Source organism: Citrobacter telavivensis (genome assembly GCF_041807075.1).
GTDB classification, from domain to species: Bacteria; Pseudomonadota; Gammaproteobacteria; order Enterobacterales; family Enterobacteriaceae; genus Citrobacter_A; species Citrobacter_A telavivensis.
This window is the reverse complement of sequence record NZ_JBGUBF010000001.1, coordinates 576,716-634,386: the sequence shown is the minus strand read 5'-3', so window position 1 is coordinate 634,386 and position 57,671 is coordinate 576,716. Positions and strand designations below refer to the sequence as shown.

The following is a 57,671-nucleotide window of genomic DNA, read 5'->3' as shown; positions in this document are numbered from 1 at the left end:
GCCGTTGTCGCCATCACCTGGGCAAATAAACGCCCCTGCCCCCCCATTGCTTCATGCAATTGTGGCAGTAAGACGTCCAGCGGTTTTTTACCCGCCGCAACAATACTGGGGTTTGTGGTCACGCCCGCCAGCGGGAAAATTCGCGCCAGTGCTTTCACCGCGTCAACGTCGGACGTATCCAGATAGAGTTCCATAATCATTCCTCAACGACTAGTTTGCATAAAAGAAAGATACCACGGCAAAACCTCTCTGTTAGTTGACGCACGTCAACATAACTTTCATTCGAAAGTTATTTAATCTTTATACGAAATACGAGAGGCCGTTTATGATTTTCAATATTCAGCGCTATTCTACTCACGATGGCCCCGGTATCCGCACCGTGGTGTTCCTTAAAGGATGCTCTCTGGGCTGTCGCTGGTGTCAGAATCCGGAAAGCCGGGCACGCACGCAGGATCTGCTGTTTGACGCACGTCTGTGCCTCGAAGGCTGCGAGCTTTGCGCCCAGGCGGCACCGGGCGTTATCGAACGCGCGCTGAATGGCCTCCTTATCCATCGCGAAAAACTGACTGACGCGCATCTTGCCAGCCTGACCGACTGCTGCCCTACTCAGGCTCTGACCGTCTGCGGCGACGTTAAAAGCGTCGATGAGATTATGACCACCGTTCTGCGCGATAAACCTTTTTATGACCGCAGCGGCGGCGGTATTACGCTTTCCGGCGGCGAACCGTTTATGCAGCCGGAGCTGGCGGCATCACTTTTAAAAGCAAGCCATGAGGCGGGCATTCATACCGCGGTCGAAACCTGTTTGCATGTGCCGTGGAAATACATTGAACCGTCACTGCCCTGGATCGATCTGTTCCTTGCGGATTTGAAGCACGTCGCCGACGCGCCGTTTAAGCAATGGACGGATGGCAGCGCGTCACGCGTGCTGGAAAACCTGAGAAAGCTCGCCGCCGCCGGAAAAACAATCATCATCCGCGTTCCGCTGGTTCAGGGGTTTAACGCCGATGAAGAAAGCATTAAAGCGATTACCGATTTTGCCGCCGATGAACTGCACGTTGGCGAGATTCACTTTTTGCCCTACCACACGTTGGGCATCAACAAATACCACTTACTCAGCCAACCCTACAACGCGCCGGACAAGCCGCTGGATGCACCCGATCTGCTCGCCTTTGCGCAGCAGTACGCCTGCACGAAAGGTTTGACCGCGACATTACGAGGATAATCTCATGACCCAACTGAAACTGGATACGCTCAGCGACCGCATCAAAGCGCACAAAACCGCGCTGGTGCACATCGTCAAACCGCCGGTCTGTACCGAACGTGCGCTGCATTACACCGAAATGTACCAGCAGCATCTGGACAAACCGATTCCGGTACGTCGCGCGCTGGCGCTGGCGCATCATCTGGCTGAACGGACCATCTGGATCAAACACGACGAGCTGATCGTCGGCAACCAGGCGAGCGAAGTGCGCGCCGCGCCGATCTTCCCGGAATACACCGTCTCGTGGATTGAAAAAGAGATCGATGATCTCGCCGATCGTCCGGGTGCGGGTTTTGCGGTCAGTGAAGAGAACAAACGCGTGTTGCATAGCGTTTGTCCGTGGTGGCGCGGCCAAACCGTTCAGGATCGCTGCTATGGCATGTTTACCGATGAGCAAAAAGGGTTGCTGGAAACCGGTATTATCAAAGCCGAAGGCAACATGACCTCCGGTGACGCGCACCTGGCGGTCAACTTCCCGCTGCTACTGGAAAAAGGCATTGACGGCCTGCGGGCAAAAGTCGCGGAGCGCCGTTCACGCATTAACCTGACCGTTCTCGACGATCTGCATGGCGAGCAATTCCTGAAAGCCATTGATATTGTGCTGATTGCCGTCAGCGACCACATCGCCCGCTTCGCCGAGCTGGCGCGTAAAATGGCGAGCGAAGAGACACGCGTCAGCCGCCGTAACGAGCTGCTGGCGATGGCGGAAAACTGCGATCTTATCGCTCACCAGCCGCCGCAGACTTTCTGGCAAGCGCTGCAGCTGTGCTACTTCATCCAGTTAATTCTGCAAATTGAGTCTAACGGTCACTCGGTATCGTTCGGGCGCATGGACCAGTATCTTTATCCATACTACCGCCGCGATGTGGAACTGAACCAGTCGCTGGACCGCGAACACGCCATTGAGCTGCTGCACAACTGCTGGCTGAAACTGCTGGAAGTGAACAAAATCCGCTCCGGTTCGCACTCTAAAGCCTCCGCAGGCAGCCCGCTGTATCAGAACGTCACCATTGGCGGACAAAACCTGGTCAACGGTCAGCCGATGGATGCGGTCAATCCGCTCTCCTACGCGATCCTCGAATCCTGTGGGCGTCTGCGCTCCACCCAGCCTAACCTCAGCGTGCGTTATCACGCCGGGATGAGCAATGATTTCCTCGACGCCTGCGTACAGGTGATCCGCTGCGGCTTTGGTATGCCTGCATTTAACAACGATGAAATCGTGATCCCGGAATTCATTAAGCTCGGTATTGAGCCGCAGGACGCCTACGATTACGCGGCGATTGGCTGCATCGAAACCGCCGTGGGCGGCAAGTGGGGCTACCGCTGCACCGGCATGAGCTTTATCAACTTTGCCCGCGTGATGCTGGCTGCGCTGGAAGGTGGTCGGGACGCCACCAGCGGGAAAGTTTTCCTGCCACAGGAAAAAGCGCTCTCCGCCGGTAACTTCAACAATTTCGACGAGGTGATGGCGGCGTGGGATACCCAGATCCGCTACTACACGCGCAAATCGATTGAGATCGAGTATGTGGTCGATACCATGCTGGAAGAGAACGTGCACGATATCCTCTGCTCGGCGCTGGTGGATGACTGCATTGAGCGGGCAAAGAGCATTAAGCAAGGCGGGGCGAAGTATGACTGGGTATCCGGCCTGCAGGTCGGTATCGCGAACCTCGGCAACAGCCTGGCCGCGGTGAAAAAACTGGTCTTTGAACAGGGAGCAATTGGTCAGCAGCAGTTGGCAGCTGCACTGGCAGATGATTTTGACGGCCTGACCCACGAGCAGTTGCGCCAGCGTTTAATCAACGGCGCGCCGAAGTATGGCAACGATGATGACTCCGTCGATACCCTGTTGGCCCGTGCTTATCAGACCTATATCGATGAACTGAAGCAATATCATAACCCGCGTTATGGACGCGACCCGGTCGGCGGCAATTACTACGCGGGCACCTCGTCTATCTCGGCAAACGTGCCGTTCGGCGCAGCGACCATGGCGACGCCTGATGGTCGTAAAGCCCATACCCCGCTGGCTGAAGGGGCAAGCCCGGCATCCGGTACCGACCATCTTGGTCCCACGGCGGTGATTGGCTCCGTCGGCAAGCTGCCTACCGGTTCGATTCTGGGCGGCGTGCTGTTGAACCAGAAGCTGAACCCGGCGACGCTTGAGAACGAGTCCGACAAGCAGAAACTGATGATCCTGTTGCGAACCTTCTTTGAAGAGCACAAAGGCTGGCACATTCAATACAACATCGTCTCGCGCGAAACCCTGCTGGACGCGAAAAAGCACCCAGACCAGTATCGTGATCTGGTAGTCCGCGTAGCCGGTTATTCCGCCTTCTTCACCGCGCTTTCACCGGACGCGCAGGACGATATCATCGCCCGTACCGAACATATGCTTTAACACTCACGCCCGGTGGCGCTAGCGCTTACCGGGCCTACAAGCCTCTCTCCGTAGGCCGGATAAGGCGCAGCCGCCATCCGGCGCTTTTGCTTTCATTCGAAATTAAATTTGTGCTTTAGGTCACATTGTTATTAAAATGTTTCTGGTCGCAGTTTTGAGCCAGGAGCTTTATATGACCGTTAAAGTTATCGTCACCGATATGGACGGAACTTTTCTCAATGACGCCAAAAAGTACGATCACGCACGTTTTATGGCGCAATACCACGAGCTAAAGAAACGCAACATTGAGTTTGTCGTCGCCAGCGGCAATCAGTACTTTCAGCTCATCTCTTTCTTCCCCGAACTCAAAGACGAGATCTCTTTCGTTGCCGAAAACGGCGCGCTGGTGTTTGAGCATGGCCAACAGCTTTTTCACGGCGAACTTACCCGTCATGAATCACGGAGCGTGATCGGCGAACTGCTCAAGGATAAACAGCTCAACTTTGTCGCCTGCGGTCTGCAAAGCGCTTACGTCAGTGAACACGCCCCGGCGTCCTTTGTTGCGCTCATGGCAAAGCACTATCACCGCCTGAAGCCGGTGAAGGACTATCACGACATCGACGACGTGCTGTTTAAGTTCTCTCTGAATCTGCCGGATCAGCAGATCCCATTGGTTATCGACAAGCTGCATACGGCGCTGGACGGCATTATGAAACCTGTGACCAGCGGTTTCGGCTTTATCGATCTGATCATTCCGGGGCTCCACAAAGCCAATGGCATCAGCCGGTTGTTGAAACGCTGGAACCTTTCACCGAAGGAGGTGGTCGCCATTGGCGACAGCGGCAACGATGCAGAAATGTTGAAAATGGCGCACTACTCTTTCGCCATGGCGAATGCCACCGACAGTATCAAAGCGCTCTCCCGCTATCAGACGGATGACAATAACCATCAGGGTGCGCTGAACGTGATCCAGGCTGTGCTGGATAACACGGCCCCCTTCAACGTGTAATGCCTGAATGCGGCGACTGGAGAATATTTTAATCCGGATGCCGCATTCAGATTATTATTATCAATATTAGGATTTTTGATAATAATAATGGAAAGTTTTTTTGTTATTCCTTTATATAGATATCTTCAGGCTGGTAAAATTCTTAATTCTTTTGGATTAGCGTCGCAACAGGTTTCTTTTATAACACTCAACCTCTGGCAACTACTTTACAGCAACAGATAGCTTCATATTTTTTACGGATAACCAATATCACCGTAAGCTAAAAAAAATTCATTATTAACTTATTGATAAACATACAAAACAACCACAACGCAATTAAAGTGATGTCTATTTTATTTTCATGCACACACAAATCATTTAGACTATTAATTGACAAACAGGAACCATTGTTTGCCCCACTCATTAAATGTTAAATTTTTTATTATAATTTAATCATTATGGACAAGTTAACATGGATTACACTCTGAAATTACACCAGGTAAGGAATTTCACGTTTCTTTCGGGAAATTTTAATAAGACTTTTCTCGCTAGCGCGATTTTATTGGCAGCCCACTCTGCTTACGCAGATGACTGTAATAACCTGGCGCCTCAGGCTGGAGTGAGTTGCGTACAAAACGGTAACCAACTGAATATTGATATTCATGCAGATATCGACAACCCTACCCCTTACCCTGCCTACTCATTCAACGCTCAGAACGGGATGCAGTCTGATAAGGTCGTCATCTCTCTGGACGCGGGTAAGACGCTCACGGCCGATCAGAATGGGATACAGGCCCAAGGCAATCCCCTTGCTCTTGATGAAATAGAAGTCAGCACATCGGGAAACATCTATACCGGTAAGGTAACCGACAGCGATGCGGCGGATCCGCTTGGGCCGATTACGGGCCCTTCTGGTGGCATAATTTTTGATAAAACCAATATCCGGGAGACACAGCACGCTGGGGTTTATCTGGCTGGCGCATCCGGCGGGCTGTTAGCTATTGGTTCAGTTCTTCAGCAGTCCGGAAGCCAGATCGTTAACAACAGCGCGAGTAAAGATACCGCAGCTATCTATTCGCAGGCGCTGGAATCGCGGATTACCAGCTCAGGCGTGATTCGTTCCCAGGTCGGTGATGCCATTCGCATAGAAAGCACCCCGCCCGAATATACCTGGTCCAGCGGCGGTTACATCATTGTCGATCCGCAGGGCGTGTTTGATGTTCACCTGAAGGCCGACAGCGTTGTCGAGGGGGGAAGCGAAGGCGCGGGTATCAAAACCACAGGGGGAACGCAGTCCACTGTGCAAATCGATCAAGGTGCCACGCTTGGCGCGCTATCCGATGTGGCGATCGACGTGGCAGGTTTTGACGGTTTTTATTTGCGCGATCCCACCCTTTTCAATTCACCGGTAGACAGTACCCATTATAGCGGAGCAGAAACCCGCATCGTTAACGCAGGGACCATGACGGGCGTCGTACGCCTCTCCAGCGGTCAGGATACGGTGATTAACGACGCTACGGGTGTCTGGAACGTGCGGCAGTGGTCTGATTCGGATCGCGACGGTATCCGGGATACCGTCGCGCCTGTAGCGACCAGTGATTTTGGCGGAGGCACAACGGAACTTGTCAACCGTGGCGTAATTTCCCTCACCGCGCGCCCGGACGGGACAGCCAATCATGCGCTATTTGATAACCTGGCGACGTTCCGAAATCAGGGTAGCCTGCAGTTAACCAATAATGTCGCTGGCGATCGCTTTACCCTTAACGGGGATTATGTCGGAGACGGCGGCGTTATTGCGCTTGATACGGTTCTGGGTGACGATAACTCACTGACCGACCAGCTCATTATTAACGGCTCAACGTCAGGCCAAAGCGTGCTGTCCATCAATAATCTCGGTGGCACCGGGGCGCAAACCCGTGATGGCATAAAAGTCATTGAGGTCAATGGCGATTCATCAGGGGTGTTCACGCAGAGCGGGCGTATTGTCGGGGGAGCATATGAATACTATTTACACAAAAATAGTCTCAGCGTTCAGGATGGCAACTGGTACTTGCGCTCCGAACTGCCTTCGGTCACGCCGGATCCCCAGGATCCTGAACCCGTGCAACGTCCGGAAATCGGCAGCTATATGGTTAACCACATGGCCGCCAATACCCTCTTCCAGACACGTCTTCACGATCGCCTCGGTGAAGCGCAGTATACCGATGCGTTAACCGGGGAACAGACAACCAGCCTGTGGCTTCGTCAGGTCGGTGGGCATAACCGCTCTCAGGACAGTTCAGGTCAATTGAAAAACCAGGGAAATCGCTATGTCGCGCAAATTGGCGGTGACATTGCGCAGTGGAGTTCCGATCAACGGGATCGCTGGCATCTGGGTATCATGGCGGGCTACGCCCGGCAAAGTAACAATACCGAATCCAGATACTCACACTATCAATCCAAAGGCTCGGTCAAAGGCTATAGCGCGGGTTTATACGGAACCTGGTATGCCAACGATGAGAAAAAAACCGGTAGCTATGTCGACAGTTGGGTGCTCTACAACTGGTTTGATAACGAAGTGAAAGGCGATCAGCTGGCGACCGAGAAGTATAAATCTCGCGGCATTACCGCCTCTGTAGAAGCGGGTTATACTTTTGAATTAGGCAGCAGAGAAACCGATGCGGTGGGATATTACATCCAGCCTAAAGCCCAGCTTATCTGGATGGGCGTCAGATCCAGCGATCATACTGAACGCCAAAGCAGCGGCGGGTCGCGCGTCTCATTCGAGGGCGATGGTAATCTTCAAAGTCGATTGGGTGTCCGTGCCTATCTGCAAGGACACAGCACGGTAGACAAGGGCAAAAATCGCGAGTTCCAACCCTTCATCGAAGCAAACTGGATCCATAACACCCGTGATTTTGGGGCCAGTATCAATGGCCAGGGCAATGAAATTGCCGGCACCCGCAATATTGGTGAAGCCAAAATCGGGGTTGAGGGACAACTCTCCCGACAACTGGATATGTGGGGCAACGTGACGCAGCAAATAGGGAACAGTGGTTACAGTGATACTCAGGCAATGATAGGGATCAAATACCGTTTCTAGCCAGTAGCAGGGCCCTGGCAGACGGATAATATTGTCCGTCTGCCTCCCTGACGATTTATACCAAACGCATTTGATAACAGGAATGGTCATGCAACCACGCGTTTTAATTGTCACCACCGAAGCCCCTGATGTGCTGTTCAGTGGCCTGGGCTTTTTCAATCAGCATTTCTGGCAGGAATTAACGCGCCGTCGCTACCCTTTCAGGGTGTTATACCTGAACAATCAGAAAACCCGGGCGTCAACACTGGCTGATTATGAGATTGCCGTTGAACCTTCATTGCCTTTTGACTCCTCCCTGGAATCACTGAGCCTGAATGTGGCATGGAGTACCGCGCAAAAAATTCAGCCCATACTCAATGAGTTCAAGCCCGATATTATCTCAGTGCACGAAAACTCACCTCTGTTACCGTTTTACTTTGAGTTACACAGAGTGCAATTCACGCTCCATTCCAGCTATATCGGCATGCAGCACTATCTGACCCGAACTCAGAAAGGTATGCAGCATTACTGGGAACAGCGAATCGCGGTACGTCAGAGTGGCGCGGTAGTGCTTCACAGCGACTGGGCGCACCGTTCAATTATTCAGCATGTCTCCGCCGATATTGTTCCCCCCGATATCTTCCCTATCGGTGTCGATTTCGCCGATTACCCGGAAACAAAAATCCGCCATCCGCAAGGTAAAGTGGTCATCAGCTTCTTTGGGCGATTCACCGATATTGTGAAAAACTTCCAGATTTTTCGTGAGTCGATCAATACGCTGCCAGAAGCCTATCGCAACCGGGTTGAGGCCCGGGTTTATGGGCCAGAGAAGATCCCTGACTACATGGAAAAAGAAGGCTTTAAAGGTCTGACATTTGTTCAGGGCGAGGAAAAAAAACGGGCTTTTGCGGAAACTGACATTGTGGTCTTCCCCAGCATTCAGGAGAGTTTCGGTATTGTCGGCCTGGAAGCCTTGCTCTCAAACTGCGCACTGATCGCGACGCCAGGACTGGGTATGGATGCATACATGCCTTCTGATTACGCCTGCGAACCAACCGTTGCCGCGCTACAGCAGCGCATCATCCACTATCTCTCACAGGCTGAACAACTCTGGCGCGATCAGGATAACCAGGTGTTTCGCCAGAGCGTAAATCGTCCGGAATTAACGCTCAGTAACATGACGGAATCCTATATTGAAGTCTGGAAAAAGTTGCACCAAAAGTTAGTCAGCTCAGCGACTGCCGCGAAGTAAGCTGTTCCCCTGCCCTTTATGGCGCCGTCGGGCGCCACAATCCAATCATCAGACCTCTGGTATGCGTTGCCCTGGACAAATGGCGCGACGATCTCACCAGCAAACATTTAAACTTGCATTAACTTTTTTATAACTTATATTATCACCTGTAAGTTAAACAAGTTTCGAATGAAAGTTATGCGAGGTGGTTATGGCTTTTACCTTCACAAGCGACACATTACCGGTCGATCACAAAGCGGCTATCCGTCAGATGAAGCAGGAACTGCGGGCGCAGCTTGGCGACGTTGAGCAAATCTTCGGCCAGATTAGCGATGCCATTGCCACCCGCGTGGCGGAAATCAACGCGCTCAAAGCACAGGGCGCGCCGGTCTGGCCTGAGCTGTCCTATGCCGATATCAACGCTGGCACGATCGCAGCGCAGCAGCGTGAACAGATCAAACGTCGGGGCTGTGCGGTTATCAAAGGTCACTTCCCGCGCGAGCGGGCGCTGGCCTGGGATCGGTCGATGCTGGACTATCTGGACCGCAACCGCTTTGACGAGGTGTATAAAGGGCCTGGCGATAACTTTTTTGGCACCCTCAGCGCCTCCCGTCCGGAGATCTATCCGATCTACTGGTCGCAGGCGCAAATGCAGGCGCGGCAGAGTGAGGAGATGGCGAACGTGCAATCGTTCCTCAACCGTCTGTGGACCTTTGAAAGCGAGGGCAAGCAGTGGTTTAACCCGGATGTGAGCGTGATCTATCCGGACAGGATCCGCCGCCGTCCGCCGGGCACGACGTCAAAAGGGCTGGGTGCGCACACCGATTCCGGCGCGCTGGAGCGCTGGTTGCTGCCGGCGTATCAGCGCGTTTTCGCCAGTGTCTTTAACGGCAATCTGGCGAAATACGATCCGTGGCATGCCGCTCATCGCACCGAGGTGGAAGAGTATACCGTGGATAACACCACCAAATGTTCGGTGTTCCGCACCTTCCAGGGCTGGACCGCGCTGTCGGATATGCTGCCCGGTCAGGGCTTGCTGCATGTCGTGCCCATTCCGGAAGCCATGGCGTATGTGCTGTTACGTCCGCTGATGGATGATGTCCCGGAAGACGAACTGTGTGGCGTGTCGCCGGGCCGGGTGCTGCCAATATCCGAACAGTGGCATCCTCTGTTGATTGAGGCGCTCACCAGCATTCCGCCACTGGAAGCCGGCGATTCCGTCTGGTGGCATTGCGATGTGATTCACTCCGTGGCGCCGGTCGACAATCAACAGGGATGGGGAAATGTGATGTACATTCCCGCCGCTCCCCTGTGCGAGAAGAATCTGGCCTATGCGCACAAAGTAAAAGCGGCGCTGGAAAAAGGGGCTTCGCCAGGCGATTTCCCGCGTGAGGATTACGAAACAGACTGGGAAGGACGCTTTACGCTGGCGGATTTGAATATCCACGGCAAGCGCGCGCTGGGGATGGCGTAACGCCAAATCGTGACAGGTGTGTTGACCACACCTGTCACATGAAAGGCGACGGGGAAATTAGCCGTCAATGCCTTTACTGCGCAGATAATCTTCGTAGTTACCGCTGAAGTTCACCACGCGATCGGGGGTTATTTCCAGCACGCGGGTTGCCAGTGAACTCACGAATTCACGGTCGTGAGAAACGAAGATCAGGGTTCCCTGATACATCTCCAGGGCCATGTTCAGCGATTCGATGGATTCCATATCAAGGTGGTTGGTCGGTTCGTCCATCACCAGAATGTTTGGCTTCTGCATCATCAGCTTACCAAACAGCATACGACCCTTTTCACCACCCGAAAGTACCTTCGCCGGCTTTTTGATGTCGTCCTGGCTGAACAGCAGACGACCGAGGATGCTGCGCACCGCCTGTTCGTCATCGCCTTCTTGCTTCCACTGGCTCATCCAGTCGAAGACCGTCAGATCGTTTTCAAACTCATATTCGTGATCCTGCGCGTAGTAGCCAATGCGCGCGTTTTCAGACCATTTCACCGTACCGCTATCGGCGTCCAGATCGCCGACCAGCGTTTTCAGCAGCGTCGATTTACCCACGCCGTTGGTTCCCAGTACCGCCAGCTTTTCACCGACTTCCAGCAGCAGGTTGACCCCTTTGAACAACGGGCCGTTATCAAAGCCTTTGCTGAGCGCTTCCACTTCCAGCGCGTTACGGAACAGTTTCTTGTCCTGCTCGAAGCGGATGAACGGGTTCTGACGGCTGGACGCCTTCACTTCGTCGAGTTTGATTTTATCAATCTGACGGGCGCGAGACGTCGCCTGACGAGATTTAGAGGCGTTAGCGCTAAAACGGCTGACAAAGGATTGCAGGTCGGCAATCTGCGCTTTTTTCTTGGCGTTATCCGCCAGCAGACGTTCGCGCGCCTGCGTCGCGGCGGTCATGTATTCGTCGTAGTTGCCCGGATAAATACGCAGTTCGCCGTAGTCAAGATCCGCCATGTGCGTACACACCATGTTCAGGAAGTGACGGTCGTGCGAAATGATGATCATGGTGCTGTCACGTTCGTTCAGCACCTGCTCCAGCCAACGGATGGTATCGATGTCCAGGTTGTTGGTCGGTTCGTCAAGCAGCAGAATATCCGGATTGGAAAACAGCGCCTGCGCCAGCAGCACACGAAGCTTCCAGCCAGGAGCGACTTCGCTCATCGGGCCGTAGTGTTGCTCTACCGGAATCCCCACGCCGAGCAGCAGTTCACCGGCGCGCGCTTCAGCAGAGTAACCGTCCATCTCGCCGTATTTCACTTCCAGATCGGCCACTTTGTAGCCATCTTCTTCGCTCATCTCCGGTAACGCATAGATGCGATCGCGCTCTTGCTTCACTTCCCACAGCTCACCGTGGCCCATGATGACCGTGTCGAGCACCGTGAACTCTTCAAAAGCGAACTGATCCTGGCGCAGCTTACCGATACGCTCGTTGGGATCGAGAGAAACGTTACCCAGCGTCGGTTCGAGGTCGCCGCCGAGAATTTTCATGAAGGTGGATTTACCGCTACCGTTAGCGCCAATCAGGCCGTAACGGTTGCCGCCGCCAAATTTGACGGAAATGTTTTCGAACAGCGGCTTACTGCCGAACTGCATGGTGACGTTGCTGGAAACTAACACGGACGTATCCTAAAGAATATGTGACAAACCTCATATTATGCCACAAGTCTTAAATAAGATCGCGCCCTGTAGCAAACGACTACACTGGGGGAACAGGAAAAAAATGTGATTTCGTACACATCTGAATTCCCTGTTAACAGGAATGCACATATAATGCGCTCCCAACACTACAGAATTCTCAACCCAACAGCCTGCCAGGCAATGAATCTCGCATAACATGAATATGAAATTAACAACGTTTTTCGCGGCAGCACTCGCGGTAGTCGGCTTTTGCAGTACCGCATCCGCTGTCACCTATCCTCTGCCAACGGATGGTAGTCGCGTCATTGGTCAGAATCAGGTCATCACCATCCCGGAAGGTAACTCGCAGCCGCTGGAGTATTTTGCTGCTGAATACCAGATGGGGCTTTCCAACATGCTGGAAGCCAACCCGGGCGTGGATACCTTCCTGCCGAAAGGCGGCACCGTGCTGAACATTCCGCAGCAGTTGATTCTGCCGGACACCGTGCATGAAGGCATCGTGATCAACAGCGCGGAAATGCGTTTGTACTACTACCCGAAAGGCACCAATACCGTGATCGTCCTGCCAATCGGTATCGGCCAGTTAGGTAAAGACACGCCAATCAACTGGACCACCAAAGTAGAACGTAAGAAAGCCGGCCCGACCTGGACGCCAACGGCGAAAATGCACGCTGAATATCGTGCCGCAGGCGAACCGCTGCCCGCTGTCGTGCCTGCCGGTCCGGATAACCCGATGGGTCTGTACGCCCTGTACATTGGCCGTCTGTACGCCATTCACGGTACCAACGCAAACTTCGGTATCGGCCTGCGCGTGAGCCACGGCTGTGTGCGTCTGCGTAACGAAGACATCAAATTCCTGTTCCAGAATGTGCCTGTCGGAACGCGCGTACAGTTTATCGATGAGCCGGTAAAAGCAACGACGGAGCCAGATGGCAGTCGTTACATCGAGGTTCACAACCCGCTGTCGACCACCGAAGCGCAGTTTGAAGGCGGCGAAATCGTACCGATCACGCTGTCGAAGAGCATTCAGAACATCACTAACCAGCCCGATGTTGACCAGAACGTGGTGGAACAGGCGGTTCAGAACCGTTCAGGGATGCCCGTTCGTCTGAACTGATTGTTTTGGATTCATCAAGTTAATGAAAAAGGGTTCATCCACTGAGCCCTTTTTTAATGGTAGCGCCAGGCGATAAGAAAGGTTTGAACCGCCGAGTGCGCAAGTTGCTCCAGCACACGGCTATCCATCGGTTGTTGATCAATCAATGTGGCTGGTAATGGGTATCCCATTACCGCACCGAGAAAGGCGGTCGCCTGCAGTGTCGGGTTATCAAACTGTATTCTCCCCTGCTCCTGATATTGCTTCAGTATCTCTGCCAGCGCCTGTAATACGCGCCCTGTTGGACGCTGCTTAAGCGTGGCGTAAAGCTCTGGTTTCTGTACCAGAACCTGAATTAACAAACGCTGGAAATGGATATGCTCAGGGGCATAGAAGTGTTCTTGTACTACTTTCGCGAAGCCGAGTAGTAATGCTGGCAGACAGTCCGCGTTATCCGTCATCATCTGCTGGAGCGGCGGCTGCATCCTGTCATTGAGAAAGGAAAACGCTTCAACCAGCAGCGCGTCTTTCCCCCCTGGGAAATGGCTATACAGTGTAGGTCTGGAGATCCCGGCAGTGGCGACGATGGTGTCTAACGACACATCAAGTCCCTGTTCAAGAAAAAGATCGCAAGCAGCCTGTAAAATGCGAGGGCGCGCTTTCATCGGACGCCCACGTTGATTTGCCATTAAAACTGTCCTTAATGATTTATCGATGAAATCTTACTTCTTCAGATACCGTAACCCTTGTCGAATAAGGATGAAAAACAGCGGCACAAAAAGCAGCGTTAATACCGTACCTGAAAGCATTCCCCCAATGACGGCGGTACCGATCTCTATTCGGCTGGCTGCGCCCGCCCCGGTAGAGAGTACCAGAGGGATAACGCCTGCCACAAATGCCAGTGAGGTCATGATAATGGGACGCAAACGTAACCTTGCGCCCTCATACGCCGCTCGTGTGATATCAAGACCGTCGGCGATACGCGACTGGGCAAACTCGACAATCAAAATCGCGTTTTTTGCCGACAATCCCATGGTGGTCAATACGCCAACCTGGAAATAAATATCGTTATTGAATCCGACGAGCATTGAGGCAGTCACCGCCCCCAGAATTCCCAGTGGGATTATCAACATGACAGCCAGTGGAATTGACCAGCTTTCATACAAAGCGGCAAGACAGAGAAAAATAAAGATGAGTGACGCCATGTACATCCAGAGAGTCTGCGCGGACGACGCTTTTTCTTGATACGACAAACCACTCCACTGCAAACCCAGACCGGGCATTTCCTCTACCTTCTCTGCCATCACGTCCATCGCATGACCGGAGCTGGTGCCTGCTGCGGCATTCCCCTGAAATTGAACCGCGGGCAAACCGTTAAAACGTTGCAGCATCTGTGGACCCGTTGTCCATCTGAATGACGCGAAACTCGCGATAGAGGCCATATTGCCACTCGCACCTTTCACAAACCAGGCGGCAAGATTCTCAGGGTTTGCCCGCCACTCGGCATCCCCCTGCATATACACCCTTTTAACACGTCCACGATCGATAAAATCATTGATATAAACGCCCCCCAGGGCAGCGGAAAGCGTTTCATTGATATCAGCGTGAACAACGCCTTGCGCACCGGCTTTCAGTGGGTCAATTGCAACCTGTAGCTGTGCCTTTTCTTCCAGGCTGTTAATTCTGACCGCTGTGAGATGTTCACTGGCACTGGCCTTGTGTAAAAGCGCCTGCTGCGCCTGCAACAGCGCCTCATATCCGCTGGCCGATTGATCCTGAAGCCACATTTCAAATCCGCTGGACTGTCCAAGCCCGCGGACCGTCGGTGGGGACATCGCGTTAATTGATGCCAGAGGTACCGTTTTGAAGTATTGGTTCGCACGGGAAATGATCGCTCTGGCACTATTCTGTTCCCCGCTTCGCCTGTCCCAGTGCTTTAATTCCGCAAAAGCCATTCCGACATTTTGGCCGCTACCCGCATTATTGCGCCCCGTGACCATGAAGATAACGCTGAGATTATCTTTCTCTTGCGTCAGAAAATAATCGGTAATGGAATCACCCACGCGTTGGGTCATAGACAGTGGCGATCCGGTAGGGAGCGCAAACTGAATCATCACCGCCCCCTGATCCTCATCAGGAAGAAAACCCGTCGGCAATCGTTGATATTCCCACACCATAAACAGCACCAGTAACGTCGCCATAAGGCATGAACGTAAGGGGCGCGAAACTATCCGTCGCAGCGTGGCTAAATAACGCTGCTGGCTCTTTTCCACCCCCTGGTTAAAGCAGATAAAAAAGGCTCCTTTCTTCGGCTGCTCTTTTTTCAGCAAATGAGCACAAAGGGTCGGCGTCAATGTTAATGCCACCAGCGCGGAAAGTGCCATTGCCGCCGCAATGGTTATGGTGAACTGACGGTAAATTATTCCCACTGAACCGCCAAAAAAAGCCATTGGAACAAAAACGGCAGCTAACACCAGTGCGATACCAATCAGCGCACTGGTGATTTCCCTCATTGAATGCAATGTCGCTTCCTTAGGCGTCATATTTTTTTCGGCCATCACTCGCTCAACATTTTCGACAACCACGATAGCGTCATCGACTAACAGACCAATCGCCAGCACCATGGCAAAAAGAGTCAGAGTATTCATGTTGTAGCCCAGGACACTTAAAATGCCGAACGTACCGAGCAGGACGACCGGTACAGTGATCGCAGGAATAAATGTGGCGCGCCAGTTTTGCAAAAACAGATACATCACCACAATCACAAGGATGATCGCTTCAATTAACGTCCATACCACGCCTTCAATGGAAACGGTCACGAACGGCGTACTGTCACGCGGGTAAGCGCTGATCACCCCTTGCGGAAACTGTACACTGAGACGCTCCACTTCAGCGCGAACATTTTCAGCTGTCGCCAGGGCATTCGCCCCTGATGCCAACTGAATGGAAATCCCGGCGGCCGGATAGCCGTTGAGAGTCGTCTGGTTCTGATAATTTTCTGCCCCCAACTCTATGCGGGCAACATCACGTAAATAGATGACAGAACCATCACCATTAATACGAACGACAATGTTTTCAAATTGTTTGACCGTTTCAAGTCGCGACTGCGCCATCACGGTCGCATTGAGATATTGCCCCTCTACTGCAGGCAGTGAGCCTATCTCGCCCCCGGTGACCTGGGCATTCTGAGCTTCAATAGCAGCCCGGATATCGGATGGCATCAACCCATAACTGGTGAGCTTGTAAGGGTCCAACCAGATGCGCATCGCATATTGCGCGCCAAAAACGGTGGTTTCGCCAACGCCATCAACCCGACTGAGGGGATCCTGCAATGTGCTAATGAGAAAATCGTTAATATCCAGACTGCTTAGCTGCCGGGTTTCATCATAAAGCGCGACCACCATCAGGCTATCCCCCTGCGATTTGGTCACGGTAATTCCTTGCTGCTGCACTTCCGGCGGCAGGCGTGTTATCGCCTGGTTGACCGCGTTTTGTACCTGGACCTGTGCCATATCGGGGTTTACCCCCTGATTAAAGCTGAGGTTGATTCGGGCCTGGCCAGCAGAACTGCTGCTTGATGAGAAATAGAGCAGCCCGTCAATCCCTTTAATCTGTTGTTCCAGAACCTGGGTGATGCTGTCCTCAACGGTCTGTGCAGATGCCCCTGGGTAGTTCGCTGTGATATTCACGCCCGGAGGAGCAATATCGGGATACTGCTCAACGGGTAACAGAAACAGCGCAAGCGTTCCTGCGGCCATGATTGAGATAGCCATCACTGCGGAAAAAACAGGTCGGATAACAAAAAAACGTGCCAGCATGAGCCACTTCCCCCATCAGGGTCCGCTGAACAGAGGCCGCACAAGCCAACAATCTTGTGTCCGTCATTTGCTCAGCTTATTTAATCACTATTTATTTACTTTACAGTAAAGTAAATAAATAGATCAAACAAATCCATTCAATCAGGAGATGGATTTGCTTTTGTCAGAATGGAGTGGGAATCGCGACTAAAATTTAAGCAGAACAAATCCTACAGCCGCAGCCCATATCAACATGGGTACCGAATAGAGATGGAAGCGCCACCAGATGCGTCGATCATTCGCCATCCGCAGGGCAATCAGATTCGCCAGCGAACCCGGCAACAGGCCGAATCCACCCACGTTAACCGCCCAGGCCAACAGCATGCCAGGAGGGACATAGTTCAGCAGTAAGATAGTGCTGGGAACATTACTGATCGCTTGCGACAGGCCAATTGCCGTCAGCCACAGTCCGGGTTCAGACAACGTACCAACATGACTTAGCACCCCCTGCAACGCCGGCAGTTGGGTTAGCAAATGGACATCAATAAACATGGCCATAAACACCAGCAGCAGCGTCCAGTCAACACTCAACAGCACGCGGCGTGCCAGCAACAGGAAACCGAGGGCCACAATCGCCAGCCCAACCAATTCCTGCTTAAGCTCCAGCGCCGTCAGAAAAACGATGTACAGTCCCAGACAGCCCCACACCAGCCGGGGTAGCCACTCTGGCTGACTTGTCCCGGTATGGTATTGCAGCGGTTTATTGGGGAAGCAAAACCAGCAGAGCACCAGCAGCGTCAACATCATCGCAACGGCCAGCGGTGCCATCTGACCGATAAACGCAACAAAGGAGAGACCAGAACGCCCCCACATCAGGATATTTTGCGGATTCCCGATGGGTGTAAGTAAAGAACCCGCATTCACCGCCAGCGCTTCAAAAATAATGAGACGGTTGACCGGTATTGCGCACAACTTTTTCAGGGTAATGGTCAGAGGGACGACGATAAATAACGCGACATCGTTCGTCAGGAACGTCGAAAGCAGCGCCGCCGCCAGCACCATGAACATCGACAGACGGCGCTCCGTCGCTAGACGCCGGGTCATTTTACGGCCCAGGACATCAAAGTAACCGCTCAGTTCGACGCCTTTGGTCAACATCATCAGACCACTGAGGGTAATAATGGTGTGCCAGTCAATTGCGCCGGGCCAGGTCTGTGGCGTGAACGGGACCCACACACTCAATCCAACACCCACCACTATCAGTAAATGGAAAAAACGGTCGCGTTTCAGCGCCCGTAAAAAAGGCAGGCTCATTCAATAGAGTTTCCGTGCTGTTGCGTAAAATGACGGAAGGCTTCCAGCGTTTCCTGGCTTACGTGGTGCTCCATCCCTTCCGCATCACGTCGGGCTATCTCCGGGCTTACGCCCAGTACCAGCAGGAAGTTTTCCACAATCTGATGGCGTTCACGACTTTCCTGCGCCAGCTTCTCCCCTTCCGGGGTTAAAAAAACGCCGCGCCAGGGGATCATTTCTATCAGTCCCACCGAGGCCAGACGCTTAAGCATCTTGGCTACCGTCGGTTGGGACACCCCGAGACGGGCCGCCATATCCACCTGACGCGCTTCGCCGACTTCAATAATCAGGTCAGAAATCAACTCAACATAGTCGTCGATCAGTTCGCGGCGATGAGCCTCTCGCACCTGACGAAACCCTTCAACGTGTTCCTCAACGTTCACTAACTGCGTCACTTTTTTTGTTGTTGGCATACCTGCGCGACGACTCATTCTGCTTCCTCATTCCTGTGACGCATTAACAGCATCTAATTGGAGAGCGCTCATTGTAAACCAGAGTTGCCCGGGCACAAAAAATTAACGTTTTAGCAATAGCTATATAATATAGCCTGTGCTATATCTGTATGTAATGCAGTCATCCCTCATGGACAGAGGGACCAGAAAGTCAGGAGGTCAATATGAACGAATTCAAGAGGTGTATGCGCGTGTTTAGTCACTCTCCCTTTAAAGTCCGGTTAATGCTGCTCTCGATGCTGTGCGATATGATCAACAGCAAACCAGAGCAGGATAAACCCTCAGAAAAATAATGCGGCGTCGCGGTACGCCGCTTCATCGGGTTGTCATATTCAGCCGTTACACTCCTGTTCATGTCAAAATAGCCCCTCTTTTTGTCGGATTTGCTAACCCCTTCGCAAAACAATTTCTTTCTGCCAGTTGACCTTCACATTCACACGCTCTATCTTCTTGCAGCCCTGCCTAACTTGCGGCTCGCAGATGCGGACCTCTTCCCCTCTTCACGCACTCTCAGCAGGTAATGACCCTTGGCGCCAGGGTAAGCACATGGCGTTTTTGCGATAGTGGTATATGAATTTAACCCTTAAAGACTCGCTTCTTGCCCGCAGCCGGGCCCTTAGCCCGTGGACTGGCTTTTATGTTTTGCAGTCCCTGCTGATAAACCTGGCGCTGGGCTATCCGCTTAGTCTGCTGTATACCGTTGCCTTTACCTGCATATTACAGTTGCTCTGGCGGAGTGCGCCGAAAGCGCAAAAGGTTCTGATCGGCGTTTGCTCGCTTGTCGCAGCCTTCTACTTTCCTTTCGGTCAGGCTTATGGGTCGCCAAATTTTAATACGCTGCTGGCGCTGCACTCGACCAACATGGAAGAGTCCACTGAGATCCTGACGATTTTCCCCTGGTACAATTACCTGATGGGCGTGTTTATCTTTGCCCTTGGCGTGATTGCCGTGCGTCGCAAACCCAGCGAAGAGAAAAAGCGCTGGAATAAATATGACACCCTGTGCCTGCTGTTCAGCGTCGTCGCTTTTTTTGTCACCCCCGTGCAGAATCTGGCCTGGGGCGGCGTGTTTAAATTGAAGGATACCGGCTATCCGGTGTTCCGTTTCGCCAAAGACGTCATCGTCAATAACAAGGAAGTGATTGACGAGCAGGAACGCATGGCGAAGTTCGCCAGCATGAAAGACACCTGGACCGTCACCGCCGTGAAGCCGAAGTATCACACCTACGTGGTGGTGATCGGTGAAAGCGCGCGCCGTGATGCGCTGGGGGCGTTTGGCGGCCACTGGGATAACACCCCGTTTGCCAGCAGCGTCAACGGCTATCTGTTCGCCGATTACGTCGCGGCCAGCGGGTCAACGCAAAAATCACTCGGACTGACCCTTAACCGTGTTGTCGACGATAAACCGCAGTATCAGGATAACTTTGTCACGCTGGCAAACCGCGCCGGTTTCCAGACCTGGTGGTTCTCGAATCAGGGACAAATCGGCGAATATGACACCGCCATCGCCAGTATCGCGAAGCGGGCTGATGAAGTGCATTTTCTGAAAAGCGGCGACTTCGAAGCCGACAAAAACACCCAGGACGACGCGCTGTTAAAAATGACCGCGCAGGTGCTGGAAACCGAACGTACCCAGCCGCAACTGATTGTACTGCATCTGATGGGTTCTCATCCGCAGGCTTGTGACCGCACCAAAGGGAAGTACGACACGTTCGTACAGTCGAAAGAGACCTCCTGCTATCTCTACACCATGACCCAGACCGACGACCTGCTGCGAAAACTGTACGATCAGCTTCGCAACAGCGGCGGCAGTTTCTCGTTGGTGTACTTCTCCGATCACGGTCTCGCCTTTAAAGAGCGTGGGAAGGAAGTGCAGTATCTGGCGCATGACGACCAGTTCCAGCAAAACTTCCAGGTCCCGTTTATGGTGCTCTCCAGCGATGATAAAGCGCACAAGGTCGTCAAAGCGCGGCGCTCCGCCAACGATTTCCTCGGTTTCTTCTCACAGTGGACAGGGATCAGCGCAAAAGAGATTAAGACGAAGTATCGTTTTATCTCCGAACAGAAGGCCGGACCGGTGTATATCACCAACTTCAAGTTGCAGAAGGTGGATTACACTCACCTGGGAACCGACATTTTTAGCACCACATCGCGCTAAACCGTCGTGAAAAACAGCCAAAAAAAATCCGCCCCTTGAGGCGGATTTTTTATATCACCGAAGTGATTAGAAGCGGTAACCAACGCCTGCGATCCAGGTGCCAACGTCAACGCTACGAATACGGCTCTGCTCGTAAGAGAAGTCCAGCGCAACGTTTTCGATCGGGTTGAACTGCAGACCTGCGCCATAAGAGAAACCATAGTCGCTGGTATCATCTTTATGGGTCGGGTAGTTGGTGTCCTGGAATTTACCGTAACCGACACCCACAACACCGTAGATGCTTGCCCAGTCGTTCAGACGGTAAGCCGGACCAGCAGTGATGCCGTAGTACTGAGTTTTGTTGTAATCGCCTGCACCGTTAGTACGATCTTTTTCGGTGTAAGTGAAGGAACCGATTACGCCCAGCGGATTGTTGTCCTGCTCATAGCGATACTTCAGGTTGAAACCGTTCATTTTGTTCGCCGCGCCCTGAGCATCGCTCTGAGCATAACCACCGGTAACGGTAGAAGTCGCAGCAACAGCAGAACCTGCGGAGATAGCCAGAACAGCGGCCAGTGCTGAAAGACATGCAATTTTTTTCATAACCACCTCAAATGTGCTTCAAATAAGTCCTAAGTGTTAAATATATCAAAAATTGATGAGAAACTCTTTGCGATTAGTGATGTCTAACGGGCCATTTCGTGTAACAGAACGTTTCAATGAGCCGTTATCTCTTTCAATTAACATCACTTTTCTGGATTTTCGTCCCATTATTACGCGCATAATAAAGAACATTCATCCAGATTATTCCTAATTCGCCAGCGCATTAATCCATCAACCTGCCGCTATTTTACGGTTTTCCGGGAATTTTTTTTCAACGAAGACTCAACCGCAGGAGGTTATTTCCATTACACTGCCTCTTTTACTTTTCTATACACAAGTCAGGCAAATTGCAGGATGCCGTGTATCTACAGTTATTGTCGGGAGAAAGGATGCCTGGGTCGTCACGTAAAACGCCAGTTTGGTTGCCCATTTTAGTACTGCTTATCGCCATGTCCTCGATCCAGAGCGGCGCATCGCTGGCAAAATCACTGTTCCCGCTGGTTGGCGCGCCCGGCGTGACCGCCCTTCGTCTGGCCCTGGGCACATTGATCCTTATTGTCTTCTTCAAACCCTGGCGTCTACGTTTCGCCAAAGAGCAGCGCCTGCCGCTGCTTTTTTACGGCCTGTCGCTGGGGGGAATGAACTACCTCTTCTATTTGTCGATTCAGACAGTTCCGCTGGGGATCGCGGTCGCTCTGGAATTTACCGGGCCGCTGGCGGTCGCCCTGTTCTCGTCTCGACGCCCCGTTGATTTTATCTGGGTGGTGCTGGCCGTTCTCGGGCTCTGGTTCCTGCTGCCGCTGGGTCAGGACGTTTCGCATGTCGATTTGTTCGGTGCCGCCATGGCGCTGGGTGCGGGTGCCTGTTGGGCTATCTATATTCTTAGCGGTCAACGCGCCGGTGCTGAGCACGGCCCAGCCACCGTCGCGGTAGGCTCGCTGATTGCCGCTCTGGTTTTCGTTCCACTTGGGGTGGCGCAGGCCGGAGAAGCGCTCTGGCACTGGTCGGTGATTCCGCTGGGTCTGGCGGTTGCGGTGCTGTCGACAGCGCTCCCCTACTCGCTGGAAATGATTGCCTTAACCCGTCTGCCTACGCGCACCTTTGGTACGTTGATGAGTATGGAACCGGCGCTGGCTGCGGTGGCGGGCATCCTTTTTCTGGGCGAAACGCTGACGCCAGTCCAACTGCTGGCGCTCGGCGCGATTATTGCCGCCTCAATGGGCTCGACGCTGACCATTCGGCGGGAGAGCAACATAAAAGAAGTTGATGTAAATTAATTTTACATTTCTGCATGGTTTGCATAACCATGCAGAATATCTCCCCGCTGTTTTCCTGATATTTTCCTGATATTTCTCCACGGCTCATCGGCTTCGCCTCGCCTATTTATTCTCATTCCGATGTCACAGTGAGAATATTGATATTTCAATCTTTTTCGTACGCAACCATATGAATAGTAATGCAATTAAATGCAGATGTTGTTAAATGCTATTAAAGCGATAGGCAGAGCCAGAAAAGCAGGAACGATAACCGGTGCTATACTGAATCCCGTAAATTACTGGGACATAACATCAAGAGGATATGAAATTATGAGTACCGCTAAATTGGTAAAAACAAAAGCGTCCAATCTGCTTTATACCCGTAACGATGTCTCCGACAGCGATAAGAAAGCAACAGTTGAGTTGCTGAATCGTCAGGTGATCCAGTTTATCGACCTGTCGCTGATCACTAAGCAGGCCCACTGGAACATGCGCGGTGCGAATTTTATTGCCGTTCATGAGATGCTGGATGGCTTCCGTACGGCACTGACCGATCATCTCGATACCATGGCAGAGCGTGCCGTGCAGTTGGGCGGCGTTGCCCTGGGAACCACGCAGGTTATCAATAGCAAAACGCCGCTGAAAAGCTATCCGCTGGACATCCATACCGTCCAGGATCACCTGAAAGAGCTGGCAGACCGTTATGCTGTAGTGGCAAATGATGTCCGTAAAGCCATCAGTGAAGCGAAAGACGAAGATACCGCAGATATCTTTACCGCCGCTTCCCGCGATCTCGATAAATTCCTGTGGTTCATCGAATCCAACATCGAATAATCGCATCATAAGTATTCCCTCTATAACCCTCGCTACGGCGGGGGTTTTGCACTTTTGTGGTGCACGACATCGCCTCTCCCCCGCTGTAAAGTAAAATATTTGTAATAATCACCTCACACAATCGTTAACGAAAGATTGTTTTATCAACGATCTTTGCGCTAAATAGGCAAACCATTGGCGCACCCTTTGGGATGCACTAAATCAGTGCCCCAACATGGTGCAAAAAGCGAGTTTTGCTCCGTTAACTGTGCAAAAGAGTGCGATACCCTCTTGTGAAAACAAGGGGTTGCAAAATTGGCACGATTCTTTCATTACACTTATCGTTCTCGCAGGGGATCGCCCCGTGGATAAAAAAGGAAATGCTATGAAGTCTGTATTAAAAGTTTCACTGGCAGCACTTACCCTGGCTTTTGCGGTGTCCTCTCATGCCGCGGATAAGAAACTGGTTGTCGCGACCGACACCGCGTTCGTCCCGTTCGAATTCAAACAGGGCGACAAATACGTTGGCTTTGATGTGGACCTGTGGGCCGCCGTAGCAAAAGAACTGAAGCTGGATTATGAACTGAAACCGATGGATTTCAGCGGCATTATCCCGGCACTGCAAACGAAGAACGTTGACCTGGCGCTGGCGGGCATCACCATTACTGACGAGCGCAAAAAAGCGATCGATTTCTCTGATGGTTACTACAAAAGCGGCCTGTTAGTGATGGTGAAAACCAACAACAACGACGTGAAAAGCGTAAAAGATTTGGACGGTAAAGTCGTCGCAGTGAAGAGCGGCACCGGCTCCGTTGATTACGCGAAAGCCAACATCAAAACGAAAGATCTGCGTCAGTTCCCGAACATCGATAACGCGTACATGGAACTGGGCACCAACCGCGCAGATGCTGTTCTGCACGATACGCCAAACATCCTGTACTTCATCAAAACCGCGGGTAACGGCCAGTTCAAAGCGGTTGGCGAATCACTGGAAGCACAGCAGTACGGTATCGCATTCCCGAAAGGCAGCGACGAACTGCGCGAGAAAGTGAACGGCGCGCTGAAAACGCTGCGTGACAACGGTACCTATAACGAAATTTACAAAAAATGGTTCGGTTCTGAACCTAAATAATAAGACGTTTTGCCTTCAGATGTTGCCCGGGGGCGCTAAGCGTACCGGGCATTTGATTTTTTTCACCACGGTAACAGGAACAACATATGCAGTTTGACTGGAGTGCCATCTGGCCCGCCATTCCGATCCTGCTTCAGGGTGCCAAAATGACCCTGTGGATCTCCATCCTTGGTCTGGCTGGCGGGATCATCATCGGCTTGCTGGCGGGTTTAGCCCGTACCTATGGTGGTTGGATAGCCAATCACGTCTCTCTTGTTTTCATTGAGATCATCCGTGGCACGCCGATCGTCGTCCAGGTGATGTACATCTATTTTGCCCTACCGATGGCCTTCCCGGACTTGCGTATCGACACCTTCAGCGCCGCTGTTATCACTATCATGATTAACTCCGGTGCCTATATCGCCGAAATCACCCGTGGTTCAGTCCTGTCGATCCATAAAGGGTTTAGCGAAGCCGGTCTGGCATTGGGGCTTTCCCGTCGCGAAACCATTCTCCACGTGATCATGCCGCTTGCGCTGCGCCGTATGCTGCCGTCGCTCGGTAACCAGTTGATCATCAGTATCAAAGATACGTCGCTGTTTATCGTGATCGGCGCGGCCGAACTGACCCGTAGCGGTCAGGAGATTATTGCCGGTAACTTCCGCGCCCTGGAGATCTGGACCGCGGTGGGGGTTATCTATCTCATTATCACGCAGGTCCTGAACATCGTGCTTCGTAGTCTGGAAAGAAGGATGAAAATCCTGTGATTGAATTTAAAAACGTCTCAAAGCATTTTGGTCCAACCCAGGTGCTGCATAACATCGATCTGAACATTAAGCAGGGCGAAGTGGTGGTGATTATCGGACCATCAGGCTCCGGTAAATCCACGCTGTTGCGCTGTATTAATAAACTCGAAGAAATCACCTCCGGCGATCTGTTCGTCGATGGGCTGAAGGTTAACGATCCGAAGGTGGACGAGCGCCTGATTCGTCAGGAAGCCGGAATGGTGTTCCAGCAGTTCTATCTCTTTCCTCACCTGACCGCGCTGGAAAACGTCATGTTCGGCCCGCTGCGCGTGCGGGGGACGAAGAAAGACGCGGCCGAAAAGCAGGCGAAAGAGTTGCTGGCGAAAGTGGGTCTGGCCGAGCGCGCCCACCACTACCCTTCTGAACTTTCTGGCGGTCAACAGCAGCGTGTGGCTATCGCCCGCGCCCTGGCGGTAAAACCGAAGATGATGCTGTTCGATGAGCCTACCTCTGCGCTCGATCCAGAACTGCGTCACGAAGTATTGAAAGTAATGCAGGATCTGGCGGAAGAAGGGATGACGATGGTCATCGTCACGCACGAAATCGGCTTCGCCGAAAAAGTCGCCTCACGTCTGATCTTCATCGACAAAGGCCGTATTGCCGAAGACGGCCATCCGCAAACCCTGATTGAAAACCCGCCCAGCCAGCGCTTGCAGGAGTTTTTGCAACACGTTTCCTGACGGTCCACCTCCCTTCCGCCTGGAAGGGAGGTTTTTCTACGACTCTTCCCATTTCGAATCGCCGCTCCTCCAGCAACTATACTTATCTTTTTGTTCTGTTTTCTCACTGGAGGAGTCATGCGGTGGATCCTGTTCATCCTCTTTTGCCTGCTGGGCACACCCGCCCAGGCGGTGACCATCCCCGGCGTCACGACCGGTGCAGACGCTGACGCACAAACCACTCCTGCGCCTGAACCTGACGTCGAGCAAAAGAAAGCCGCTTACGGGGCGCTGGCCGACGTACTGGAAAATGACACCTCGCGCAAGGAGCTGATTGACCAGTTGCGCAGCGTTGCGGCCACGCCGCCGCCGGACCCGGTGCCAAAAATCACGCCGCCGGTGGTGGTTGAAGAAAAAACCGTACTGGAGAACGTCACCGAGCTCAGCCGTCATTACGGCGAAGCGCTGTCTGACCGCTTCGCCCAACTCTATCGCAACATCACCGATGCGCCTCACAAACCGTTTAACAGCCAGACCTTTAATAATGCCCTTAGCCACTTTCTGATGCTGGCCGCGGCGGTGTTCGGCTTCTACTGGTTGATCCGTCTGTGTGCGCTACCGTTGTATCGCAAAATGGGTAACTGGGCGCGAAAAAAGAACCGTGAGCGCAGCAACTGGCTCCAGCTACCGGCAATGATCGTTGGCGCCTTTATTATCGATCTGCTGCTACTGGCGTTGACCCTGTTTGTCGGTCAGTTGTTGAGTGACAGACTGAACGCAGGCAGCCGCACCATCGCGTTTCAGCAAGGGCTGTTTCTGAACGCCTTTGCGCTGATCGAATTTTTCAAAGCCATTCTGCGGCTGATTTTTTGTCCGAACGTGGCGCAACTGCGACCCTTTAATATTCAGGATGCCAGCGCCCGTTACTGGAACCGGCGATTAAGTTCACTCAGCAGCCTGATTGGCTATGGACTGATCGTTGCGGTTCCCATTATTTCTAATCAGGTGAACGTGCAGGTTGGCGCAATGGCCAACGTGGTCATCATGCTGTGTATCACGCTGTGGGCGCTGTATCTGATCTTCCGCAACAAGAAAGAGATTACCCAACACCTGTTGAATCTGGCAGAACGATCGCTGGCCTTCTTCAGCCTGTTTATCCGCGCCTTTGCGCTGGTCTGGCACTGGCTGGCGAGCGCCTATTTCATCGTCTTGTTTTTCTTCTCGCTGTTCGACCCTGGCAACAGCCTGAAGTTTATGATGGGGGCGACGGTGCGCAGTCTGATGATCATCGGCATTGCGGCCTTCGTTTCCGGGATGTTCACCCGCTGGATCGCCAAAACGATTACCCTCTCCCCGCATACGCAGCGCAATTATCCTGAACTGCAAAAACGGCTTAACGGCTGGCTCTCTACCGCGTTGAACGTGGCGCGGATCCTGACGGTATGCGTTGCCATCATGCTGCTGTTAAACGCATGGGGGCTGTTTGATTTCTGGAACTGGCTGCACAACGGTGCCGGAGAGAAGACGGTCGATATTCTGATCCGTATTGCGCTGATCCTGTTTTTCTCAGCGGTGGGCTGGACGCTGCTTGCCAGCCTGATCGAAAACCGGCTGGCCTCCGATATTCATGGTCGCCCTCTGCCCAGCGCACGTACCCGCACGCTGTTAACGCTGTTTCGCAACGCGCTGGCGGTGATCATCAGCACGATCACCATCATGATTGTGCTCTCGGAAATTGGCGTTAACATCGCCCCACTGTTGGCCGGGGCCGGGGCGCTGGGGCTGGCGATTTCATTTGGTTCGCAAACGCTGGTGAAAGATATTATTACCGGGGTCTTTATTCAGTTCGAGAATGGCATGAACACCGGGGATCTGGTGACCATCGGACCGTTGACCGGGACAGTAGAACGGATGTCGATTCGTTCCGTTGGCGTGCGCCAGGACACCGGGGCGTACCATATTATCCCGTGGTCATCGATCACTACCTTCGCCAACTTTGTCCGCGGCATTGGGTCGGTGGTCGCCAATTACGATGTGGATCGCCATGAAGATGCCGATAAAGCCAATCAGGCGCTGAAAGAAGCAGTCGCTGCGGTGATGGAAACCGAAGAGGTTCGTGGGCTGATCATTGGCGAGCCGTCATTTGCCGGGATTGTCGGATTAACCAACACGGCATTTACGCTGAGGGTATCGTTCACTACGCTGCCGCTGAAACAGTGGACGGTCCGCTTCGCGCTGGACAGCCAGGTGAAAAAACATTTCGACCTCGCTGGCGTTCGCCCGCCGGTGCAAACTTATCAGGTACTGCCCGCCACGCCAACGACACCGACAGCGCCGACCGCACCGGCGCCGCTGCCGCCCGGCGAGCCAACCCTCTAGCGTTTACGCGTGCTAAAACGGCAGCGCTGGTCGTCATCCATAAAGGTCCAGGCGATAAAGCGACTCTGCTTTTGTCCCTGGGCCATCTCTTTTTTCACCACCCTGACCGCCCCCACGTCTGTCAGCGCACGATAAAGTGGCGGCAGGTTTTCACCGCGAGACACCAGCGTAGTAAACCACATGACCTGACGGGCAAAGGCCTGGCTTTCAGCAATCATCGTTTTGATAAATGCCACTTCGCCACCTTCACACCACAATTCCTGCTGCTGACCGCCGAAGTTCAACGCATCGTCTTTGCTCTGTCCGAGGTTGCGGCGTTTGCGCTCGCTCCCTGCCCGGGCAGACGCGGCAGAGTCATGAAACGGCGGGTTGCACAGCGTTGCATCATATTGCTCATTCTTATGAATGATGCCGTTAAAGATAGCCGCAGGGGTTTTCTGCCGACGCAGGCGAATCGAACGCGTCAGTCCCGGATTGGCACTGATAATCGCCTGTGCGCTGGCTAATGCCTGCTCATGCGTCTCGCTGCCCGTAAAGCGCCAGCCATACTCATGCACGCCAATCAGCGGATAAATACAGTTCGCGCCGACACCGACATCCAGGATCGTGGCCTGGGTCGGCACACTTCCCGACGTCTCAGCAAGAAGATCGGCCAGATGGTGGATGTAATCTGCACGCCCTGGCACGGGCGGACACAGGAACCCTTCAGGAATATCCCAGTTTGCCACCCCATAGAAGTGCGCCAGCAGCGCCTTATTCAACGCTTTTACCGCCAGTGGATTGGCAAAATCAACGCTTTGCTCCCCTGCGGGAGTCAGGACGAGATACTGCGCCAGCTCAGGCGTGCCTTTGCAGAGCGAGGCAAGATCGTAGCGGCTGTGATGACGGTTACGCGGGTGTAGGCCCGGTTTCTGGGGGGACATAGCATTCTCCTTTTAACAGCGGCGTAAGATACCCGCATAACGCAACGCGGTAAACCTGGTTGATGAGAAACAACCGCTTCGCTGCAGCGTATCAGAACGAAAAATGGGGCGAAGCGGCGTAAATCACCCGAAAATCAGTGATATGCATGTCATTGATTTGTCAACATACGTCAATATTTATCGTTCAAATTTTAAGCAGATCATCATCAATTTTTTACGCCATTTCCGCCGCACTGACGACCTAAACTTATCTGGCACTACACGTTGTTTCACTGAGGAGAGCATCATGAAAAAATGCCTCGCATTACTCGTCGCCGCCACGCTTGCCGGTGTGGCATTCGCGGCATCAGCAGTACAGCCTCTCAATAGCTCCGATACCGGTCAGCTACGTGCGTCAGGTACCGTCTCTGCGACTGGCGCAACCAACCTGAGTGACCTGGAGGATAAACTGGCGGAAAAAGCGCAAGAACAAGGCGCGAAAGGCTTTGTGGTTAATTCCGCAGGCGGTAACAACCAGATGTACGGTACTGCGACCATTTACAAGTAATCTTCCCCACGACCTGCCCGATAGCGACTTCGCTTATCGGGCAATACCTCCCTTGACTGAGCAATTTTTGACCCCATCTCGGTTATAATAATCCCTGTTATAAAGCGTGAGGAGAACATCGCTATGGCCTCCGGTTGGGCAAATGATGACGCAGTGAACGAACAGATCAACAGTACAATTGAAGATGCTGTCGCCCGTGCAAGAGGTGAAATTCCGCGCGGTGATAGCCTGTATGAATGTGAAGAATGTGGCGACCCCATACCCGAAGCGCGTCGACAGGCGGTGCCCGGTGTAAGACTGTGCCTCAACTGCCAGCAGGAGAAAGATTCAAAAAATGCATCTTACACGGGATATAATCGCAGAGGTTCAAAAGACAGCCAGCTACGCTGACCTATTTTTACAGAGATATAAAGAACATGCCGTTTCGCTTACGCTCACGTTAAATCGCATTCTGCGTAGCAAAACGTGCCGTTCACCGCTCAACTGTAAAGCGAACGTCGAAGAACCGTAAATTCATCTGGCGAATTAATTAATAATCAATAAGTTATTTGTCATTCAAATTATTTGATGGATGTTGTCAATTCTCTTCGATTTTATCTCTCAAGCAAAAGCGTGATACTTATCACATCGACGAAACATCGTCTTCCTTAAAGAATAACCTGCGAGAGATTAACAATGAAAACTATCAAATACGCTGTTGCCGCTGTTGCCCTGTCTACCCTGTCTTTTGGCGTTTTCGCTGCCGAACCTGTCACGGCTGCTCAGGCGCAAAGCATGAATAAAATCGGTGTGGTTTCTGCAGAAGGCGCAACCACGCTGGACGGCCTGGAAGCAAAACTGGCTGAGAAAGCCGCTGCAGCTGGCGCGAGCGGTTACAGCATCACCTCTGCCAACAACAACAACAAAATGAGCGGTACTGCTGTTATCTACAAATAAGTTTTACCCCGTCTGCTGCCAACAGACACCCTGCTCCAACCCTCATTGAACCTGAATTACCCTTATTTGCCCGTCCGCCACTGGACGGGCTTTTTTTATCTGTCGTGCTAAAAACTGTCGTTCACCCGCGCCAGTCCTTCCTCGAGTGTTGATACTGCTGCCGTTGCCACCAGGCAACAGGCCATCTGGATTTTCAACGATGCCGGTACCGGCTCGCTTCCCGCCAGACAGCGTTCGATCCAGCGCGCAGTCGTCTCAGGATCCTTTGCCGCAGGCAGCGGTACGGGTTCGTCGGGCATTTCGCTTTGTCGGTTCTGTAACACCCGCGAGCCGGTGCTATCAATCAGGCTGATCTGCGGACAGCGCTGCGGGTTGGCGTAGACCTCACCCTCAGTTCCGTGCATCAACAGCCCACGCCCGCCAATATCACTAAAGAATTTCGCCACGCGCGGCACATATTCCGGATGCGACACGCTGGCAAGACGCAGCGCGGCGTCCTCAGCAAACGGTGTCGCCAGCTTCGCCAGCGTATGTGCGCTGTTACGCACGCCCAGTCGCCAACGCATTGCCAGCTGTTTTTCCAGCGGCGGGCAGAGTGTACTCACCGGAATAAAGACCGGCTGATGTCCATCCAGCTTCGCCTGCGCTTGTCCGGCATGCCGCGTCGGTGCAATCCCCATCAACTCAAAAATGGTTTCCGTTAGCACGCGGGTCGGATCTTCACTCACCCCATGCACCACCACCGGGAAACCCAGTTTGTGTAATAAAATGGCCAGCAGCGGCGTCAGATTCGCCTGTTTACGCGCGCCGTTATAGCTGGGAATGACAATCGGCATCGGTTTCGCAACCGGAGGGGTTAGCTTAATAGAATGGTTTTGCATCGCCTCATAAAAGCCCAGCATTTCGGCTTCCCCTTCTCCTTTAATACGCAGCGCAATCAGCACGCCGCCCATCTCCAGTTCAGGCACGTCCCCGTTGAGCATGTGGGTATACAGACCGCGGGCGGTGTCCAGGTCCAGATCGCGGGCGTGGTTTTTGCCCCGGCCGATCTCTTTAATAATGTTGCGGTAATCCATAACGTCTCCCATTGCGACTTTTTCACAATATAGCGCCTAAGGAGACCCTGCCGTTAGTTTTTTATCTCCAGCACCACGCGTCTGTTTTTGTTGAAAATATTAAAATTCAAGCATTATTTAAAATACTTGTAATGTCTATAGAGAAACATCCCACCTGAGTATTCTGGTCTAATCACTACCGGAAAATAGTTTAGTGTCAATCTGAAAACTTCCAGGCAAAGTTTTCACAGGAGAATACCAGGATTTAAGATGAAAAAAATTGCGTTAGGTTTATTTATTACTGCAACCATAGGATGCTCCGCATCCGTATTTGCAGCCGCTGACGGTGAAGGACAAATTAACTTCACAGGGGAAATCATTGATTCCGCCTGTCAGGTGGTTAATGAGATCAGTAATCCACTGAACGTGCAGTTAGGCAAGATCTCTAAAACGGTCTTTACCGGCGCGGGCTCTACCAGCACATTGACGAAATTTGATATCCAGCTGAAGGATTGCCCTGAGACAGTGACCTCAGCGGCGATTAATTTCGGTGGCACACCGGATGCGGATAACCATTCCACGCTGGCGTTAACACCGGATGCCGATACGGCAACGGGTGTAGCGATCCAGCTGGTTGACGCTTCAGCGCAACCCGTTAGTCTTTATTCCCCTACCCGCCAGTATCCGTTAGCGTCCGGTACCGCGGTCAACAATCTCGAATTCGGTGCGCGTTATATTCAAACCCAGACGGCTGTCACCGCGGGTCTGGCTAACTCAGTTTCTACGTTTACCGTTATTTATAACTGATACAATCAATCAGGAGATAGTCGCCTTCACGCGAAGGTGACTATCTCCTCCTTTTTTAAGAAAAAGTTATGCGACACAGTTATTTATTAGGCGCACTGTTACTCACCGCAGTAACAGCCCATGCGGGTGTTATTATTAATGGCACTCGTCTGGTCTATCAGGGAGAGAAAAAAGAGTCTTCAATTGGTATTTCCAATCCGGATGATATTAACTACCTGGTGCAGTCCTGGGTGGATACTGGCATAAAAAAAAGTGACAAAGCGCCATTTCTGATTACCCCGCCACTGTTCCGCCTGAACGCGAAAGAAGATAACGTGCTGCGCGTAGTCCGTACCGGCGGAAATATCCCGGAAGATCGCGAATCGCTGTACTGGCTGAATATTAAAGCCATTCCTTCCTCAAGCCATCAGGAAGGGGTAAATACATTACAAATCGCCATCAATACGCGCCTGAAATTGATGTATCGCCCGGCTTCCATCCAAGGCAAACCAGAAGAGGTTGCCGATAAACTTGAATGGCACATCGAAGGCAACGATCTGGTAGTGAATAACCCCACGCCTTTTTATATGAATTTCCAGAGCGTCACCCTGAATGGGAAAAAAGTGACTAAGGCCACCTGGGCCAGGCCGAAAACGACAAGCCACTTTGCCCTACCGCCCAATACACGGGGTTCAACCGTGTCATGGTCAATCATTACCGATTTTGGCAGCATCAGCAAAACCAGGTCTGCACCCGTTCATTAATAAATTCATTATTTGGTGCCTGAATTATCATGTACAGCACAAAAAAACCGCTTTCACGTCGATTGCATGCGATGCTGCCCACCATTTGTGGAATAGCACTGACCTGCTTTGCGTTACAGGCCCGTGCTGATGATTATTTTAACCCTGCCCTGCTGGATATTGATAATCCCGAGCAGGGAAAGACTGACCTTGCCATTTATGAAAATGGCCCGGGCCAGGCGCCAGGAAAATATCAGGTTAGCGTGTTCGTCAATAATAATAAAATTGATACCCGCGACGTTATTTTTACATTAAAAAAAGATACGCAGGGGAATTATTCCCTGCAGCCTTGTTTCAGCCTTGATGATTTAAAAAACCTTGGCGTCAAAACCAAAGACTTTCCCCAACTGGCAGGAAAGGGAGAGTGTGCCGACATTCGCGCCATACCGTCTGCTTCCGCGACCTTTCGCATCAAAAACCAGCAGCTTCTGTTAAGTATTCCTCAGTCAGCGGTGGGTCAGGTGCCGCGTGGCTATATCGATCAGAAAGAATATGACGAGGGGATCACTGCCGGTATTTTGAACTACAGCGCGAATGCCAGCCAGAACCACGCCCGCCAGCGGGGGGAAGCGGACAGCAGCAACCAGTACATCAACCTGCGTCCGGGTTTTAACGCCGGCGCCTGGCGTATACGTAATTACACCACATGGAATCACAGTTCGGATGGCGGTAATGACAACGGGAAATTCACCCCTGTTTATACCTATGCGCAGCGCGACGTCATCGGTTTGAAGAGTGAGTTGACCGTGGGCCAGAGTAATACTCAGGCCGATGTGTTTGACAGTATTTCTTATACCGGCGCACAGATCGCTTCCGAAAGTGACATGCTACCAGACAGCGAGCGTGGCTATGCCCCCGTGGTACGCGGCACAGCGCACAGTAACGCCATGGTGGTCGTTCGTCAGAACGGCTATGTGATCTACCAGAACACTGTCGCGCCCGGCGCGTTCGAGATTAACGATCTCTATCCGACCGGCAGCAGTGGCGATCTGAACGTCACCGTGAAAGAGACCGACGGCAGTGAAAGCCATTTCGTGGTGCCGTTTGCCTCAGTACCAGTATTGCAACGTGAGAAACACCTGAAATACAGCGCTACCGTCGGACGTTACCGCTCATACGATAAAGACGTCGAGAAAAATCCGTTCGCGCAGGGAAGCGCTATCTATGGCATGTCACACGGCGTGACCCTGTATGGCGGTACGCAGCAGAGCTCGCATTATCACTCCGCAGCCCTTGGCATCGGGAAAAACGTGGGTGACTTAGGGGCGTTCTCGGTGGATGTCACACGCGCCAACGCATTGCTCAAACAGCGTAAAACCAGCAAAGGCCAGTCCTTACGTCTGCGTTACAGCAAAAATTTTGCCGTAACCGGCACTAACGTTTCGCTGGCGGGTTATCGCTACAACAGCAAAGGCTTTTACACCCTACAGGACACGATGGACTCCTGGACCCGCGCGAACAACTGGTCCGCGCCGCAGCAGCGCCGTTCGCGGGCGGAAGCAACTGTAGACCAGCCGCTGGGCGAGAACTGGGGGTCAATGACGTTAAGTCTGGTGAAAGAGAGCTACTGGTCTCAGAGCCAGGATATGACCTCGCTGAGCGCCAGCTACAACAATAGCTGGCACGGGATAAGTTACAGCCTTAGCTACAGTTTTAATAAGAACAGTTACGACACGAATGAAGATGGCGAATCGGTCAGCAATGAACGCCTGATTAGCCTGAACATATCGGTACCCCTTGACCACTGGATGCACAACACCTGGGCAAACTACAGTCTGAACAACAGTAAAGATGGCACCACTCACAACCTCGGCCTGAACGGTACGACACTGGAGGGTGACAACCTGAGCTGGAGCGTTCAACAAAGCCAGGACAGTGCCAATAACAATACGGCCACCAGCATGAATGCGGATTACAAAGGCACTTATGGCGAAATGCATGGCGGAGTAAGCCAGGACAGCCACCAGCAGACGGTAAGCGCCGGGGTTCAGGGGGGCATCGTTGCCCACGCCGACGGGGTCACGCTTGGTCAGACGCTGGGCGAAACCGTGGTGTTGGTCAAAGCACCGGGTACGCATGGCACACATGTCGCTAACCAGACGGGTGTGGAAACCGATTCTCGCGGCTATACCCTCGTTCCCTTTGTTACGCCGTGGCGCCACAACCCAATATCGCTGGATACGGAAACACTGCCTGAGGATGCCGACGTCACACACGCCTCGCAGACGGTCACGCCGACACGCGGTGCGGTGGTTCGAGCCAGCTTCGATACCCGCGTCGGCAACCGCGTCTTAATGACGATAGCCAGGAACGATAAACCGCTGCCCTTTGGCGCAACGGTGACAACAGAAGATAAGAGCGGCGAATTTATCGTCGGCAACGATGGTCAGGTGTATCTCACTGGTCTGTCACAGCAGGGACAACTGCTCGTCTCCTGGGGCAAGGAGTCAAGCGAACATTGCGTCGCCGATTACGCCCTGACGAAAGAAAAGGACAATACCCACATTATAAACGCTGCCGCGCAGTGTCACTGATGAACACCGGACTGAACATTATGCAGATAGCAAAACAATTATTTTTACTTTTGGTACTGGCTACGGCTGTGCTCTTTATGCCGCACGCGAAGGCCAACTGTATGTCGCCGAATATACCCGCGCTGTTGTCGTTAACGTCTGTCTCCGTGTCTACCAGCCTGCCCGTAGGCGCAACGATTTCGGGAACAGAACGTTCAGTTCACATATCGGGGGACTGCTATGTGGACGAAGACGCGGGTCAGCCTATCATTGTCTGCTACAACGGCTTCGGTAAAGAGGTTCCCGGCATCCCTGGCGTCTATGCGTCGGGGGTTACCGGAGTGGGGGTGTCGCTCAGAAACGATAAGGGGCAACGCGTAGTAGGGGCGGCAGATCAGTACTGCTCTGATAATGACCCCATAGGCCAGGTGTCTTCTACGAAGAACAGCGACGGTTCATACCCGTTTAGCTTTGATGTCTCACTGGAGCTGGTGAAAACCAGCGAAACAGTGGCCGCCGGCTCACTCACAAGCAGCAATACGCAATTCAACCTTGGCGTTGGGCATGTTGAAGGCTTAGACAGCCCGAACACCATTTCATATTCTGGTGATGTCCAGGTCAAAGCGGTGACCTGCGCCGTATCGCCCGCATCCCTGACCGTCACGCTCGGAGATGTTCCGCTGAGCCGCTTTACCGGTCCAGGCACTTTAGTATCCCAGTCGGTTTTCAATATTGGCATGCTCTGCGATCAGGACGTACAGCCGGAAATGATGATCGCCAGCGCCAACGGCTATGAAACGAATTATCCCGGTGTCATTAAGCTCACTCCGGAAAGCGGCGTCGCCACGGGTGTGGGCGTGAAAATGCTCTTCAACGGTCAGGTACCTGTTTTTGAACAATATATGAACACGTTCATCACACATGCGAATATTCAGTCGCAATACCCCTTCAGCGTCTCTTACGAACAAACCAGCGCGGACATTTCGCCGGGGACGGCTAACACCGTCGCAACCATCACGGTGGCCTATAAATGAAAATGTTTTTGGCCGTTTTGCTGCTGGGACTGACTTGCCAGTCCCAGGCGGAAGAAGTCCAGATCAATATTCGCGGAAATATTTACGCGAACGCCTGCCAGGTAGACAGCGCCAGCCAGGATTTAACGGTGAGTCTGGGTAAGGCAAACTCAAGTGATTTTAAAGAGGTGGGCGATACCGGCAAATGGAAAACGTTTGATCTGACGCTGTCGAAATGTCCGACGACCGCTGTACTAGCCACCGCCACCTTTCACGGCCAGCCGGACAGCACCCATCCGACGAAATTCGCCAATGCCGGTACGGCAAAAGGGTTAGCGCTGGAGCTCGCCGATCCCCAGGATCAGATAGCGCTGGCACCGCACTCAAGCTTCAGCGTGTTAATCAACCCAAACGATCATACGGCGGATTTCCCGCTGGCCGCCCGCTACTACGCAACGTCAATGCCGGTCAGCGGCGGGACATTCGCAAGCGTGGTTCAGGTGACCTTTATTTACCAGTAGGACCGCGCCCCTTAGCACGGAGGCTTTTTTTACGCCCGGCGGCGAGTTTTGTCGGTTTTTTTTTCACTTCCGGTACTTCCGGTTGTTCAATTGGGAATACCGGCAGCGCGTTCAGCAGCCGCTGACCATAGTTTTTGGTAAGTAGCCGTTTGTCATAAATCACCACTTCTCCCCAGCACCCGTGGCTACGGATCAGGCGTCCCACCTGCTGAATGAGATTAAACGAGGCGGCGGGCAGGCTTTGCACCTCAAACGGATAGCGATTGAGGCTTTTGAGCCATTCGCCTTCGGTGATCACCACCGGGCTGTCAATGGGCGGGAACGCTATTTTATGAATATGCACCTGGCTGAGCAAATCCCCTTTCAGATCCAGCCCCTCGGCGAAAGATTGCAGCCCAATCAACACGCTACGCTCGCCGTTCTCCACCCGCTTACGGTGCAACTCCACCAACCGATAGCGCGGCTGGTCACCCTGGACCAGCAACAGCAGACGCAAATCGGTGACGTGTTCCAGAAATCGCTGCATTGCCCGTCCGCTGGCAAACAATACCAGCATGCCGGTGTGCTTTTTGCTTTCCAGCTGTTCGCGAAAATAGGCAGCCATTTCCGCGATATGCTGCTCTTCGGTATCAATTAGCGGCTCATAGCGCATCTGCGGAATAATGATTTTGCCCTGTTCGACGTGGTTAAACGGCGAATCAAGCGCGACAAAACGGTCTCCGGCTTTCTCCTTCAGACCGCTCATCTCCTGCAGGCGTGAAAAACTGTTAAGCGAACGCAGCGTGGCGGAGGTGACGATAATATGCGGCACGCTGCGCCAGAGTAGCCGCTCCAGCTGATCGCTCACGCGGATCCCCACACAGTGAAACCAGACGTGAGGCTGCCCGTCGCGCACATCGCGCGTCGTCCATTTCGACACCGGCGCACCGGACGACTGGGCCAGTGAGGCCAGCCGCCACAGTTTGCTTTGTGCCTCAAACATCCCCAGCGCACGGTTCATCTGCAAAATAGCCCGGTGCAGGCGCACAACATCGTGGCTGCCGGTTTTCTCGCTGAGATCGTTTAAAAATAGCTCCGCCAGACCGCGCAGCGTTTCGGTGAGCTTCGCCAGACGCTGGCAAATCTCCATCACTTCATCCGGCAGTGTTCCCATCGCAAAGCGATGTTCCGCCTCCTGCCCGGCGGGCATGTACAGATTGAGAATGCTATTAAGCGAGGCGATAAGCTCATACAACTCTTCGCAATGGGCGTTCAGACGCTCCGGATTCGCCAGCGGCGGCGTGGTTTTGGGACGAAACTGCTCCATGCAGGTCGCCACCAGTTTGCTGAACAGATCCAGCTGCAGGCGATACCAGGGTGCGGTGATTTCGGCACTCATTTCCAGCGCATCGCGGGCGACGTCCGGCAGATGATGGCCTTCATCCAGCACCAGCAGCAGGTTTTTCGGGTCCGGCAGCACCGCTTCACTTTCCATCGCTGCCATCACCAGCGCATGGTTTGCCACCACCACTTCCGCTTCCTGAATCTCACGACGCGCCACAAAGAACGGGCACTCACGATAGTAATGACAGTTGCGGTTCAGGCAGCTGGCTTTGTCGGTGCTCAATCGCCGCCAGAGGTCGTCATCAATGGCGATATCCGTATGATCGCGCAGGCCGTCCCACTTGTAGCTGTCGAGGGCGTCTTTCAACTTTGCACAGCGCTTCTGTTCTTCCTGGTTGTTCGCCGTGAGTTCATCATCAAGAAACGCGAGCAGATCCTGCTGCGTGGGTTCAGTACTGGCCAGCGCCGTCAGATTTCGCGGGCACACATAGCGACCGCGACCAAACGCGGCGGTAAAGCGAAGATCGGGAATGATTTTGCGCAGTAATGGCAGATCTTTACTGTAAATCTGATCCTGCAACGCCACGTTGGCGGTACTGACCACCAGCGTTTTTTGCTCTTCCCGCGCAATGGCAATACCGGGAATGAGATAAGACAGGGTTTTCCCCACCCCGGTGGGCGCTTCAATCGCCAGATGACGCCCTTCTTCTCCGGTCAGCGTTTTCGCGACATCGGCAATCATCTGCCGCTGCGGCGCACGGGGGATAAAGTCGGGGATCTGTTCCTGAAGCGCCTTATACCAGGCGGCGATTTGCGCTTTGAGCGCAGCGGTTAATGCCATGAGAAAACCTGAAATACTGTATAAACAGCCACTATTGTGGCACATTTCAGGCCTGGAACGTACCTTTTTTGCCGGTTCTGGAAAGCGCTTCGCAACTCGGGGGCGAAGTGCCGGATGGCGGCTTGCGCCTTATCCGGCCTACGTTTAAGCATACTCCGGGCCGGATAAGCGCGTAGGCCTGATAAGCGCAGCGCCATCAGGCAGCTGCGCTGCGACTTAATAGTAACCCAGCAGCTTCCACCACAGCATCCCAACCGCGAAGATGATGATCACATTAAACGTCACCACGCACAGGTTGATTCGGTAAAACCGCGGTCGCTCGAAATAGCCTTGCGCAAAGTAGATAGGGCCGGGTCCACCACCGTACTCCGTGTTCCCCCACATCAGGTTACTGAAGATACCGAAGCAGATTGCCACCATCATCGGCGGCGCTCCGGCCGCAATCGCCGTTGCGGCAAACGGCGCGTACAGCGCGGCAACGTGCCCCGTGGCGGTGGCAAACAGATAGTGGACATAGATATACAGGACCCCGAGCACGATAAAGGCTTCCATCGCGCCGAATCCCTGAATCCCGCTGCCCAACTTCACCGTCATCCATTTGATGAATCCCAGATCCGCCAGACCCGTCGCCAGGCTGATGATCACGCTAAACCAGATTACCGTATCCCACGCGGCATGGTCATTAAGGAGACTTTTCCAGCTTACCGCGCCGGTCGCAAACAAATAGGCCGCCAGACCCAGCCCGACCGACGTCGCGGAGATCCCGGTTATCAGGCTGGTTCCCCAGCCCACCAGCGCCAGCACAAAGCCTACCGCCACTTTTTTCTCATTACTGCTCATTCCGCCCAGTTCGCTGAGCGACTGTTTGCCCATCGCTTTGGCTTCCGGAGTGTGCTTCAGTTCCGGATCCAGCAGCTTGTAGACCAGCAGCGGCATCAGGCAAAAGCAGACCATCGCCGGTACTACGGCGGAAATAAACCATCCGCCCCAGGTGATATCCAGACCCAGCGTGGATTTTGCCAGGCTTGCTACCAGCGGGTTTGCCGCCATCCCCGTCAAAAATATCGCCCCGGTGATCGGCGTGAACTGAAAGCAGACCATCGTTAAGAAATCACCAATCCGCTTACCGGTCGCGCCGGGTGCCGAGCCGAGTACGTCGTTGATTGAACGGGCGATGGGGAAAATAATCCCGCCAGAACGCGCCGTCACGGAAGGCATTGCCGGAGCCATAATCAGGTCGGAAACGCCGAGCGAATAGGCAATTCCCAGACTGCTTCCACCAAACAGCGACAGCATTTTATAAGCAATGCGTTTCCCCAGTCCGGAGGTCACAAATCCCAGCGAGAGCACGTAGGCGCAGAAAATCAGCCACACAGTGCCAGAGGCAAAGCCCGACAGCGCCTTTGCCTCGGTCAAGGTTTTACTAAAGATAACCACGCAAAGCGCAATCAGCATGACCGCCCCCGAAGGGAGCGGTTGGGTCAGGATAGCCGCAATGGTCGCGGCAAAAATCGCAAACATATGCCAGGCCGCCGGCGTTAGCCCGTCAGGGACGGGAATAAACCAAATGACGGCGCCAATCACCAGCGGGATCAGAAATGAGATAACTTTCTTTCCCGCGACAGAATTCGTAGACATAGCAATATCCTTATTCCGTTAACACGAGAACGTTCATTTCCGTGACTGATACTTGGCCAGCACCTGATCGACCATTTCAGGCGCCATTCCCAGGTAATTTGCCGGATCGGTCAGTTGGTGAATCAGTTGCGGATCCAGTCGCTGTGCAACTGTCGGCATAGCGTTCAGCACGTCTGCCAGGTGACCGCCCTTCTCATTGACGATACGACAGGCGTCATAGACGACATCGTGGGCATCCTGGCGACCGATGTACGGAGCCAGTCCCATCATCACGGCTTCTGCCACAATCAGTCCATTGGTCATTCCCAGATTGCGCAGCATCGCCGCTTCATCGACCTCCAGTCCCGCCAGCATAAAGTTGGCCTGATGCAGCGCGCCTGCGCTCAGCACGAAACTTTCCGGGATCGCAATCCACTCCGCATGCCACGGCCCGGTCGCGCGTTCCAGATCCTGAACCATCGCATCCAGCATCAGTCCGGCCTGTTGACGAACGCCTTTTGCACAGGCCAGCATCAGTTCGCTGGAGATAGGGTTGCGTTTTTGCGGCATGGTGCTGCTCGCACCGCGTCCTTTTACGAACGGTTCATACAGTTCGCCAAACTCGTTCGACGCCATCAGCATCACGTCATACGCAATCTTCCCTAACGAACCGGTCATGACCGCCAGCAGGTTCACCGCTTCGGCAAAGCCGTCGCGCGCCACGTGCCAGGTGGAAGTGGGAACGTTGAGGCCCAACTCTTCCATCAGCGCTTTTTGTACCGCCAATCCTTTATCGCCCAGCGACGCCAGCGTGCCGGCAGCCCCGGCAAATTCACCGACCAGCACGCGGGGACGCGCCTGTTGCAGACGTTCGGCATGGCGTTCAAACATGTCCAGCCAGATGGCGGCTTTATAGCCAAAAGTCACCGGCAGCGCCTGCTGTAAGTGGGTGCGTCCGGCCATCGGCGTATCACGATAGCGCAGCGCCAGGTCAGCCAGCGTCGCACGCAACCGGTCCATGTCCGCCTCGATCAGTTCAAAGGCATCACGGATTTGCAGAACCACCGCCGTGTCCATAATGTCCTGCGTCGTCGCTCCCCAGTGCACGTAGCCGCCAGACTCGCCAGCCTGCTTTGAAATCTGGTGAACGAGCGGCAGGATCGGGTAACCGACGATTTCCGTCTCATGGCGCAGCAAATCGAAATCCAGCGTATCGGCATTGCACTTCTCGGCGATCTCTTTGGCTGCCGCTTCCGGGATCACCCCACAGCGCGCCTGCGCTTTGGCGAGCGCGACCTCCACTTCGACATATTTGCGAATGAGTTCGTAGTCATCAAACACCGCACGCATTGCCGGTGTACCAAAAGAATCTCTAAATAAAACAGAATCCATTACATTCGAAGCCATAAATCCCCCGGTTTAATCCGATAGTGATAAGATGTGTGTCTGCCCCGGTTTACACCTCATCCGGGACTACTTAAATGTCCGAACATAAAACAATGTCCGTACATTTTAAATGTACGGACATTTATAATAATCATGATGAATGTATGGAATAGCCCGTACACATTTTTGTGACTGTGATCATTAATTATTTGATGAAACTGCGATGAAAGAATCTCTGTACAAGCGGATAGCCCGTGAACTGGCCCATCAAATCTCGACGGGAACTTACCCACCGGGTTCACTGTTTCCGACGGAAATGGAACTGTGCGAAACCTGGCAGGTGAGCCGTCACACCATGCGCGAAGCGTTGCGGGAATTAACGGAACAGGGGCTGATTTCGCGGCGTAAAGGCGCAGGTACGCGCGTATGTGAACCGCAGGCGAGCGGGGTTAACCATCCGCTGTCGCATCTGGAAGATCTGCTGCTGTTGGCGAAGAACAACCTGCGGGTGATTAAGAAGATCGATGAGATTGTGGCGGATATTGAGCTTTCTCAGCTGATAGATTGTCCGCCAGGCTCACGCTGGCTACATATCGCCAGTATTCGCGAAGATGCGCAAAACCCGGACGCCCCTATTTGCTGGACGGACAGTTACGCCAGCACCGATTACTCCAGGCTGCGCACGTTTATCCGTGACGATCCGCACTCGCTGATTAGCGATCTGATCGAAACGCACTACGGGATTAAGAGCCACGAAGTCCATCAGACGATCACCGCCGTTGGTGTACCAAAGAAAATCGCAAAGATACTGAATGTCGAACCCGATTCTCCGGGGATGCGCATCGTGCGACGCTATCGGGATCGAGACGGAAAGGTGTTCGAGACCACGATTTCAATTCACCCGGCGGGAAGGTATACCTGCTCTATCGTGTTGAAATCGCAGAATTCGGGGGAATGAGGGGGAATTTTGCATACCCTTTTAAAGTGAATATGCCACCACCTGTAACAGGTTCCGTTCACCTCATGTTCGCAGCTTGTCTGGCACCCTTGCTCCTGTGAACGTGTTAAGGAGGCTCGTCGCCGCCTCCCTTGCACGTTCACGTGTACTGTAGTTTCAGAGAATCACTGAATACAAAGTGAACGTAAAATTTCTCAGAGTATCAGGTTCCCCTGACCCCTTACTGTAGTGGCGTAATTCTGCGTGGACGACGCGGCGGACGGGGCTTTTCGCCAGCCGGTTTCGCATCGCCTGTGCGGCGTGAAGGTTTAGCGCCGACTTTTGGCGCACCACCGTCCTGACGACGCGGCTGCTGAGCGCGACCCGCGCCCTGCCCTTGCCCCTGACCACGGCCTCGACCGCCGCCGCCGCCACGCTGCTGGCGACCATTCTCGATCGGCTCTGCTTTAATCGATGGATCCGGCTCATAGCCTGGCATGGCAATACGTGGGATCTCTTTTTTCAGCAGTTTTTCGATATCACGCAGCAGTTTGTGTTCATCAACACAGACCAGCGACAGCGCCTCACCGGTAGCCGCCGCACGCCCGGTACGACCGATACGGTGCACATAATCTTCCGGAACATTCGGCAGCTCGTAGTTCACCACGTGCGGCAGTTCTTCGATATCCAGACCACGCGCGGCAATATCCGTTGCCACCAGCACGCGAATTTCACCTGATTTAAAATCAGCCAGCGCACGGGTACGCGCCCCCTGGCTCTTGTTGCCGTGGATCGCCGCACTGCGAATACCATCTTTATTCAGTTGTTCCGCCAGATGATTAGCGCCGTGTTTGGTACGGGTAAACACCAGCACCTGCTGCCAGTTCCCCTGGCCGATCATCTGCGATAACAGCTCACGTTTGCGTTTCTTATCCACAAAATGCACGTGCTGCGTGACCTGTTCTGAAGCCGTGTTGCGGCGTGCCACTTCAATTTCCAGTGGGTTATGCAGCAGCTTTTCGGCCAGCGCCTTGATCTCATCAGAGAATGTCGCAGAGAACAGCAGGTTCTGACGCTTCGCTGGCAGTTTCGCTAACACACGGCGAATATCGTGAATAAAGCCCATATCCAGCATACGGTCCGCTTCATCCAGCACCAGAATCTCAATCTGGTCCAGTTTCACCGCGTTCTGGTGTTCCAAGTCCAGCAAGCGGCCCGGCGTTGCAACCAGCACATCGACGCCGCCGCGCAGTTTCATCATCTGCGGGTTAATGCTCACGCCGCCAAAAACGACCAGCGAGCGGATGTTCAGATACTTGCTGTAATCACGGACGTTTTCACCAATCTGCGCCGCCAGTTCACGCGTCGGCGTCAGGATCAGCGCCCGTACCGGACGGCGCGCTTTGTTGTGCGGCTGTTTAGTAATAAGGTGCTGTAACAGTGGCAGCGTAAAGCCCGCCGTTTTACCGGTACCGGTCTGCGCACTCGCCATCAGGTCGCGACCTTCCAGCACGGCAGGGATTGCCTGCTGCTGAATAGGGGTAGGTTCACGGTAACCCTGCTCGGCAATGGCGCGCAGAATATCAGGGTTCAAACCCAGGGAATCAAAAGACATAACTACTCCGAACCGCCCCGACCGTTCCCGGTGTCGTTTTCAGGGAGATACATACAATTTGGGAATGACAAAAACCACAATGTCATGAAGGGGCGGAGTGTAGCAGTTTTTGTGACGCACCGCATAAATTATCCCTGTTACTGGGCCAGACAAAATACGCCACCAGACTGGACAAGGATGATTTTCAGTCATAATCTTAATCAATCGATTGATTAAGATTTAGGTCGCGTGATGAATACTCCCACTATGACCACCAAAGGTGAACAGGCCAAAAGCCAGCTGATTGCCGCCGCACTGGCCCAGTTTGGCGAGTATGGCCTGCATGCCACCACTCGCGACATTGCCGCGCTGGCCGGGCAAAACATTGCCGCCATTACCTACTATTTTGGCTCAAAAGAGGATTTATACCTCGCCTGCGCCCAGTGGATTGCCGATTTCATTGGCAGTCAGTTTCGCCCGCACGCGGAAGACGCCGAACGTTTATTCGCCCAGGCCCATCCCGACCGTGCCGCCATGCGCGAGCTGATTCTGCGCGCCTGCAAAAACATGATCATGCTGTTAACCCAGGATGACACCGTGAATCTGAGCAAATTTATCTCGCGCGAACAGCTCTCCCCTACCGCGGCGTATCAGCGGGTGCACGAGCAGGTTATCGAGCCATTGCACAGTCATCTGACCCGTCTTATCGCCGCGTATACCGGTTGCGACGCCCACGACACGCGCATGATTCTGCATACCCACGCGCTGCTCGGCGAAGTGTTGGCATTCCGTCTCGGTAAAGAAACCATTCTGTTACGTACCGGCTGGTCGCAGTTTGATGAAGAAAAAACGGCGCTGATTACGCAGACCGTGACCTGTCATATCGATCTTATTCTGCAAGGTTTATCGCAAAGGAGTCTGGACTGATGAAAAAGCCTGTCGTTATTGGCCTGGTGATCGCGGCGCTGCTCGCGGTGATTGCCGGTGGCACATGGTGGTATCAAAGCCGGCAGGACAACGGACTGACGCTCTACGGCAACGTGGACATCCGTACCGTTAACCTCAGCTTTCGCGTCGGTGGTCGACTCGCATCACTGACGGTGGATGAAGGCGATGCCATTAAAACAGGACAGGTGCTGGGCGAGCTGGATCATGCTCCCTATGAGAACGCCCTGATGCAGGCAAAAGCCGGGGTTTCCGTCGCGCAGGCCCAGTACGATTTGATGCTGGCGGGCTATCGTCAGGAAGAGATTGCCCAGGCAGCGGCAGCGGTGAAACAGGCGCAGGCCGCCTATGATTACGCGCAGAATTTCTACAACCGTCAGCAGGGGTTGTGGAAAAGCCGCACCATTTCCGCTAACGATCTGGAAAACGCCCGCTCTTCCCGCGATCAGGCGTTGGCAACGTTGAAATCCGCACAGGACAAACTGAGTCAGTACCGCTCCGGTAATCGTGAACAGGATATCGCCCAGGCGAAAGCCAGCCTTGAACAGGCGCAGGCACAGCTGGCGCAGGCGGAACTCGACCTCCATGACACCACGCTTGTCGCCCCGGCGAACGGCACGCTGTTAACCCGCGCGGTTGAGCCCGGCAGCATGCTCAGCGCAGGGGGTACCGTGCTGACGCTCTCCCTCACCCGACCGGTTTGGGTGCGCGCCTACGTCGACGAACGTCATCTTTCTCAGGCACAGCCGGGACGCGAAATCCTGCTGTACACCGATGGACGTCCCGACAAGCCGTATCACGGTAAAATCGGCTTTGTCTCCCCGACCGCAGAATTCACCCCGAAAACGGTAGAGACGCCGGACCTGCGTACCGATCTGGTTTACCGCCTGCGTATTGTTGTCACCGATGCCGACGACGCCCTGCGCCAGGGCATGCCGGTGACGGTGACGTTCGGCAACGAGGCTGGACATGAATGACGCCGTCATCACGCTGAGCGGGCTGACTAAACGTTTTTCCGGACTGGAAAAGCCGGCAGTCGCCCCGCTCGACTGTACGATTCACGCCGGATACGTGACCGGTCTGGTGGGACCGGACGGTGCAGGGAAAACCACGCTGATGAGAATGCTGGCGGGTTTGTTGAGGCCGGACGGCGGCAGCGCAACGGTGATTGGCTTTGATCCGATTAAAAACGACAGCGCGCTGCACGCGGTACTGGGTTACATGCCACAAAAATTTGGCCTGTATGAAGATCTCACCGTGATGGAGAACCTCAACCTGTACGCCGATTTACGCAGCGTTACAGGCGATGTGCGGGAAAAAACCTTTGCCCGCCTGCTGGAGTTCACCTCGCTCGGCCCGTTTACCGGTCGTCTGGCGGGAAAACTCTCCGGCGGGATGAAACAGAAACTGGGGCTGGCCTGTACGCTGGTCGGTGAACCCAAAGTACTGTTACTGGATGAACCCGGCGTCGGCGTTGACCCCATCTCACGGCGCGAACTCTGGCAGATGGTGCACGAACTGGCGGGCGACGGGATGCTGATCCTGTGGAGCACGTCGTATCTGGATGAAGCCGAACAGTGTCGGGACGTGCTGCTGATGAACGAAGGCGAACTGCTGTATCAGGGCGAACCGACTCAACTGACACAAACCATGGCCGGGCGCAGTTTTCTGATGCACAGCCCGCAGGAAAACAACCGTAAATTGCTCCAGCGGGCGCTTAAACTGCCGCAGGTCAGCGACGGCATGATCCAGGGGAAATCGGTTCGTCTGATCCTGAAAAAAGAGGCCACAGCAGACGATATTCGCCGCGGCAACGGCATGCCGGCGATCGATATCAGCGAAACCGCGCCACGCTTCGAAGACGCATTTATCGATCTGCTGGGCGGGGCTGCCACCTCTGAATCGCCGCTGGGCGCCATTTTGCACACCGTCGAAGGGACGCCGGGCGAAACGGTGATTGAAGCGAAAGCCCTGACCAAGAAATTTGGCGATTTCGCCGCCACCGATCACGTTGATTTTGCCGTCCAGCGCGGGGAAATTTTTGGCCTGCTGGGCCCCAACGGCGCGGGGAAATCCACGACCTTTAAAATGATGTGCGGCCTGCTGGTGCCCACTTCCGGCAAAGCGCTGGTGCTGGATATGGATCTGAAAGTCAGCTCCGGTAAGGCGCGTCAGCATCTGGGCTATATGGCACAAAAATTTTCGCTGTACGGCAACCTGACGGTGGAGCAAAACCTGCGCTTTTTCTCCGGCGTTTATGGCCTGCGAGGACGCGCGCAGAACGAAAAAATTGCCCGCATGAGCGAGGCGTTTGGCCTGAAAAGTATCGCCTCGCATGCCACCGATGAACTCCCACTGGGCTTTAAGCAGCGTCTGGCGCTGGCCTGTTCGCTGATGCACGAACCCGACATTCTGTTTCTCGACGAACCCACTTCTGGCGTCGATCCCCTCACCCGCCGCGAGTTCTGGCTGCATATCAACAGCATGGTGGAAAAAGGCGTGACGGTGATGGTGACGACGCACTTTATGGACGAAGCGGAATATTGCGACCGTATCGGCCTGGTCTATCGCGGGAAGCTGATTGCCAGCGGCACGCCGGACGACCTGAAGGCGCAGGCGGCCGATGATGACACGCCGGATCCGACCATGGAACAGGCATTCATCCGGCTGATTAATGACTGGGATAAGGAGCACGGCAATGCGTAACCGCCTTCTCTCCTGGCGCCGCGTGCGGGCGCTGTGCGTCAAAGAGACGCGACAGATCGTCCGCGATCCCAGTAGCTGGCTGATTGCTGTGGTCATCCCACTGCTGCTGCTGTTTATTTTTGGCTACGGCATTAACCTCGATTCCAGCAAGCTGCGGGTAGGGATCCTGCTTGAACAGCAAAGCGAAGAGGCGCTGGACTTTGCCCACACAATGACCGGTTCGCCGTACATTGACGCCACTATCAGCGATAACCGCAAGGCGCTGATTGAAAAAATGCAGGCCGGGCGCATTCGCGGGCTGGTGGTCATTCCGGTCGATTTCGCCCAACAAATGGCGCGCGCCAACGACACCGCACCGATTCAGGTGATTACCGACGGCAGTGAACCCAATACCGCCAACTTCGTGCAGGGCTATGTGGAAGGCATCTGGCAAATCTGGCAGATGCAGCGGGCGGAAGATCGCGGGGAAACGTTTGAACCGCTGATTGAGGTGCAGACCCGCTACTGGTTCAACCCGGCGGCCATCAGTCAGCATTTTATTATCCCCGGCGCGGTGACGATCATCATGACGGTGATCGGCGCGATCCTCACCTCGCTGGTCGTCGCGCGCGAATGGGAACGCGGTACGATGGAAGCATTGCTCTCCACCGAAGTGACGCGCGCCGAGCTGCTGCTGTGTAAACTCATCCCCTACTATTTCCTCGGCATGCTGGCAATGCTGCTGTGTATGCTGGTATCGGTGTTTATTCTCGGCGTCCCGTATCGCGGATCGTTACTGCTGCTGTTTTTCATCACCAGCCTGTTTTTGCTCAGCACGCTGGGGATGGGGCTGTTGATTTCCACCATCACCCGCAACCAGTTTAATGCCGCCCAGGTGGCGCTTAACGCCGCTTTTTTACCGTCGATTATGCTGTCAGGCTTTATTTTCCAGATAGACAGTATGCCCGCGGTGATCCGCGCGGTGACCTACATTATTCCGGCTCGTTACTTCGTCAGCACGCTGCAAAGCCTGTTTCTCGCCGGCAATATTCCGGTGGTGCTGATTGTCAACGTGCTGTTTTTAATCGCTTCGGCGGTGATGTTTATTGGTCTGACGTGGATAAAAACCAAACGTCGGCTGGATTGATGATTTGCCGGATGGCGCTTTCGCATATCCGACAAACTGCCTGATGGCGCTGCGCTTATCAGGCCTACGAAATGCTTCATCGGGTATAAGTCACCGTAGGCCGGATAAGGCCTTGTGCCGTCATCCGGCAAACTGCCTGATGGCGCTGCGCTTATCAGGCCTACGAAATGCTTCATCGGGTATAAGTCACCGTAGGCCGGATAAGGCCTTGTGCCGTTATCCGGCAAACTGCCTGATGACGCTGCGCTTATCAGGCCTACGAAATGCTTCATCGGGTATAGGTCACCGTAGGCCGGATAAGGCCTTGTGCCGTCATCCGGCAAACTGCCTGATGGCGCTGCGCTTATCAGGCCTACGGAGTGCTTCATCGGGTATAAGTCACCGTAGGCCGGATAAGGCCTTGTGCCGTCATCCGGCAAACTGCCTGATGGCGCTGCGCTTATCAGGCCTACGAGATGCTTCATCGGGTATAGGTCACTGTAGGCCGGATAAGGCCTTGTGCCGTCATCCGGCAAACTGCCTGATGGCGCTGCGCTTATCAGGCCTACGAGATGTTTCATCGGGTATAAGTCACCGTAGGCCAGATAAGGTCTTGTGCCGTCATCCGGCAAACTGCCTGATGGCGCTGCGCTTATCAGGCTTACGAAATACTTCATCGGGTATTAAGGGCAACACTATGTTTCATCGTTTATGGACGTTAATTCGCAAAGAGCTGCAGTCGCTGTTACGCGAGCCGCAGACCCGCGCGATCCTGATTCTGCCGGTGCTGATTCAGGTGTTTCTGTTTCCCTTTGCGGCGACCCTGGAAGTGACTAACGCGACCATCGCCATCTATAACGAAGACAATGGGAAGCATTCGGTTGAGCTGACCCAGCGCTTTGCTCGCGCCAAAGCCTTTACCCATATTCTGTTGCTGAAAAGTCCGCAGGAAATCCAGCCCACGATCGATACGCAAAAGGCGCTGCTGCTGGTGCGCTTTCCGGCGGATTTCTCGCGCAATCTGGATACCTTTCAGTCTGCGCCCATGCAGTTAATTCTCGACGGACGTAACTCGAACAGCGCGCAGATCGCCGCCAACTATCTCCAGCAAATCGTGAAGAACTATCAGCAGGAACTGATGGAGGGCAAACCGAAGCCTAACAACAGCGAGCTGGTGGTGCGCAACTGGTACAACCCTAACCTCGACTATAAGTGGTTCGTGGTGCCATCACTGATCGCGATGATCACCACCATTGGCGTGATGATCGTCACCTCGCTGTCCGTGGCGCGTGAACGTGAACAGGGTACGCTGGATCAGCTGCTGGTCTCCCCGCTCACCACCTGGCAAATCTTTATTGGTAAAGCGGTTCCCGCGCTGATTGTCGCCACCGGACAGGCCTCTATCGTGCTGGCAATCGGTATCTGGGCGTATCAGATCCCGTTTGCCGGGTCGCTGGCGCTGTTTTACTTCACGATGGTGATTTACGGGCTGTCGCTGGTGGGCTTCGGGCTGCTGATATCCTCGCTCTGCTCCACACAGCAGCAGGCATTTATCGGCGTGTTCGTCTTTATGATGCCGGCGATTTTACTGTCGGGGTACGTCTCCCCGGTCGAAAATATGCCGGTCTGGTTGCAGAACCTGACATGGATAAACCCTATCCGTCACTTCACGGATATCACCAAGCAGATCTATTTGAAAGATGCGAGTTTGCAGATTGTCTGGGGAAGCTTGTGGCCGCTACTGGTGATAGCGACCACGACGGGATCAGCGGCGTATGCGATGTTTAGACGCAAAATTATGTAGCTTTTTGTCTTTCGCCAGCAGCGAAACCACAGCGGGTCCGGCCAGGATTGCCAGTCCCGCCAGCGCCAGCAGGATGTTGTTTTGTAAAACCCGGGACAGCAGCCACAGCACGATCAGCGCTGCACCGAAATACCAGGTGGTGGTGAGTTCTTCCAGCACGTCAGCGACTTCGCGCCAACGCTGCTCATGATGACGCTGTAACGCCAGCATCAGTAATACGGTCACGCCATACACTACGCATAATCCCAGGCCGACGTGCACCAGCGTGCCGCTCATCCAGCCCATGACCAACAACGCCACGACCAGTAAATGCAACATAATCTGCCAGCAACTTAACCCCGTTGCGACACGAACACGTTGTTGCCACCTCATGGCTTTTCTCCTGAAGGATTTTTCTCTAATTACTCAGAGTACCGCACTTTACGGAAAATTCCGTAACACCGCACCTTTTTGTGACGACGACTACACTATTTCAATCAGAAGAGTGACGCCAACAGGAGAAAAATGACTCAATCGACGCGAAATTTTTCATTTAACGTGCTCACTATTAATACGCATAAAGGCTTTACCGCCTTTAACAAGCGCTTCATTTTACCGGAACTGCGCGATGCCGTTCGTACGGTTGGCGCCGACATCGTCTGTCTGCAGGAGGTGATGGGCGCACACGAGGTGCATCCGCTGCACGTCGAAAACTGGCCGGATACCACCCACTACGAATTTCTCGCCGACACCATGTGGAGTGACTACGCCTACGGGCGCAACGCCGTCTATCCGCAAGGGCATCATGGCAACGCGGTGCTGTCACGCTATCCTATTGAACATTATGAAAATCGCGATATCTCAGTCGGCAGCAGTGAAAAGCGCGGCGTACTCTATTGTCGCATTGTCCCCCCGCAGCTTGGGAAACCGATTCATGTGATGTGTGTTCACCTCGGCCTGCGCGAAGCCCACCGGCAGGCGCAGCTCACTCTGCTGGCAGACTGGGTCAACGCCCTGCCCGACGGCGAACCGGTGGTGGTAGCCGGTGATTTCAACGACTGGCGGCAGAAGGCAAACCCTCCCTTAAAAGCCGCCGGGCTGGATGAAATCTTTACCCGCGCCCGCGGTCGCCCGGCGCGGACTTTTCCCGCCAGCCTGCCGCTGCTGCGCCTCGATCGTATTTACGTGAAAAATGCCCATGCCAGTTCGCCGACAATGCTGCCGCTGCGCAACTGGCGGCATCTCTCAGACCATGCCCCTCTTAGCGCGGAGATCCATCTATGAAATGTGGCTGGCGTGAAGGTAATCAGATCCAGTTACTGGAAAACGGCGACCAGTATTACCCCGCCGTGTTTGCGGCGATTGCCGATGCGCGGCAGAAAATTATTCTGGAAACCTTCATCTGGTTTGAAGATGAAGTGGGAAAACAGCTTCATGCAGCGCTGTTAGCCGCGGCGAAACGCGGTGTGAAGGCGGAAGTACTGCTGGACGGCTACGGCTCGCCGGACCTGAGCGACGCGTTCGTCGGCGAACTGACCTCGGCAGGCGTGGTGTTTCGCTACTACGACCCCCGCCCTCGGGTGTTCGGCATGCGTACCAACGTCTTTCGCCGCATGCATCGCAAGATTGTGGTGATTGACGACCGGGTGGCATTTGTCGGCGGGATTAATTATTCCGACGAGCATATGTCCGATTACGGGCCCGAGGCCAAGCAGGATTACGCGGTGCGAGTGGAAGGCCCCGTCGTCGCCGATATTCTACAGTTTGAGGTGGAAAACCTCCCCGGACAGAGCGCGGTGCGCCGCTGGTGGCGTCGCCATCATCGTGCTGAAGAGAACCGCCAGCCCGGCGAGGCGCAGGCGCTGTTCGTCTGGCGCGACAACGACGAGCACCGCGACGATATCGAGCGCCACTACCTGAAAATGCTCACCCAGGCCCGGCGGGAGGTGATTATTGCGAACGCCTACTTCTTTCCCGGTTACCGGTTGTTGCATGCCATGCGTAAGGCTGCCCGACGAGGCGTGCGTGTGAAACTGGTTGTGCAAGGCGAACCGGATATGCCGATTGTAAAAGTTGGCGCCCGCCTGCTGTACAACTATCTGGTGAAAGGCGATGTCCAGGTTTACGAGTACCGACGTAAACCACTGCATGGCAAGGTGGCATTGATGGATGACCACTGGGCGACGGTCGGCTCCAGTAATCTTGACCCGCTCAGCCTGTCGCTCAATCTGGAAGCCAACCTGATCGTACACGATCGCCAGTTTAACCAGACGCTGCGCGATAACCTCAACGCAATCATTGCCGAAGACTGTAAGCAGGTGGACGAGTCGATGCTGCCGAAACGCACCTGGTGGAACCTGACCAAAAGCGTACTGGCGTTCCACTTCTTACGCCACTTCCCGGCGCTGGTCGGCTGGCTTCCGGCGCATACCCCCCGTCTGGCGCAGGTTGATCCGCCAGCACAGCCCGAGATGGAAACGCAGGATCGGGTGGAGGTACAGAACACAGGAGCGAAACCCTGATGGCAAAATCACACCCGCGCTGGCGAGTGGCGAAAAAGATCCTCACCTGGCTGTTTTTCATCGCCGTGATTGTGCTGCTGGTTGTCTACGCCAGGACAGTCAACTGGGAGGATGTATGGACGGTTATTCGCGATTATAACCGGGTGGTATTACTGAGCGCCGTTGGACTGGTGATCCTCAGCTATCTGCTCTATGGCTGCTATGACCTGCTGGGACGCGCTTATTGCGGTCACAGACTGGCAAAGCGGCAGGTGATGCTGGTGTCGTTTATCTGCTACGCCTTCAACCTGACGCTCAGTACCTGGGTCGGTGGCATCGGTATGCGCTACCGGCTCTATTCCCGCCTCGGCCTGCCGGGTAGCACCATCACCCGTATTTTCTCCCTGAGTATCACAACCAACTGGCTGGGTTACATTCTGCTTGGCGGGATCATCTTCACCTTTGGCGTGGTGCAACTGCCCGCACACTGGTATATCGACGAAAGCACTCTGCGCATTCTGGGCGTGGCGCTGCTGCTAATTATCACCATTTATCTGTGGTTCTGCGCCTTCGCCAGACATCGCCATATGACCATTAAGGGACAAAAGCTGGTGCTGCCGTCATGGAAATTTGCACTGGCTCAGATGGCTATCTCCAGCACCAACTGGATGGTAATGGGAGCGATCATCTGGTTGTTGCTGGGTCAGGAGGTGAACTACTTTTTCGTGCTCGGCGTGCTGCTGGTCAGCAGTATCGCGGGGGTGATTGTCCACATTCCGGCGGGGATTGGCGTACTGGAAGCGGTCTTTATCGCGCTGCTGGCGGGAGAACAGACGTCGCAGGGCATCATCATTGCCGCGCTGCTTGCGTACCGCGTGCTGTATTACTTTGCCCCGCTTTTGCTGGCGCTAATGAGTTATCTGCTGCTGGAGAGTCGGGCGAAGAAACTACGGGCTAAAAACGAAAAGGCGATGGCGAAGTGATAAATCGTTGCCTGATGGCGCTACGCTTATCAGGCCTACAGGATCATTTTTTGTAGGCGATAAGGCGTAGCCGCCATCCGGCACAGCAAACTCAGCGACGGTTGCCTAAGATACGCAGCAGCATCAGGAACAGATTAATAAAGTCCAGATACAGCGTTAGCGCGCCGAGAATAGAATATTTACGCAGGTTAGAACTGTCGCGCACATCGATCTGCTCACCGATATTTTTCAACTTCTGGGTGTCGTAGGCGGTCAGACCGACAAACACCACCACCCCGATATAGGTCACTGCCCACATCAGCGCTTCACTCTTCAGCCAGAAGTTCACCAGTGAGGCCAGGATAATGCCAATCAACGCCATAAACAGCATGTTGCCCCAGCCGCTCAGATCGCGCTTCGTGGTGTATCCCCACAGGCTCATCACGCCAAACATCCCGCCGGTGACCACAAAGGTGCTGGCAATGGAGGACGCGGTATAAATAATAAAAATGCTGGAAAGCGTCAGACCGGTCAGGACTGAATAGAGCATAAACAGTGTGGTCATGACGCCCGCACTGAGTCTGTTGACCAGACCCGATAACACAAATACGACTGCTAGTTGTGCAATGACAAGGCCAAAGAAAAAGATTCTGTTGGTATAAAGCAACTCCATGAACGCACTGGAATTCGCCGCATACCACGCAATAAACGCGGTCAGCAGCAGCCCGACCGTCATCCAGCCGTAGACCTGCGCCATATAGGTTTGCAGGCCGGAACGGGCCTGCACGATTGATTCGGATCGTGGAAATCGGTCCATGATAATCTCCTGATTGAAAGTGACTACACGGGATAAGCGTATCACAATTTCCGGCTACCAGCGTTGCGCCGCCTGACGATCGCTGTCGCGGGCTTCCACCCAGCGCTCTCCTTCCGGCGTGGCTTCACGCTTCCAGAACGGCGCGCGCGTCTTCAGATAGTCCATGATGAACTGCCCGGCCTCAAACGAACTGCTGCGGTGCGAACTGGTGACGCCGACAAAGACGATTTCATCGCCCGGCCACAGTTCGCCAGTCCGGTGAATCACCGTGACGCGTCCCAGCGGCCAGCGCGCCCGCGCTTCATCAACAATCTCCGCCAGCGCTTTTTCCGTCATCCCCGGATAGTGCTCCAGCGTCAGCGCCTTCACGCTGTCACCAAGATTATGATTGCGCACTTTACCGGTAAAGGTCACCACCGCGCCGTCTTCGTCGCGTTCCGCCAGCCAGGGATACTCTTCCCCCACGCTGAACGGCGCAGGCCCGACAACAATTTTCGTTTCAGCCATCTCAGCCTCCCGTGACCGGTGGAAAGAAAGCCACTTCATCACCCGCCGTCAGCGGATGATCAAAACTCACCAGCGTCTGGTTTACCGCCGCCAGCAGCTTGCCGTCTTCCAGGGCCAGCGCCCACCGGTTGCTGTTAGCCGCCAGATGCTGACGCAGCGCTTCTACCGTCGGGAAATCTGCCGCGACGTCCAGCGCATCGGTACCCACCAGTTCACGAACCTGGGCGAAGAACAAAACCTTAATCATTCGAATCCGCCTTAAAATCGCCAGACTTGCCGCCGCTTTTCGCCAGCAGGCGTACCGGGCCAATCACCATATCTTTCTGCACCGCTTTGCACATGTCGTAAATGGTCAACGCGGCCACTGACGCCGCCGTGAGCGCTTCCATCTCCACGCCGGTTTTCCCCGTGAGGCGACACAGCGACTCAATACGCACACGATTGTGTTCTGGCTGTGCCTGCAGTTGTACTTCCACTTTGCTCAGCAGCAGCGGATGGCACAGCGGGATCAGCTCCCAGGTACGTTTAGCCGCCTGAATCCCGGCAATGCGCGCGGTGGCGAACACGTCGCCCTTATGGTGGCTACCGTCGATAATCATGGCCAGCGTTTCGCTGCGCATGGTGACAAAAGCTTCGGCGCGCGCTTCGCGGACGGTCTCTGCTTTCGCGGACACATCCACCATATGCGCTTCACCGGCGGCGTTAATGTGAGTCAGTTGCGACATACTTATTTCTTCAGATGTGGGTGAAAATTACAGGGATGCGTACGGGCATCCAGTTGCGGCGCGATAATATTGTCCCACGCAGTGCGGCAGGCTTTGGTAGAACCCGGCATCGCGAAAATCAGCGTTTTGTTGGCCACGCCCGCCACCGCGCGCGACTGCAGCGTGGCCGTGCCAATCTCTTCAAACGACAGCATGCGAAACACTTCGCCAAAGCCTTCCACTTCTCTGTCAAACAGCGGCAGCAGCGCTTCCGGGGCCTGGTCGCCTTCAGTCAAACCCGTGCCACCGGTGACCA

At 53.9% G+C, this 57,671-nt stretch carries 52 protein-coding genes (2 of these 52 running past the window's edge); 32 read left to right on the top strand and 20 right to left on the bottom strand.

Features of this window, described 5'->3' with window-relative positions; translation table 11 throughout:
* A protein-coding gene (fsa, locus tag ACERJC_RS02940; protein WP_373670970.1) for a fructose-6-phosphate aldolase crosses the window boundary here: on the bottom strand, positions 1-194 show its start. It extends 469 nt beyond the left edge of the window; 194 of the gene's 663 nt are visible here — the first part of the coding sequence; the start codon lies at positions 192-194; the stop codon falls past the left edge of the window.
* Positions 195-325: 131 nt separating this feature from the next.
* Here fsa and ACERJC_RS02935 point away from each other — a divergent pair, with 131 nt between their 5' ends.
* From ACERJC_RS02935 to ACERJC_RS02910, 6 genes are all read left to right on the top strand, one after another.
* Entirely contained in the window at positions 326-1,225 is a 900-nt protein-coding gene (locus ACERJC_RS02935) for a glycyl-radical enzyme activating protein (RefSeq protein WP_371895649.1), read from the top strand.
* A gap of 4 nt (positions 1,226-1,229) precedes the next feature.
* Positions 1,230-3,662 (top strand): glycyl radical protein, encoded by a 2,433-nt coding sequence (locus ACERJC_RS02930; RefSeq protein WP_373670969.1) that lies wholly within the window; start codon positions 1,230-1,232, stop codon positions 3,660-3,662.
* Positions 3,663-3,834: 172 nt separating this feature from the next.
* Positions 3,835-4,650: a Cof-type HAD-IIB family hydrolase gene (locus ACERJC_RS02925; protein WP_152405334.1), complete on the top strand. Its 816-nt coding sequence runs from the start codon at positions 3,835-3,837 to the stop codon at positions 4,648-4,650.
* A 598-nt stretch (positions 4,651-5,248) separates the two neighbouring features.
* Positions 5,249-7,711: an autotransporter outer membrane beta-barrel domain-containing protein gene (locus tag ACERJC_RS02920; protein WP_373670968.1), complete on the top strand. Its 2,463-nt coding sequence runs from the start codon at positions 5,249-5,251 to the stop codon at positions 7,709-7,711.
* 88 nt (positions 7,712-7,799) lie between these two features.
* The gene (locus ACERJC_RS02915) at positions 7,800-8,942 is read left to right on the top strand and encodes a glycosyltransferase family 4 protein (protein WP_373670967.1); all 1,143 of its coding nucleotides are present in this window, start codon (positions 7,800-7,802) and stop codon (positions 8,940-8,942) included.
* Between the two features lie 190 nt (positions 8,943-9,132).
* The gene (locus ACERJC_RS02910; protein WP_373670966.1) at positions 9,133-10,395 is read left to right on the top strand and encodes a DUF1479 domain-containing protein; all 1,263 of its coding nucleotides are present in this window, start codon (positions 9,133-9,135) and stop codon (positions 10,393-10,395) included.
* Between the two features lie 57 nt (positions 10,396-10,452).
* Here the strand turns inward: ACERJC_RS02910 and ACERJC_RS02905 are convergent, their stop codons facing one another.
* On the bottom strand, positions 10,453-12,048 hold the full coding sequence (locus tag ACERJC_RS02905; protein WP_373670965.1) for an ABC-F family ATPase: 1,596 nt from the start codon (positions 12,046-12,048) through the stop codon (positions 10,453-10,455).
* Between the two features lie 217 nt (positions 12,049-12,265).
* Between ACERJC_RS02905 and ldtB the strand changes: the two genes are divergently transcribed.
* Entirely contained in the window at positions 12,266-13,186 is a 921-nt protein-coding gene (ldtB, locus tag ACERJC_RS02900; RefSeq protein WP_046477740.1) for a L,D-transpeptidase, read from the top strand.
* 53 nt (positions 13,187-13,239) lie between these two features.
* Here ldtB and ACERJC_RS02895 read toward each other — a convergent pair whose 3' ends face one another.
* From ACERJC_RS02895 to mntR, 4 genes are all read right to left on the bottom strand, one after another.
* Positions 13,240-13,854 carry a TetR/AcrR family transcriptional regulator gene (locus ACERJC_RS02895; RefSeq protein WP_373670964.1) on the bottom strand — a complete coding sequence of 205 codons (615 nt, stop codon included), beginning with the start codon at positions 13,852-13,854 and terminating at the stop codon, positions 13,240-13,242.
* Positions 13,855-13,887: 33 nt separating this feature from the next.
* The gene (locus tag ACERJC_RS02890) at positions 13,888-16,983 is read right to left on the bottom strand and encodes a multidrug efflux RND transporter permease subunit (RefSeq protein WP_373670963.1); all 3,096 of its coding nucleotides are present in this window, start codon (positions 16,981-16,983) and stop codon (positions 13,888-13,890) included.
* Between the two features lie 186 nt (positions 16,984-17,169).
* Positions 17,170-18,276: an anion transporter gene (locus ACERJC_RS02885; protein WP_373670962.1), complete on the bottom strand. Its 1,107-nt coding sequence runs from the start codon at positions 18,274-18,276 to the stop codon at positions 17,170-17,172.
* The gene (mntR, locus tag ACERJC_RS02880; RefSeq protein ID WP_152405342.1) at positions 18,273-18,746 is read right to left on the bottom strand and encodes a manganese-binding transcriptional regulator MntR; all 474 of its coding nucleotides are present in this window, start codon (positions 18,744-18,746) and stop codon (positions 18,273-18,275) included. Before mntR ends, ACERJC_RS02885 begins: the two co-directional genes overlap by 4 nt.
* Positions 18,747-18,931: 185 nt before the next feature.
* Here mntR and mntS point away from each other — a divergent pair, with 185 nt between their 5' ends.
* On the top strand, positions 18,932-19,060 hold the full coding sequence (gene mntS, locus ACERJC_RS02875; RefSeq protein ID WP_061076948.1) for a manganase accumulation protein MntS: 129 nt from the start codon (positions 18,932-18,934) through the stop codon (positions 19,058-19,060).
* 277 nt (positions 19,061-19,337) lie between these two features.
* Positions 19,338-20,924: a phosphoethanolamine transferase gene (locus tag ACERJC_RS02870; RefSeq protein WP_152405343.1), complete on the top strand. Its 1,587-nt coding sequence runs from the start codon at positions 19,338-19,340 to the stop codon at positions 20,922-20,924.
* Between the two features lie 66 nt (positions 20,925-20,990).
* On the opposite strand, the gene ompX is transcribed toward ACERJC_RS02870, so the two are convergent.
* Positions 20,991-21,506 (bottom strand): outer membrane protein OmpX, encoded by a 516-nt coding sequence (gene ompX / locus ACERJC_RS02865; RefSeq protein WP_152405344.1) that lies wholly within the window; start codon positions 21,504-21,506, stop codon positions 20,991-20,993.
* A gap of 73 nt (positions 21,507-21,579) precedes the next feature.
* On the bottom strand, positions 21,580-21,624 hold the full coding sequence (locus tag ACERJC_RS02860; RefSeq protein WP_178824811.1) for a hypothetical protein: 45 nt from the start codon (positions 21,622-21,624) through the stop codon (positions 21,580-21,582).
* Positions 21,625-21,895: 271 nt separating this feature from the next.
* On the opposite strand from ACERJC_RS02860, the gene rhtA reads away from it, so the two are divergent.
* From rhtA to ybiO, 6 genes are all read left to right on the top strand, one after another.
* A complete protein-coding gene (gene rhtA / locus ACERJC_RS02855; RefSeq protein ID WP_152405345.1) occupies positions 21,896-22,783 on the top strand; it encodes a threonine/homoserine exporter RhtA in 888 nt (295 codons plus the stop codon).
* 309 nt (positions 22,784-23,092) lie between these two features.
* Positions 23,093-23,596, top strand: coding sequence for a DNA starvation/stationary phase protection protein Dps (gene dps, locus ACERJC_RS02850; protein ID WP_042320427.1), 504 nt, complete (start codon positions 23,093-23,095; stop codon positions 23,594-23,596).
* A gap of 364 nt (positions 23,597-23,960) precedes the next feature.
* On the top strand, positions 23,961-24,707 hold the full coding sequence (gene glnH / locus ACERJC_RS02845) for a glutamine ABC transporter substrate-binding protein GlnH (RefSeq protein WP_152405346.1): 747 nt from the start codon (positions 23,961-23,963) through the stop codon (positions 24,705-24,707).
* A gap of 86 nt (positions 24,708-24,793) precedes the next feature.
* Positions 24,794-25,453 carry a glutamine ABC transporter permease GlnP gene (gene glnP / locus ACERJC_RS02840; protein WP_046477722.1) on the top strand — a complete coding sequence of 220 codons (660 nt, stop codon included), beginning with the start codon at positions 24,794-24,796 and terminating at the stop codon, positions 25,451-25,453.
* Complete coding sequence (glnQ, locus tag ACERJC_RS02835) at positions 25,450-26,172, top strand: glutamine ABC transporter ATP-binding protein GlnQ (protein WP_042320431.1); 723 nt, start codon at positions 25,450-25,452, stop codon at positions 26,170-26,172. The genes glnP and glnQ overlap by 4 nt, the downstream gene beginning before the upstream one ends.
* A 117-nt stretch (positions 26,173-26,289) precedes the next feature.
* Positions 26,290-28,530 (top strand): mechanosensitive channel protein, encoded by a 2,241-nt coding sequence (gene ybiO, locus ACERJC_RS02830; protein WP_373670961.1) that lies wholly within the window; start codon positions 26,290-26,292, stop codon positions 28,528-28,530.
* On the opposite strand, the gene rlmF is transcribed toward ybiO, so the two are convergent.
* Positions 28,527-29,453, bottom strand: coding sequence for a 23S rRNA (adenine(1618)-N(6))-methyltransferase RlmF (gene rlmF / locus ACERJC_RS02825; protein WP_373670960.1), 927 nt, complete (start codon positions 29,451-29,453; stop codon positions 28,527-28,529). The two genes, ybiO and rlmF, sit on opposite strands and share 4 nt — an antisense overlap.
* 286 nt (positions 29,454-29,739) lie before the next feature.
* Between rlmF and mcbA the strand changes: the two genes are divergently transcribed.
* The 3 genes from mcbA to ybiJ all read left to right on the top strand — a co-directional run bounded on the left by mcbA (position 29,740) and on the right by ybiJ (position 30,936).
* The gene (gene mcbA / locus ACERJC_RS02820) at positions 29,740-30,000 is read left to right on the top strand and encodes a DUF1471 family periplasmic protein McbA (protein WP_373670959.1); all 261 of its coding nucleotides are present in this window, start codon (positions 29,740-29,742) and stop codon (positions 29,998-30,000) included.
* Positions 30,001-30,123: 123 nt separating this feature from the next.
* On the top strand, positions 30,124-30,390 hold the full coding sequence (locus tag ACERJC_RS02815) for a DksA/TraR family C4-type zinc finger protein (RefSeq protein WP_152405351.1): 267 nt from the start codon (positions 30,124-30,126) through the stop codon (positions 30,388-30,390).
* 285 nt (positions 30,391-30,675) lie between these two features.
* The gene (ybiJ, locus tag ACERJC_RS02810) at positions 30,676-30,936 is read left to right on the top strand and encodes a DUF1471 family protein YbiJ (protein ID WP_043001280.1); all 261 of its coding nucleotides are present in this window, start codon (positions 30,676-30,678) and stop codon (positions 30,934-30,936) included.
* A gap of 107 nt (positions 30,937-31,043) precedes the next feature.
* On the opposite strand, the gene ybiB is transcribed toward ybiJ, so the two are convergent.
* Positions 31,044-32,012: a DNA-binding protein YbiB gene (ybiB, locus tag ACERJC_RS02805; RefSeq protein ID WP_373670958.1), complete on the bottom strand. Its 969-nt coding sequence runs from the start codon at positions 32,010-32,012 to the stop codon at positions 31,044-31,046.
* 249 nt (positions 32,013-32,261) lie between these two features.
* Here ybiB and ACERJC_RS02800 point away from each other — a divergent pair, with 249 nt between their 5' ends.
* From ACERJC_RS02800 to ACERJC_RS02780, 5 genes are all read left to right on the top strand, one after another.
* Positions 32,262-32,798 (top strand): fimbrial protein, encoded by a 537-nt coding sequence (locus ACERJC_RS02800; RefSeq protein ID WP_371895665.1) that lies wholly within the window; start codon positions 32,262-32,264, stop codon positions 32,796-32,798.
* Between the two features lie 68 nt (positions 32,799-32,866).
* Entirely contained in the window at positions 32,867-33,541 is a 675-nt protein-coding gene (locus ACERJC_RS02795; RefSeq protein WP_373670957.1) for a fimbrial biogenesis chaperone, read from the top strand.
* Between the two features lie 29 nt (positions 33,542-33,570).
* Entirely contained in the window at positions 33,571-36,114 is a 2,544-nt protein-coding gene (locus ACERJC_RS02790) for a fimbria/pilus outer membrane usher protein (RefSeq protein WP_373670956.1), read from the top strand.
* Positions 36,115-36,215: 101 nt separating this feature from the next.
* On the top strand, positions 36,216-37,127 hold the full coding sequence (locus ACERJC_RS02785) for a fimbrial protein (RefSeq protein ID WP_353655489.1): 912 nt from the start codon (positions 36,216-36,218) through the stop codon (positions 37,125-37,127).
* Positions 37,124-37,627, top strand: a complete 504-nt coding sequence (locus ACERJC_RS02780) for a fimbrial protein (protein ID WP_286632878.1) — start codon at positions 37,124-37,126, stop codon at positions 37,625-37,627. Before ACERJC_RS02785 ends, ACERJC_RS02780 begins: the two co-directional genes overlap by 4 nt.
* Here ACERJC_RS02780 and dinG read toward each other — a convergent pair.
* From dinG to pcaB, 3 genes are all read right to left on the bottom strand, one after another.
* Positions 37,614-39,791, bottom strand: coding sequence for an ATP-dependent DNA helicase DinG (gene dinG, locus ACERJC_RS02775; protein ID WP_373670955.1), 2,178 nt, complete (start codon positions 39,789-39,791; stop codon positions 37,614-37,616). The two genes, ACERJC_RS02780 and dinG, sit on opposite strands and share 14 nt — an antisense overlap.
* Before the next feature lie 216 nt (positions 39,792-40,007).
* Complete coding sequence (locus ACERJC_RS02770; protein WP_152405356.1) at positions 40,008-41,429, bottom strand: DASS family sodium-coupled anion symporter; 1,422 nt, start codon at positions 41,427-41,429, stop codon at positions 40,008-40,010.
* Between the two features lie 33 nt (positions 41,430-41,462).
* Positions 41,463-42,815 (bottom strand): 3-carboxy-cis,cis-muconate cycloisomerase, encoded by a 1,353-nt coding sequence (gene pcaB, locus ACERJC_RS02765; protein WP_286632880.1) that lies wholly within the window; start codon positions 42,813-42,815, stop codon positions 41,463-41,465.
* A 202-nt stretch (positions 42,816-43,017) separates the two neighbouring features.
* Between pcaB and ACERJC_RS02760 the strand changes: the two genes are divergently transcribed.
* Positions 43,018-43,752 (top strand): GntR family transcriptional regulator, encoded by a 735-nt coding sequence (locus ACERJC_RS02760; RefSeq protein WP_152405358.1) that lies wholly within the window; start codon positions 43,018-43,020, stop codon positions 43,750-43,752.
* 220 nt (positions 43,753-43,972) lie between these two features.
* Here ACERJC_RS02760 and rhlE read toward each other — a convergent pair whose 3' ends face one another.
* A complete protein-coding gene (gene rhlE / locus ACERJC_RS02755; RefSeq protein ID WP_373670954.1) occupies positions 43,973-45,346 on the bottom strand; it encodes an ATP-dependent RNA helicase RhlE in 1,374 nt (457 codons plus the stop codon).
* A 231-nt stretch (positions 45,347-45,577) separates the two neighbouring features.
* Between rhlE and cecR the strand changes: the two genes are divergently transcribed.
* The 5 genes from cecR (at position 45,578) to ACERJC_RS02730 (ending at position 51,885) form a co-directional block, all read left to right on the top strand.
* On the top strand, positions 45,578-46,252 hold the full coding sequence (gene cecR, locus ACERJC_RS02750; RefSeq protein ID WP_152405361.1) for a transcriptional regulator CecR: 675 nt from the start codon (positions 45,578-45,580) through the stop codon (positions 46,250-46,252).
* A complete protein-coding gene (gene hlyD, locus ACERJC_RS02745) occupies positions 46,252-47,247 on the top strand; it encodes a secretion protein HlyD (RefSeq protein WP_178826428.1) in 996 nt (331 codons plus the stop codon). Before cecR ends, hlyD begins: the two co-directional genes overlap by 1 nt.
* Positions 47,240-48,976: an ATP-binding cassette domain-containing protein gene (locus ACERJC_RS02740; RefSeq protein WP_152405363.1), complete on the top strand. Its 1,737-nt coding sequence runs from the start codon at positions 47,240-47,242 to the stop codon at positions 48,974-48,976. The genes hlyD and ACERJC_RS02740 overlap by 8 nt, the downstream gene beginning before the upstream one ends.
* Complete coding sequence (locus ACERJC_RS02735; protein ID WP_152405364.1) at positions 48,969-50,102, top strand: ABC transporter permease; 1,134 nt, start codon at positions 48,969-48,971, stop codon at positions 50,100-50,102. The genes ACERJC_RS02740 and ACERJC_RS02735 overlap by 8 nt, the downstream gene beginning before the upstream one ends.
* A 676-nt stretch (positions 50,103-50,778) precedes the next feature.
* Positions 50,779-51,885 carry an ABC transporter permease gene (locus ACERJC_RS02730; RefSeq protein WP_286632885.1) on the top strand — a complete coding sequence of 369 codons (1,107 nt, stop codon included), beginning with the start codon at positions 50,779-50,781 and terminating at the stop codon, positions 51,883-51,885.
* Here ACERJC_RS02730 and ACERJC_RS02725 read toward each other — a convergent pair.
* Complete coding sequence (locus ACERJC_RS02725; RefSeq protein WP_152405366.1) at positions 51,847-52,257, bottom strand: YbhQ family protein; 411 nt, start codon at positions 52,255-52,257, stop codon at positions 51,847-51,849. The two genes, ACERJC_RS02730 and ACERJC_RS02725, sit on opposite strands and share 39 nt — an antisense overlap.
* 132 nt (positions 52,258-52,389) lie before the next feature.
* Between ACERJC_RS02725 and ACERJC_RS02720 the strand changes: the two genes are divergently transcribed.
* Genes ACERJC_RS02720 through ACERJC_RS02710 form a run of 3 tightly spaced genes read left to right on the top strand, consistent with a single transcriptional unit; the run spans position 52,390 to position 55,348 of the window.
* Positions 52,390-53,148 carry an endonuclease/exonuclease/phosphatase family protein gene (locus ACERJC_RS02720; RefSeq protein WP_371895673.1) on the top strand — a complete coding sequence of 253 codons (759 nt, stop codon included), beginning with the start codon at positions 52,390-52,392 and terminating at the stop codon, positions 53,146-53,148.
* Positions 53,145-54,386, top strand: a complete 1,242-nt coding sequence (gene clsB, locus ACERJC_RS02715; protein WP_373670953.1) for a cardiolipin synthase ClsB — start codon at positions 53,145-53,147, stop codon at positions 54,384-54,386. Before ACERJC_RS02720 ends, clsB begins: the two co-directional genes overlap by 4 nt.
* Complete coding sequence (locus tag ACERJC_RS02710; protein ID WP_373670952.1) at positions 54,386-55,348, top strand: lysylphosphatidylglycerol synthase domain-containing protein; 963 nt, start codon at positions 54,386-54,388, stop codon at positions 55,346-55,348. The genes clsB and ACERJC_RS02710 overlap by 1 nt, the downstream gene beginning before the upstream one ends.
* Positions 55,349-55,439: 91 nt before the next feature.
* Here ACERJC_RS02710 and ACERJC_RS02705 read toward each other — a convergent pair whose 3' ends face one another.
* The 5 genes in view from ACERJC_RS02705 to moaB are tightly spaced (at most 54 nt apart) and all read right to left on the bottom strand, a layout consistent with a single transcriptional unit that may run on beyond the window.
* Positions 55,440-56,144 (bottom strand): Bax inhibitor-1/YccA family protein, encoded by a 705-nt coding sequence (locus ACERJC_RS02705; RefSeq protein WP_042320470.1) that lies wholly within the window; start codon positions 56,142-56,144, stop codon positions 55,440-55,442.
* Between the two features lie 54 nt (positions 56,145-56,198).
* Positions 56,199-56,651: a molybdopterin synthase catalytic subunit MoaE gene (gene moaE / locus ACERJC_RS02700; protein ID WP_152405371.1), complete on the bottom strand. Its 453-nt coding sequence runs from the start codon at positions 56,649-56,651 to the stop codon at positions 56,199-56,201.
* A gap of 1 nt (position 56,652) precedes the next feature.
* Positions 56,653-56,898, bottom strand: coding sequence for a molybdopterin synthase sulfur carrier subunit (moaD, locus tag ACERJC_RS02695; protein WP_152405372.1), 246 nt, complete (start codon positions 56,896-56,898; stop codon positions 56,653-56,655).
* Positions 56,891-57,376, bottom strand: a complete 486-nt coding sequence (gene moaC, locus ACERJC_RS02690) for a cyclic pyranopterin monophosphate synthase MoaC (protein WP_178826565.1) — start codon at positions 57,374-57,376, stop codon at positions 56,891-56,893. Before moaC ends, moaD begins: the two co-directional genes overlap by 8 nt.
* Positions 57,377-57,378: 2 nt before the next feature.
* A protein-coding gene (gene moaB / locus ACERJC_RS02685; protein ID WP_373670951.1) for a molybdenum cofactor biosynthesis protein B crosses the window boundary here: on the bottom strand, positions 57,379-57,671 show its 3' portion. Its footprint extends 220 nt past the window's final position; only the last 293 of its 513 coding nucleotides appear in the window; the start codon falls outside the window, past its right edge; it ends in the stop codon at positions 57,379-57,381.

What these genes read in the sequence shown, in the direction of transcription:
- mntS (WP_061076948.1), top strand. Translation starts at nt 18,932, where the DNA reads ATGAACGAATTCAAGAGGTGTATGCGCGTGTTTAGTCACTCTCCCTTT.
- pcaB (WP_286632880.1), bottom strand. Translation starts at nt 42,815, where the DNA reads ATGGCTTCGAATGTAATGGATTCTGTTTTATTTAGAGATTCTTTTGGT.
- ybiB (WP_373670958.1), bottom strand. Translation starts at nt 32,012, where the DNA reads ATGGATTACCGCAACATTATTAAAGAGATCGGCCGGGGCAAAAACCAC.
- dinG (WP_373670955.1), bottom strand. Translation starts at nt 39,791, where the DNA reads ATGGCATTAACCGCTGCGCTCAAAGCGCAAATCGCCGCCTGGTATAAG.
- ACERJC_RS02785 (WP_353655489.1), top strand. Translation starts at nt 36,216, where the DNA reads ATGTCGCCGAATATACCCGCGCTGTTGTCGTTAACGTCTGTCTCCGTG.
- ACERJC_RS02770 (WP_152405356.1), bottom strand. Translation starts at nt 41,429, where the DNA reads ATGTCTACGAATTCTGTCGCGGGAAAGAAAGTTATCTCATTTCTGATC.
- ACERJC_RS02760 (WP_152405358.1), top strand. Translation starts at nt 43,018, where the DNA reads ATGAAAGAATCTCTGTACAAGCGGATAGCCCGTGAACTGGCCCATCAA.
- ACERJC_RS02895 (WP_373670964.1), bottom strand. Translation starts at nt 13,854, where the DNA reads ATGGCAAATCAACGTGGGCGTCCGATGAAAGCGCGCCCTCGCATTTTA.
- moaD (WP_152405372.1), bottom strand. Translation starts at nt 56,898, where the DNA reads ATGATTAAGGTTTTGTTCTTCGCCCAGGTTCGTGAACTGGTGGGTACC.
- ACERJC_RS02800 (WP_371895665.1), top strand. Translation starts at nt 32,262, where the DNA reads ATGAAAAAAATTGCGTTAGGTTTATTTATTACTGCAACCATAGGATGC.
- ACERJC_RS02885 (WP_373670962.1), bottom strand. Translation starts at nt 18,276, where the DNA reads ATGAGCCTGCCTTTTTTACGGGCGCTGAAACGCGACCGTTTTTTCCAT.
- ACERJC_RS02925 (WP_152405334.1), top strand. Translation starts at nt 3,835, where the DNA reads ATGACCGTTAAAGTTATCGTCACCGATATGGACGGAACTTTTCTCAAT.
- moaC (WP_178826565.1), bottom strand. Translation starts at nt 57,376, where the DNA reads ATGTCGCAACTGACTCACATTAACGCCGCCGGTGAAGCGCATATGGTG.
- moaE (WP_152405371.1), bottom strand. Translation starts at nt 56,651, where the DNA reads ATGGCTGAAACGAAAATTGTTGTCGGGCCTGCGCCGTTCAGCGTGGGG.
- rhtA (WP_152405345.1), top strand. Translation starts at nt 21,896, where the DNA reads ATGCCTGGGTCGTCACGTAAAACGCCAGTTTGGTTGCCCATTTTAGTA.
- ybiJ (WP_043001280.1), top strand. Translation starts at nt 30,676, where the DNA reads ATGAAAACTATCAAATACGCTGTTGCCGCTGTTGCCCTGTCTACCCTG.
- ACERJC_RS02870 (WP_152405343.1), top strand. Translation starts at nt 19,338, where the DNA reads ATGAATTTAACCCTTAAAGACTCGCTTCTTGCCCGCAGCCGGGCCCTT.
- ACERJC_RS02780 (WP_286632878.1), top strand. Translation starts at nt 37,124, where the DNA reads ATGAAAATGTTTTTGGCCGTTTTGCTGCTGGGACTGACTTGCCAGTCC.
- rhlE (WP_373670954.1), bottom strand. Translation starts at nt 45,346, where the DNA reads ATGTCTTTTGATTCCCTGGGTTTGAACCCTGATATTCTGCGCGCCATT.
- ACERJC_RS02730 (WP_286632885.1), top strand. Translation starts at nt 50,779, where the DNA reads ATGTTTCATCGTTTATGGACGTTAATTCGCAAAGAGCTGCAGTCGCTG.
- ACERJC_RS02915 (WP_373670967.1), top strand. Translation starts at nt 7,800, where the DNA reads ATGCAACCACGCGTTTTAATTGTCACCACCGAAGCCCCTGATGTGCTG.
- ACERJC_RS02725 (WP_152405366.1), bottom strand. Translation starts at nt 52,257, where the DNA reads ATGAGGTGGCAACAACGTGTTCGTGTCGCAACGGGGTTAAGTTGCTGG.
- mcbA (WP_373670959.1), top strand. Translation starts at nt 29,740, where the DNA reads ATGAAAAAATGCCTCGCATTACTCGTCGCCGCCACGCTTGCCGGTGTG.
- ACERJC_RS02890 (WP_373670963.1), bottom strand. Translation starts at nt 16,983, where the DNA reads ATGCTGGCACGTTTTTTTGTTATCCGACCTGTTTTTTCCGCAGTGATG.
- ACERJC_RS02705 (WP_042320470.1), bottom strand. Translation starts at nt 56,144, where the DNA reads ATGGACCGATTTCCACGATCCGAATCAATCGTGCAGGCCCGTTCCGGC.
- ACERJC_RS02735 (WP_152405364.1), top strand. Translation starts at nt 48,969, where the DNA reads ATGCGTAACCGCCTTCTCTCCTGGCGCCGCGTGCGGGCGCTGTGCGTC.
- ompX (WP_152405344.1), bottom strand. Translation starts at nt 21,506, where the DNA reads ATGAAAAAAATTGCATGTCTTTCAGCACTGGCCGCTGTTCTGGCTATC.
- dps (WP_042320427.1), top strand. Translation starts at nt 23,093, where the DNA reads ATGAGTACCGCTAAATTGGTAAAAACAAAAGCGTCCAATCTGCTTTAT.
- ACERJC_RS02910 (WP_373670966.1), top strand. Translation starts at nt 9,133, where the DNA reads ATGGCTTTTACCTTCACAAGCGACACATTACCGGTCGATCACAAAGCG.
- ACERJC_RS02795 (WP_373670957.1), top strand. Translation starts at nt 32,867, where the DNA reads ATGCGACACAGTTATTTATTAGGCGCACTGTTACTCACCGCAGTAACA.
- glnH (WP_152405346.1), top strand. Translation starts at nt 23,961, where the DNA reads ATGAAGTCTGTATTAAAAGTTTCACTGGCAGCACTTACCCTGGCTTTT.
- ldtB (WP_046477740.1), top strand. Translation starts at nt 12,266, where the DNA reads ATGAATATGAAATTAACAACGTTTTTCGCGGCAGCACTCGCGGTAGTC.
- ybiO (WP_373670961.1), top strand. Translation starts at nt 26,290, where the DNA reads ATGCGGTGGATCCTGTTCATCCTCTTTTGCCTGCTGGGCACACCCGCC.
- ACERJC_RS02935 (WP_371895649.1), top strand. Translation starts at nt 326, where the DNA reads ATGATTTTCAATATTCAGCGCTATTCTACTCACGATGGCCCCGGTATC.
- ACERJC_RS02710 (WP_373670952.1), top strand. Translation starts at nt 54,386, where the DNA reads ATGGCAAAATCACACCCGCGCTGGCGAGTGGCGAAAAAGATCCTCACC.
- hlyD (WP_178826428.1), top strand. Translation starts at nt 46,252, where the DNA reads ATGAAAAAGCCTGTCGTTATTGGCCTGGTGATCGCGGCGCTGCTCGCG.
- mntR (WP_152405342.1), bottom strand. Translation starts at nt 18,746, where the DNA reads ATGAGTCGTCGCGCAGGTATGCCAACAACAAAAAAAGTGACGCAGTTA.
- cecR (WP_152405361.1), top strand. Translation starts at nt 45,578, where the DNA reads ATGAATACTCCCACTATGACCACCAAAGGTGAACAGGCCAAAAGCCAG.
- ACERJC_RS02815 (WP_152405351.1), top strand. Translation starts at nt 30,124, where the DNA reads ATGGCCTCCGGTTGGGCAAATGATGACGCAGTGAACGAACAGATCAAC.
- rlmF (WP_373670960.1), bottom strand. Translation starts at nt 29,453, where the DNA reads ATGTCCCCCCAGAAACCGGGCCTACACCCGCGTAACCGTCATCACAGC.
- glnP (WP_046477722.1), top strand. Translation starts at nt 24,794, where the DNA reads ATGCAGTTTGACTGGAGTGCCATCTGGCCCGCCATTCCGATCCTGCTT.
- clsB (WP_373670953.1), top strand. Translation starts at nt 53,145, where the DNA reads ATGAAATGTGGCTGGCGTGAAGGTAATCAGATCCAGTTACTGGAAAAC.
- ACERJC_RS02740 (WP_152405363.1), top strand. Translation starts at nt 47,240, where the DNA reads ATGAATGACGCCGTCATCACGCTGAGCGGGCTGACTAAACGTTTTTCC.
- ACERJC_RS02720 (WP_371895673.1), top strand. Translation starts at nt 52,390, where the DNA reads ATGACTCAATCGACGCGAAATTTTTCATTTAACGTGCTCACTATTAAT.
- ACERJC_RS02930 (WP_373670969.1), top strand. Translation starts at nt 1,230, where the DNA reads ATGACCCAACTGAAACTGGATACGCTCAGCGACCGCATCAAAGCGCAC.
- ACERJC_RS02790 (WP_373670956.1), top strand. Translation starts at nt 33,571, where the DNA reads ATGTACAGCACAAAAAAACCGCTTTCACGTCGATTGCATGCGATGCTG.